Origin of the sequence: Pseudomonas citri (assembly GCF_025336485.1) — a bacterium.
GTDB lineage: Bacteria > Pseudomonadota > Gammaproteobacteria > Pseudomonadales > Pseudomonadaceae > Aquipseudomonas > Aquipseudomonas citri.
In genome coordinates this window covers 114,817-157,109 of record NZ_JAODAB010000014.1, presented here as the reverse complement: position 1 = coordinate 157,109, position 42,293 = coordinate 114,817, and the positions used below count along the sequence as shown (strand labels likewise).

Here is a 42,293-nt window from a genome sequence, read left to right as displayed (position 1 = left end):
AGAGCAAGAGCAAGAGCAAGAGCAAGAGCAAGAGCAAGAGCAAGAGCAAGAGCAAGAGCAAGAGCAAGAGCAAGAGCGAGGCGGCCTGGCGGGCGACCTGACTTTCAGGCTTTACCTGGATCCGCCTGTGGGAGCAAAGCTTGCTCGCGAAGAGGCCGGTACATTCAACCTTGTCGCTGGTTGTGATTCGGTGCGTACAAGCTCAACTGGCCTGATCCGCAAGAAAGCCCCGCTCCTGAAAAGAAGCGGGGCTTTTGTTGCGGCTACTTCGGTATGGAAAATGCTGCCCGTGGCGAGGGAGCATGCTCCTTCGCCACGTTTTAGGTGCGCTCAAGGTTGTGGATTGAGTTCGTCCAGCATTCGATTCGTCAACAAACCACCTAGCTCAATCAGTTGCTGAATGCCTAGGGCAAAATGACGCCGGGAACCATCCAGGTCGAATGCAAGGTTGTTGATCATGGTATTCGCTGAAGCCAGGGTTTCGCTGAGATTGGCCAACATGCTCTCGGTATCGACGCCGTTAACGACAGTAAATAACTGGCCCGACGGCTGTTCGTCCTCGGGGTTGGTCTGTTTGGGGTTCAGGTAGTAATCGAGCGCACGATCAGTGGCTTCCTGAAGCTTCTTGGGATCGGTTTCTGGTTCTGGTGGGTTGGGAGTAACTTTGAACATAGGCGGCATTCCGTTTACTGGTTGGAGCTGCCACGTTCGTTTCCAAGCGAGGGGGTGGCAGCCGTACGCAGGTTGGAAAACCAGGGTAAACGAGCCCGGCAGACCCGGAAGGTCTCCCGCGCACAGCCGCCATAACGAATCGTGCGAAAACGGACGCAAGCTTACGTTATGAGGAGCGCATTTGCGCTGTTTACTGGTCAGGTTTCCAAGCCCGGTCGCTGAATTGGCAGCGACAACCCGAGGTTAACGAGAGCCCTTCCCACCCGGCAACCGCCAGAACTCGTCGGAAAAATCTGCCTGAATCAGAAAGTGTGTCCGACCATTCCCACAAATATTGGTCGGCTGCCAGGCCGTCATCGCGATCAAACTCGCTCCCGCAGACGGGGACCGTGGCTGTTTATCAGTTTTCCGAACGGCGCAAAAACTGTGCGGGCTTGCTCGCGAAGGTGGTGGTTCAGCTTGCATCAGTGTTGGATGTGCTGGCGCCTTCGCGAGCAAGCTTTGCTCCCACAGGGGAATCCAAGTACAGCTGGGAGAAACAGGTAGGCTGTCAGCCCGTTTTGCTTTTGCTTTTGCTTTTGCTTTTGCTTTTGCTTTTGATCTTGGCCGCCCCATTAACCACAAGGGCCGAACGCAGGCATTGCGCAGTGGGCATCCCGGCATGGATGCCGGGATAGCCGCGCTGGGCCATGGATGGCCCTTCGCGGCGGGCCCACGGAGCAATGCCGGAGTGAGGGAACACCGAGCCTTGGCGAGGTGCCCAGTGGTGGGGCACAGCCTTTTTTGCTTACTTTTTTTGGCGTTTGAAAAAAAGTGAGCCGCCGTCAGGGCGGAACCCTAAGCCGCCGTTACCGAAGAAACGGATATACACACCATCCCGAGAACACCACCCAACAGGATCAAGCGCGATTTCAGGCCTAAACCCTGAACCGCCCCACCAACGTCTGCAAATGCACCCCCAACCGCGCCAGTTCCGCACTCGAAGCCGCAGTCTCTTCACTGGCCGCAGAAGTCTGCTCCGACACATCCCGCACATTCAGCACGCTACGGTTGATCTCCTCAGCCACCGCACTCTGCTGCTCAGCTGCCGCGGCGATCTGTTGGTTCATCGACTGGATCGCCGAGACCGTACGAGTGATGTTCTCCAGCGAGCCCCCGGCACGGCGGGTCAGTTCGACGCTGCTGTCGGTCAGGCCACGGCTGTTGTCCATGATGGTCGCCACCTGTTCGGTGCCCGATTGCAGGCCGACGATCAGTTCTTCGATTTCCTCGGTGGATTTCTGGGTGCGCTGGGCCAGGCTGCGGACTTCGTCGGCCACCACCGCGAAACCCCGCCCGGCCTCACCGGCGCGGGCTGCTTCGATGGCGGCGTTGAGGGCCAGCAGGTTGGTTTGCTGGGCCACGGATTTGATCACATCCAGCACGCTGCCGATCTTGTCGCTTTCACGTTTGAGATGGCTCATGGCTTCGGTGGAGTTGCCGACTTCCTTGGCCAGGCGCTCGATCTGGGCGATGGCTTCGCCGACGACCCGGTCGCCCTCGCGGGCCTGCTGGTCGGCGGCGACGGCGGCTTCGGAGGCCTCCTCGGCGTTGCGCGCCACTTCTTGCACCGTGGTGGTCATTTCGTTCATCGCAGTGGCGACCTGGTCGGTCTCCAATTTCTGGCTATTGACCCCGGCGCTGGTTTGTTCGGTGACGGCCGAGAGTTGTTCGGCGGCGCTGGCGATTTGCGTGACGCCTTCGCTGATGCCGCCGATCAGTTGCCGCAGGCTGATGACCATGCGTTGCAGGCTGTTTTGCAGTTGGCCCATTTCGTCACGACGGCTGACCACCAGGTTTTCGCTCAGGTCGCCCGAGGCGACACGTTCGACGGCCACCAGGGTCTGCTGCAAGGGGGCAACGATCTGCCGCGTAATGATCCACGCCGCCAGCAGGCCAAATGCCAATGCCAGGGCGGTAACGATGACCAATGTTTCTTTCGCTAGCACAGTCTCCTGGTCGCGTTTTTCGATCTGCGAGGTGGTCAAATGATTGTTCAGTTCATTCAAGCGAGTGTCTTGCTCGACCATTCTCTTGAGGGCAGAGGCGCTGGCCACTTGGGAGTCGCGGAACTGACTGACGGCGGCGCGGTAGGCCTTCATCGATTCGCCGGCCTGCAGCAGGTTGGCGCTGTGCTGTTCTGGCAGTTTGCCCGGCAAGCCTTCGAGGTTCTTCAAGACGTTATCGATGGCATCCAGCGCCGGTTGCTCGGCTTCGGCCTTGCCGCTGTAGGTGTAGCCGCGGACCTGATAGCGCGCTTGCTGGATCAGTTTGCTCAGATCCACCACGCTGTTGAACGGAGGAACACTGTCGCCTTGGCGCAGGGCATTTTCGACTTCCGTCACCTTGGCCACGGCGTTGTCGGCGTTGGCGCCCAGCTTGGATCGGGCCGATTCGCGGTTTTGCGTGGCCTGGGTCATGTCGGCAAAAGCGCGCTTGTACTCGTCCAGGATCGCCAGTTGCTGGTTGAGCAGCTCTTGGTCTGCCGGTCGTACAAACCTTTTTAGGGCGGCTTGCACGCTTTCTTGAAGTTTGCCCAGGAGTTCGCTCACCGCAGTCGGGCCCTGTTCGCCGCGACGCATCTCATAGTCGAGACGGGCGACCCGCAAATCCTTGGCCGATTCGTTGAGGTTGGCGATGGCGGCCTGTTTGTCGGCGCGGCTGATCACGCTGCTCAGGCTGTTCCAGCCTGCGAAGGTGCTCAGGAGGGTCATCAGCAGCACCAGGCCAAAGCCGAAGCCCAGTTTGCGGTTGACGCTTATGTTTCCCAGCTTTTCGGTTAACCAACTGAACATGCTGATACTCCTTCGAGCCTTTTATAGGCGCTATGAGGAGAGTATCGACCATGTGGTAGGGATCTGTAGCCAACCGGTGGCTATATTTGCCAGGCGAGGGCGCCAACGCCCTCGCCTGGGCGCGTCAGACCTTGAACCTTCCCACCAATGTCTGCAAATGAACGCCCAGTCGCGCCAGTTCGGCGCTGGAGCTGGCGGTTTCTTCGCTGGAAGCGGCCGTTTGTTCGGACACGTCGCGCACGTTCAGCACGCTGCGGTTGATTTCCTCGGCCACGGAGCTTTGTTGCTCGGCCGCGGCGGCGATCTGTTGGTTCATCGATTGGATCGCCGAAACGGTGCGGGTAATGTTTGTCAGCGAGCCACCGGCGCGGCGGGTCAACTCGACGCTGTTGTCGGTCAGGTTGCGACTGTTGTCCATGATGACGGCAACCTGCTCCGTACCCGATTGCAAGCCGACGATCAGTTCTTCGATTTCCTCGGTGGACTTTTGAGTGCGCTGGGCCAGGCTGCGCACCTCGTCGGCCACCACCGCGAAACCCCGCCCGGCTTCGCCCGCGCGGGCCGCTTCGATAGCCGCGTTGAGGGCCAGCAGATTGGTCTGCTCGGCGACGGACTTGATCACATCCAGTACGCTGCCGATCTTGTCGCTCTCACGCTTCAAGTCGCCCATCGCCGAAGTGGAGTTGCCCACTTCCAGTGCCAGGCGCTCGATCTGGGCGATGGCTTCACCGACTACTTTTTCGCCTTCGCGAGCCTGCTGGTCGGCGGCGACGGCCGCTTCGGAGGCCTCCTCGGCGTTGCGGGCCACTTCCTGCACGGTGGCGGTCATTTCGTGCATCGCGGTGGCGACCTGGTCGGTTTCCACTTTTTGGCTGTTGACGCCAGCACGGGTCTGTTCGGTAACCGACGAGAGCTGGTCGGCGGCACTGGCAATTTGCGTGACGCCTTGGCTGATGCCACCGATCAATTGGCGCAGGCCCACGGTCATGCTCTGCATGGCCCGCTGCAACTGGCCCAACTCGTCACGGCGCGAGGTGTTGAGGTTTTGCGTCAGGTCGCCTGCGGCCACGCCTTCGGCGATCTTGAGGGTCTGGCTCAATGGGCCGACGATCTGTCGGGTGATGGTCAGGGCGGAGATGATGCCGAACAAGAGCGCAAGGGCGGCAGCCAACACGAGGAAGGCCTTGGCCTCGGCAGCGTCGCGGTCACGCACGGCGGTCTGGGACACGGTCAGCTTTTGGCTGGCATCGAGCAACACCTCGCCTTGCTCTGCCATGCGCTTGAGTGCCGCGGCGGTGTCGAGCTGGGAATCGCGGAACTGGCTGACCGCTGTGCGGTAGGCGTTCATCGAGTCGTTGGCCTGTCGCAGGTTGTCGGCGTGTTCCTCGGGCAACTGCTCTGGCAGGCGAGCGAGCAGCTTGAGCACGTTGTCGATGGCATCAAGGGCGGGTTGCTGGGCTTCGCTCTTGCCGCTGTAGGTGTAGCCGCGGACCTGATAACGCGCTTGCTGGATGGCTTTGCTCAGGGTCACCACGTTGTTGAACTGGGCGACGCTGTCGCCTTGCAACAGCGATTTTTCCACTTCTCCAATGCGGGCCACGGCGTTGTCGGCACTGGCGCCGAGTTTGCTGCGGGCATCTTCACGGCTGGCGGTGGCGCGGGTCATCTCGGCGAAGGCGCTTTTGTACTCGGCGACGGCGGCCAGTTGTTTGTCGATCAGCGCAGTGTCGTCCGGTTGTTCGATCAGTTGGCGCGCGGTCTTGAGCCCGGCTTCGAGCTTGCCCGTCAGATCGTTGACCACCTGTGGCCCGTTCTCACCCCGCGAGTTGTAGTAGTCCATGCGCGCCAGGCGCAGGTCCTTGGTCAACCCGCTGAGGTCGGAAATGAACCCCAGCTTGTCGCCGCGACTGATGACGCTACCCAGGCCGCTCCAGCCGGTGAAGGCGATCAGCAAGGTCAGGCACAGTACGAGACCGAAGCCGAAGCCGAGTTTGCGATTGACGCTTACATTTCCCAGACCCTGGGCCAACCACTGGAACATGCCGATACTCCCTGCAGCGCTGATTTTTGATTTTATCGGCGCTGTATCGGCCTTCAGGGAGGGATCTATAGGAAATGAGCAGAAGATATTTAGCTTGCTTGCATTGTGACGAGGGGATTCAACCGCAGAGCTTCAGAACAATCGCGCAAGCAGGGCCGTGACGGCGGTCTCGACCCGCAAGATCCTCTCGCCCAGTTGTACCGGTTGCAAGCCGGCCTTGGCCAGCAGATCGATTTCGTAGGGGATCCAGCCGCCTTCCGGGCCGATGGCCAATGTCACCGGCTCGGTGAGGGCGCGAGGGCAGGGTGGGTAGGGACCGGGATGGCCGATCAGGCCCAGGGTGTCCTGGGCTATGGCCGGCAACCGGTCCTCGACGAAGGGCTTGAAGCGCTTTTCGATGATGATTTCCGGCAGCATGCTGTCGCGAGCCTGTTCCAGGCCCAGGATCAGTTGCTCGCGCATGGCTTCGGGCTCCAGGAAAGGCGTCTGCCAGAAGCTCTTTTCCACGCGGTAGCTATTGACCAGCACCACGCGCGGTACGCCCATGGTGGCGACGGTCTGGAACACCCGCCGGAGCATTTTCGGACGCGGCAGGGCCAGCACCAGCGTTATTGGCAATTTGGCCGGCGCAGGCTGATCGAGGATCACTTGCAGTTCCGCCTCGCGGGCTTCCAGGCGCACGACCTGGGCAGTGCCCAGCAGCCCGCCAACGCGTCCGACCCGCAGGCTGTCGCCGACAGCGCTGCGGTGGACTTCCTGCATATGGGTCAGGCGGCGATCACTCAGCACGACCCGGTCGGGCCCGATGAAGTCGGCCTCTTCGAGCAGCAGCAGGTTCACGCTTGGGTCGCTGGTGGTTGGTCGTTATGGTCGTCGCTCGCTTCGTCTTCCGGTTGCTCGCGACGCTTGCGCACCAGGCCGCCGAACAGGATGCCGATCTCGAACAGCATCCACATCGGCACGGCCAGCAGGGTCTGGGAGAAGATGTCCGGCGGGGTCAGGATCATGCCGACCACGAAGCAGCCGATGATGACGTAGGGACGGATCTTCTTCAGGTATGCGACGTCGACCACGCCGATCCACACCAATAGCACCACCGCCACCGGAATCTCGAACGCCACGCCGAAGGCGAAGAACAGCGTCATGACGAAATCCAGGTAACTGGTGATGTCGGTCATCATCTCGACACCGGCCGGGGTGGCGGCGGCGAAGAACTTGAAGATCAATGGGAACACCAGGAAATAGGCGAAGGCCATGCCGGTGTAGAACAGCAGGATGCTGGACACCAGCAGCGGCGCGGCGATGCGCTTTTCATGCTTGTACAGGCCCGGCGCGATGAAGCCCCAGACCTGGTGCAGGATCACCGGGATGGCCAGGAACAGCGAGACCATCATCGTCAGCTTCAGCGGCGTGAGGAACGGCGATGAGACGTCGGTGGCGATCATTGTCGCGCCGGACGGCAAGTACTGGCGCAGCGGCGTGGAGACGAAGGTGTAGATCTGCTGGGTGAAGGCAAACAGCCCGGCGAAGATGATGAACACCGCCGCGACGCAACGCAGCAGGCGGGTGCGCAACTCGGTGAGGTGCGATACCAGCGGCATCGGCTGGTCGTTTTCGGGGATATCGCTCATGGGGCTCGCGGCGGCTGTGGGGTGTCGTTGGGGGCGGGTGTCGGCGCCGCCGGGGCAGGCTCCTGTGCCTTGGCAGGTTCCGTCACCGCAGGTGTGGCGTCAGCCACTGAAGCGGGCGGCGCAACCGTTGGTGTGGCTTCAGGTTGGAACGGTGCCGGTTCCTGCTGGGTCGGCGTGAGGATCTTGCGCGCTTCCTGTTCCAGGGACAGGATGTGCTCGTTGTGCAGTTGCCGACGAATCTCGTCGGCACCGATCTCGCGTTCAACTTCCTGTTTGATCGCATTGAAGCTGCGCTTCAGCCGCCCGATCCACAGGCCGGCGGTGCGCGCAGCGCCTGGCAGGCGCTCGGGGCCCAGTACCAGCAGGGCCACGAGGCCGACGAGCAGCAGTTCAGTGAAGCTGATCCCAAACATTAGTCAGTGCTCACGAGTCTTTGCGGGTCGGCTCTTCGACTTTCTGGGCCTGCACATCGATGGTATGCGGCGCATTCACCGGCGTGCTGGCCTGGGGCTGTACCGGTTGGGTCGGGGCCGCTGTCGGCTCGGCCGGTTTTTCGTCGTCGTTCATGGCCTTGCGAAAGCCCTTGATGGACTCGCCGACGTCGGTGCCGAGGTTCTTCAGCTTCTTGGTGCCGAACACCAGCACCACGACCACCAGGATGACGAGCCAGTGTTTCCAGTCAAAAATACCCATGGGCTATTCCTCTCAAAAATTGATCAGGCGGACGGGCGCGAGGCTTTCTCGACGTGCCCGGACAGACCGAAGCGACGGTCCAGTTCATCCAGTACGGCCTGCGGGTGCTGCCCCAATTGGGCCAGCATGACCAGGCTGTGAAACCACAGGTCGGCGGTCTCGTAGATCACGTCGCTGCAGTCACCGCTGATGGCGGCGTCCTTGGCGGCGATGATGGTCTCGACCGATTCTTCGCCGACTTTTTCCAGAATCTTGTTCAAGCCCTTGTGATACAGGCTGGCGACATACGAGGTGTCGGCCGCTGCGCCTTTGCGCTCTTCCAGTACCTGGGCCAGGCGGGTCAGGGTGTCACTCATGGGTATGTCCCGAATAGATGGCGTGCGGGTCCTTGAGCACCGGGTCGACGGTTTTCCAGTCGCCGTTCTCGAAGACGCGATAGAAGCAGCTCTGGCGGCCGGTGTGGCAGGCGATTTCGCCGACCTGCTCGACCATCAGGATGATGACATCGCCGTCGCAGTCCAGGCGCATTTCGTGCAGATGCTGCACATGCCCGGATTCTTCGCCTTTGCGCCACAACTTGCCACGCGAACGTGACCAATAGATGGCGCGGTTCTCGGCGGCGGTCAGGGCCAGCGCCTCGCGGTTCATCCAGGCCATCATCAGTACGCGTCCGGTCTTGTGGTCCTGGGCGATGGCCGGCACCAGGCCGTCAGCGTCCCATTTGATCTCGTCTTGCCAGTTTTTCATCTTTGACTCCGACCATGGGCCGCGCACCTGGTGTCGGTGGGCCCAGCGTTGAAACAGTGTGCCAGCGCGAACCGGTGCTGGCTATCGGCGAACGACCAGATACAAACCGACCGCCATCATGATGCCGGCCGGCCAGTGCCCCACCTGGCTCAATGGTCCGCCACTGGCCAGTACCGCACCGCCGCCCAGATGGGCCGCGCCGAGCAGGCGCAGGAACCAGTCGTCCCGGCGACGTTTCCACGGTGGCGCAGGGTCAAGGGCATGGGGGTGGGACATGCGCTCGAGCAGGTCGCGGGTCATGCTGGCCAGGTGCGGGATCTGTTCGAACTGGCTTTGCACGTTGCCCAACAGGGCCTTGGGGCTGACACGTTCGCGCATCCAGCGTTCGAGGAACGGCTGGGCGGTGTTCCACAGGTCCAGTTCCGGGTACAGCTGGCGCCCGAGGCCTTCGATGTTCAGCAGGGTCTTCTGCAACAGCACCAGTTGTGGCTGGACTTCCATGTTGAAGCGCCGCGCGGTCTGGAACAGGCGCATCAGCACCTGGCCGAAGGAAATATCCTTTAACGGTTTTTCGAAGATCGGCTCGCACACGGTGCGGATCGCTGCTTCGAACTCGTTGAGCTTGGTCTCGGCCGGTACCCAGCCGGAGTCGATGTGCAACTGGGCGACGCGGCGGTAGTCGCGCTTGAAGAACGCGAAGAGGTTGCGGGCCAGGTAATCCTGGTCTTCAGGCGTCAGGCTGCCGACGATGCCGCAATCGATGGCAATGTATTGCGGGCTCCACGGTTGCACGGTGCTGACGAAGATGTTGCCCGGGTGCATGTCGGCGTGGAAGAAGCTGTCGCGAAACACCTGGGTGAAGAAGATTTCCACGCCGCGCTCGGCGAGCATCTTCATGTCGGTGCGCTGGTCGGCCAGGGTCGCCAGGTCGGTCACCTGGATGCCGTAGATGCGCTCCATCACCAGCACTTTCGGGCGGCACCAGTCCCAGTAGACTTGCGGCACGTACAGCATCGGCGAGCCTTCGAAGTTGCGGCGCAACTGGCTGGCGTTGGCGGCTTCGCGCAACAGGTCGAGTTCGTCGTAGATGGTTTTCTCGTAGTCCTGGACCACGTCCACCGGGTGCAGCAGGCGCGCATCGGCCGACAAGCGCTCGGCGGCGCGCGCGAGGATGAACAGCCACGCCAGGTCCTGGGCGATGACCGGCTTGAGACCCGGGCGGATGACCTTGACCACCACCTCTTCGCCGCTTTTGAGCTGGGCGGCGTGCACCTGGGCCACTGACGCCGAGGCCAGGGGCTCGACGTCGAAACGGCTGAAAACCTCACTGACTTTCTTGCCCAACTGCTCTTCGATCAGGGCCACCGACAGTTTGGAGTCGAACGGCGGCACACGGTCTTGCAGCAGCATCAGTTCGTCGGCGATGTCTTCGGGCAACAGGTCGCGGCGGGTCGAGAGGATCTGCCCGAACTTGATGAAAATCGGTCCCAGGTCCTGCAAGGCCAGGCGCAGGCGTGCGCCGCGACTCAGGTCCAGCGTCCGCCGGGGAAACCAGCGCCACGGCAGCACGAAGCGCAACGCCAGGAGAAACCAGGGCAACGGCAGGGCGAACAGCAGGTCATCGAGGCGGTAACGGATCACGACGCGCTGGATGCGCAACAAACGGCGGACGGCAAGCAGCTTCATGCGTTATCGCTTGGGTTCAAGGGGTCGGGAAAGGCGCTCGAAACGCGCCTCGAGTCGTTCCAGGTCAAGCTTGACCTGATCCAGTTCATTAAAGCGGGCCTGGGCTTCGCGTTGTCCTACGAGGGCACGCGATTCCTCGGCCAGGTATTCACTCAGGTTCTGTGCCAGGGTGGTAAAGCCCTGGCGATACCAGCGGCTGCGGCTACGCAAATGGCCGCTGAGCAACTGGGTGGCCACCGGACCGATCCAGCGGGACACTTCATATTCCCAGTCCAGTTCCAGGTCCTGGAGGATTGCCGCCAGTTCCAGCAGCACACCGCTGTCACCGTCGAGTTCCACCTCGGGGCTGTGCAGCACCGCCGTCTTGTCCTTGCCCAGGGCCAGGCTCAGCAAGCTCGCCGCCGGAGCGCGCAACGTGCAATCGGCCTCGGCCTCCCAGTGCGCGGCGAGCATCAGGCCTTCGTCACTGGGCAGGATGAACAGCTGCAATGCCGGGCCGCGGCAGTCCACTGCGATCACCTTGCCGCTCAAGTGCGCCAGGCGCGCCAGCGCCGTACTGTCCAGGCGCAGCACCCGGTTGATGCCGAGCTCGACACTGGCGAGCAGGCCGGTGAACAGCATCAGGGCTTGATACCGCGGTGCAGGGCGACGATGCCCGACGTCATGTTGTGGTAGGTCACGCGGTCGAAACCGGCCTCGACCATCATCGACTTCAGGGTTTCCTGGTCGGGGTGCATACGGATCGATTCAGCCAGGTAGCGATAGCTTTCCGCGTCATTGGTGATCAGCTTGCCCATCAATGGCATGAACGCGAACGAGTAGGCGTCATAGGCCTTGGACATCAGGGCGTTGGTCGGCTTGGAGAACTCCAGCACCAGCAGGCGGCCACCGGGCTTGAGCACGCGCAGCATCGAGCGCAGGGCGTCTTCCTTGTGGGTGACGTTGCGCAAGCCGAAGGCGATGGTCACGCAATCGAAATGGTTATCGGGGAATGGCAGTTTCTCGGCGTCGGCCTGGACGAACTCGACGTTGCCGGCCACACCCAGGTCCAGCAGGCGGTCGCGACCGACCTTGAGCATGGACTCGTTGATGTCGGCCAACACCACCTGGCCGGTTGGCCCGACGATGTGGGAGAACTTTTTCGTCAGGTCGCCCGTGCCGCCCGCGATGTCCAGCACGCGATTGCCGCTGCGCACGCCCGACAGTTCGATCGCGAAACGTTTCCACAAGCGATGCATGCCGCCCGAGAGCAGGTCATTCATCAAGTCATACTTGGCGGCCACCGAGTGGAAAACCTCAGCGACTCTTTCCGCTTTCTGGCTTTCCGGCACGTTCTTGAAGCCGAAGTGAGTGGTGGGTTCGGCATCGCTGCCTTTGCGCTGGTCAGTCATATCGCGGTCACCAAAAAAGAATGCGGGACATTCTAATCCCGGTGGAGGGCTTTGTCTTGGCAAGGCTGCAGGTAAGATGGGCTACCGCCGGGACGTTTTGACGCAGCCTGTGTTTGAAACGTCCGGGCAAGTCTCGATGAAACAGGAGTCAACCGATGGCCCGTATTACTGTTGAACGCGCCCATGGCCTGGGCAAGGAAGCGGCCCGCGCGAAGGCCGACAAGTTGGCGCAGAAGTTGTCCGACAGCTATGGCCTGGAGCCACAGTGGTCGGGTGACACCCTGAAACTCACGCGTTCCGGGGTCAAGGGTGAAGTGCATGTGGGCGAGGACTCGATTCGCGTCGATGTAGAACTGGGCATGCTGATGTCGGCCATGAGCGGCACGATCAAGAGCGAAATCGAAAAGGCGCTGGATAAAGCGTTGGCTTGATTGATTGAAAAGGGTGGCGAACACAGCGTCAAAGTTCACCACCCACTCCTGAGGGAGCGAGTTTGCTCTCACAGGAGAGCGCCATCACCTTTTCAGTTGTTAGGGTGCCCTTTCTAATTATTCTCACTACTTTGTGCCTGAGCCCGTCCGTGTGCGGGCAGTTCCTCAAACCTGTCTTCCAGTGAGGTGCACCATGGCCAAAGTTATTCTGAAGAAAAAAACCAACGTTGAATCTTCCACGCTCAGCGACGTGAAAACGTACGCGCGCAAGATCTGGCTGGCTGGCCTGGGCGCCTACACCAAGGTTGGCCAGGAAGGCAGCGAGTACTTCCAGGAGTTGGTCAAGGCTGGCGAAGTTATTGAAAGCAAAGGCAAAAAGAAAATTGCCGGGAAACTTGAAGCGGCCAACAGCGAATTGATTGAAGCCAAGAGTGACGTCAGTACTTTCAAGGCACGGGTTGAAGTGCAGCTCGATAAAGTCGAGAAGGTGTTCGATGCACGTGTGGCAAGTACCTTGAATCGTATCGGCATTCCGTCTAAACATGACGTTGAGGCACTCTCTGCTAAGCTCGATGAGCTGACAGCATTGCTTGAACGTGTCGCGCGTAAACATTAAGGAGAACGGGATGGCTGGCAAAAAAATCACCGAAAAAGAAGGCAGCTCGTGGGCCGGGAAGATTGAAAAATATTCCCGCAAAATCTGGCTGGCTGGTTTAGGCGTGTACTCGAAGATCGATACTGACGGCAGCAAGCTCTTCGAGTCCCTGGTTAAGGACGGCGAGAAGGCCGAAAAACTCACCAAGACGGCGGTTAGCAAACAAGTCGATGCGGCCAAGGGTTCTGCCGAGTCCGCCAAGTCGCGCATCAGCGGTGTGAAAGAGCGGGCACTGGGCAAATGGGATGAGCTGGAAGGGGCTTTCGACAAGCGCCTGAACAGTGCGATCTCACGCCTGGGCGTGCCGAGCCGTAATGAAGTCAAGGCACTGCACAGCAAGGTTGACACCCTGACCAAGCAGATCGAAAAACTCACCGGAGCCAAGGTCACGCCGGTGGCGACCAAGACCGCAGCGGCCAAACCGGCCGCCAAGACCGCGGCCAAGCCCTTGGTCAAGGCTGCGGCAAAAACCGTCGCCAAACCGGCGGCAAAGGCGGCGGCCAAGCCTGCGGCTAAAACCGCAGCGGCCAAGCCTGCCGCCAAGGCAGCCGCCAAACCGGTAGCGGCGAAAACGGCGGCCAAGCCAGCTGCCAAATCGGCAGCCAAACCTGCGGCCAAGACCGCAGCGGCCAAGCCAGCCGCCAAGGTCGCGGCGAAACCCGCAGCGGCGAAAAAACCGGCCGTGAAAAAGCCGGCCGCCCCTAAAGCCGCTACACCGAAGGCACCAACCGCAGCCGCCAAACCAGCCACCCCGGTGGCGAGTACGGCGAACTCTGTCTCGGCTCCGACCCCAGTCGTCACGCCGGCTCCAACGCCGGCCCCATCGACGCCTACCACCCAGTCCTGATCGTCAGGGCACAAAAAACGCCCGGCCTGTGAAGGTCGGGCGTTTTTTATGCTCGCTCCACTAATGGGATGGGTGTGGGTTCATTATTCTTGCTCTTCCAGATACCGCAGCGCCAATCGCTCGGTGGCGCTCTTGATCGACGGCGGTAGGTGCGGCGCCACCAGCATCATGATTTGGTAGACCACCAGCCGAATGTCACCCTCGCGATCCAGGATCCGTTGGTAGTCCAGCGAGAACAGCAAGGTCATGGTGATTTGTTCCACCAATTGGCCCAATGCCTGGGTGTCGCTGATCAGCAATTGCTGGGCCTTGAGCTGGGCCAGCAATGACGCCAGGGTTCGTTTCAGGGCGTTGAGCAACTGGCGGATACCCTTGGCCAGTTTCGGCAGGCGCCCGGCCAGGTTCGACAGGTCCTGGAACAGAAAACGGTACTGGGCCAGGCGCTCGACAATCAAGTGCAGGAACAGCCAGTAGTCCTCCGGAGCCAGCTGCGCGTCGGCGGGCGGGTCCAGCAACGGCGCCAGCTCGGCCTGGAATCGCTCGAAAAGACCGAGGACCAGGGGTTCCTTGCCATGGAAGTGGTAATAGAGATTGCCGGGGCTGATGCCCATTTCGTTGGCAACTTCCAAGGTAGAAACGTTCGGCTCGCCCTTCTCGTTGAATAATTGCAGGGCACATTCAAGGATACGGTCGCGGGTTTTCATCCGGTCTTCTTAATGATGGAGTCGTACTCAGCGCACACGAACATAGGTCCCGGGCGCCGCTTCCATGGGTGGATAATTCGCGTTGCCCAGGCTCATCCGGGTTTCGCGTTGGGTGCCGGAGCGCTCCTGGATCCAGCCCAGCCACTGAGGCCACCAACTGCCATCGACGTGCTTGGCGTCGTAGTACCAGGCCCGCGGGTCGCTGCTCAGTTTCGAGCTTTCGATGTAGTTAGCCTTCGGGTTACCCGGTGGGTTGAGGATACTCTGCACGTGGCCACTGTTGGACAGCACGAAGCGTCGTTCGCCTCCCAGCAGCAGCGTCGAGCGATACACCGCGTCCCACGGGGTGATGTGGTCGTTGATACCCGCCACGCTGAAGCTGTCCACCGTGACTTTCTGCAGGTCGATGGGCGTGCCGCACACCTCCAGGCCACCCGGGTGGGCCAGCGGGTTGTGCTTGAAGAACTCCAGCAGATCGCCGTGATACGCCGCCGGTAGCCGCGTGCAGTCGTTGTTCCAGTAGAGGATGTCGAAGGCCGGTGGCTCCTTGCCGAGCAGGTAGTTATTAACGAAGTAGGTCCAGATCAGGTCGTTGGGCCGCATCCAGGCGAATACCCGGGCCATGTCGCGACCGTCGAGAATGCCTTTCTGATAGGAGCGGCGTTTGGCGGCTTCGAGGGTTTGTTCGTCGATGAACAGTGTGGCCGGGCTGTCGATCTGGCTGTCCAGCAGGCTGACCATGTACGTGGCACTGGCGACCCGGCGCTGTTGGCGCTTGGCTTGCAGGTGGCCTTGCAGCGCAGCGATGGTGATGCCGCCAGCGCAAGCGCCCATCAGGCTGACCTCGCGGGCACCGGTGATCGACCGGCAGACGTTCATGGCCGCTTCGGTCGCCTCGACGTAGCTGGACAGGCCCCACTCGCGATGACGCACGTCGGGGTTGCGCCAACTGATGATGAAGACCTGCAGGCCGTTTTTCAGAGCGTACTGGACGAAGCTGTTGGAAGGGCTCAGGTCGAAGATGTAGAACTTGTTGATTTGTGGCGGCACGATCAGCAAGGGCTTGGCGTACTGTTTTTCGCTCATGGGTTTGTACTGGATCAGCTCCAGCAGATCGTTGCGAAACACCACCGCGCCGGGTGTGGTTGCCAGGGTCTTGCCCACTTCGAAGGCGTGGGGCGTCACTTGTCGTGGCAAGCCATCGTTGTGCAGCAGATCGTCCATCAGGTGGCTGATGCCGCGAATCAGGCTGGTACCGCCGGAGTTGAACAGCTCCTTGACCGCCAGCGGGTTGAGCAGGGTATTGGATGGCGAGACGGCGTCGTTGAGCAAGGCGAAGGCGAAGTGGGCGCGGGCCTGGTCATCCGGACTCATGCCGCATTCGTCGATCCAGCTCTTCACCTGGTTTTGCCAGCTCAGGTAAGCCTGCAGGCTGCGGCGATAGAAGGGGTTGAGTTCCCAGGTGGGGTCAGTGAAGCGCTTGTCGTTGGGGTTGGCGGGGTGCAGGGTTTCTCCCAGCAATATGCGCCCCAACTGGTTGCCCAGCTTCAACGCGTGCCGGGCTGTGTGCACCGGGTTGCGCAGGCCATGAGCGGCGACGTTGCGCAAAGTGGCCAACAGGTCGCGGCCCCGCAGGCCGGTGACCGCGCTCTGTGCGTTGATGAAGCTGGCGGGGACGGGCGTGGTGGCCTTCGCCGGTTTGTCGCGCATGAGTCAACTCCTTCATCATCAGGCTAAAAACAAACACACCGAACCAGACAACATAGTCGCTGTTTCGGAGCGTTGCGCGATCCGGCGTCCTGCCAGGCGCAATCGGCGGTGTCAGCCGCCCTTCAGCGGCGACGGATGCGGGTGCATCACGGCGCGCTGACGTTCCTCCCCCAGGAATTTCATGATGATCGGCGCCACGGCCTCGGCCCGGGTAATGAGGAACAGGTGGCCGTCATCGATGATGTGCAACTGGGCATTGGGGATGCGCCAGGCAAGCATGCGCATGTTGATCAACGGGATCAGCGGGTCGTCATCGCCGGCCAGGATCAGCGTCGGCTGGTGGATCTTGTGCAGCCAGTGGATGCTGGTCCAGCCCAGGCCCGCGAACAGTTGCCAGTAATAGCCGAGCTTGCCGGCCGAACGGACCTTGGCCGCGTGGCTGGCCGCCAGCCCCGGGTCGCGACGGAACGAGCCGCCGTAGATCAGCGGCGCGATGCGCATCACGTGGGAGGGCTGAACGTAGCGCCTGGGGCTTGCCATCATCCACAGGACTTTCGGTTTGCCCGGCACCATCACGGCCCCGGCGGCGGTGGCCGCCAGCACCAGTTTCTTGCAGCGTTCCGGGTAGTCGTAGGCGAATTGCTGGGCCAGGGCGCCGCCCCAGGACACGCCGATCACGTTGACCTGCCCGTAATCGAGGTAATCGAGCATCCGTGCGGTGAGCTTGGCCAGGCCGGGAAACCGATACGGCCGGGTGGGTGTCGACGAGCCGCCCACGCCAGGGACATCGAACGCGATGACTTCCAGGTCCGGGTCCAGGGCCTCGATGAACGGGAACACCAGTTCGAGGTTGGCGCCGATGCCGTTGAAAATCAGCAGAGGCGTCAAGTGAGGCTTGCCGGGACGTACCGCAGTGCGCAAGGTCTGGCCATCCAGATCGACGGTACGGAAGATGTACGGTTGCGGCATGCTTCAAGCTCTAAAGGAGAATGGAAGTTTCAAGCTACAAGCTACAAGCCGCCAGTCAGGCATCTTGAAGCTTGCCGCTTGAGGCTTGCGGCTATCTTTCATGCACATACGTGCCGGGTGATGCCTCGCCGGCCGGATAGCTTTTGTTGCCCAGCACCGTGGGGGCTTTTTTCAGTTTGCCCGAGCGCTCGGTCTGCCAGGCCTGCCAATGCAACCACCAGGAGTCGGTGTGCTTGGTGGAGTTCTCCTGCCAATCCTCGGCCTTGGTCGGCAGGTCGTCGCTGGTCATGTAGCGTGACTTGGGGTTGCCCGGCGGGTTGAGGATGCTCTGGATATGACCGCTGCTCGACAGCACGAACTCCACCTTGCCGCCGAACAATTGCGCGGATTTGTAGCAGGACTTCCACGGGGTGATGTGGTCATTGGTGCCGGCCAGGGCAAAGATATCGGCGGTGACTTGCTTGAGGTCGATTGGCGTGCCGCACACTTCCAGTGCGTTGGGTCGCGTCAGTGGATTGTTCTTGAACATCTCGATGAGGTCACCGTGGAACGTCGCCGGCAACCGAGTGGTGTCATTGTTCCAGAACAGGATGTCGAATATCGGCGGTTCGTTGCCCAGCAGGTAGTTGTTGACCCAGTAGTTCCAGATCAGGTCGTTAGGACGCATCCAGGCGAAGACCTTGGCCATGTCGCGGCCTTCGAGTACGCCGGCCTGGTAGGAGTGGCGCTTGGCGGCCTCCAGGGTCTGCTCATCGACGAACAGGGCGACGTCGGTGTCCAGGGTGGTGTCGAGCACGCTGACCAGCAAGGTCAGGGCGTTGACCTTCTTCTCGCCCTGGGCGGCGTAATGTCCCAGCAGTGCGGTGCAGGTGATGCCGCCCGAGCAGGCGCCGAGCATGTTCACATCCTTGCTGCCAGTGATGGCCATGACCACGTCCACCGCTTCCTTGAGCGCCTCGATGTAAGTCGACAGGCCCCATTCGCGCTGTTCCTTGGTGGGGTTGCGCCAACTGATGATGAAGGTCTGCACGTTGCTGCGCAGGCAGAAGCGCGCCAGGCTCTTGTCCGGGCTCAGGTCGAATACGTAGAACTTGTTGATCTGCGGCGGCACCACCAGCAGGGGGCGTTCGTGGACCTGCTCGGTGATCGGGCGATACTGGATCAGTTCCAGCACGTCGTTGCGAAACACCACGGCCCCTTCGGTCACGCCCAGGCTCTTGCCGACCTCGAACGCGCCCATGTCGACCTGGCTGGGCATCCCGCCGTTGTTCACCAGGTCCTTGGCCAGGTGGGACAGGCCGTCCAGCAGGCTCTTGCCGCCGGTTTCGAAGAAGCGCTTGACCGCCGCCGGGTTGGCCATCGAGTTGGTCGGCGCCAGGGCCTCGGTCATCAGGTTGATCACGAAGTGGCCGCGACTGATGTCCTGGGGTGACAGGTTGCTGTCACCGATCCAGTCGTGCAACTCCTTGCGCCATGCCAGGTAGGTTTGCATGTAGCGTTTGTAGAGCGGGTTCTGGCTCCAGGCCGGGTCGTTGAAGCGACGGTCGTCGCCGGCAGGTTGCAGCTCGGATTTGCCGAACAGGACTTTCCTGAGTTCGGCGCCGAACTGGGCGACATGCTTGACGCTGTGCAGCGGTTGCTTGATGGTCTGGGTCAGCACCATTCGGGCTGAGGCCAGCAGGTCTTTGCGGCGCAAGCCGACGACGGGATTCAACCCCAGGGTATTTTCCGAGGCTTGGTACTTCAGGTCATCGTGGTTCTTGTTGCTCATCTACGACGCTCCATTGTCAGACGAGTACCGGGATCGTGCCATGGAGCCACACAACCCAATCCCAGGTACGCTGCTCGGGTGACCGTTAATTCCGCATCGTGATCAATGAGGAAACGTGTGCAAGGAACTCCCTGGTTCCGTTGCAGGTAACTTGCCAGTTCCATTGGTTACCCGAGTTTAATTTTTTTCGCAAGCAGGCCAGTCATTGGCGTTGCCGCGCGAGCATTCAAGCAGATGAGTCTAGAAAAATCGCCCTAAAGCGCCAGCCCTTGAATTAGAGCATCAGCTTGACGATGGATTGATCCGGGTCGCGGGTTTTCCCGGCCGCCTTGAGCTCGGCCAGATAATCGTTCCACAGGTCTTCCTGGCGCACCGCCAACTGGTACAGGTAGTCCCAGGTGAACAGCCCGCTGTCGTGGCCATCGTCGAAGGTCAGTTTCAGTGCGTACTGGCCGGCCGGTTCGATCTTGCTCAGGCCGACGTTGAGTTTGCCGTACTGAAGAATGGGTTTGCCGTGGCCCTGGACCTCGGCGGAAGGCGAATGCACCCGCAGGAACTCGGCGGGCAGGTGGTACTCCTCGTCTGGCGCGTATTTGAGCGTCAGGGTCTTGGAGGCTTTGTGCAGATTGATGGCGGTGGGGAGTTTGGTCATAGGGGCAGCTTAAAGCTACGAGCTACAAGCTACAAGTGACCTGCTTGCAGCTCGAAGCTCGTAGCTCGTAGCTTTAAAGAATATACCGCGACAGGTCTTCGTTCTGCGCCAGCTCACCCAGGTGACCGTTGACGTATTCGGCGTCGATGCGAATCGGCGTTTCGTCGTGTTTGCTCGCCAGGTCTCCGGCGCTGAACGACACTTCCTCGAGCAGGCGTTCGAGCAGGGTGTGCAGGCGGCGCGCACCGATGTTCTCGGTCTTCTCGTTGACCTGCCAGGCGATCTGCGCCAGGCGCTTGATGCCGTCGGGCTCGAACTCGATGTTCAGGCCTTCGGTCTTGAGCAGCGCGCAATACTGTTCGGTCAGGGAGGCGTGGGGTTCGCTCAGGATGCGTTCGAAGTCTTCCGGCGACAACGCCTTGAGCTCCACGCGGATCGGCAGGCGGCCTTGCAGTTCCGGCACCAGGTCGCTCGGTTTGCTCAGATGGAACGCACCGGAGGCGATGAACAGGATGTGGTCGGTCTTGACCATGCCCAGCTTGGTGTTGACGGTGCAGCCTTCGATCAGCGGCAGCAGGTCGCGTTGCACGCCTTCGCGGGACACATCGGCGCCGCCGACATTGCCGCGCTTGGCGACCTTGTCGATTTCGTCGATGAACACGATGCCGTGCTGCTCGACCGCTTCCAGGGCCTTGGCCTTGAGCTCTTCTTCGTTGACCAGGCGGCTGGCTTCTTCATCGCGCACCAGTTTCAGCGCTTCCTTGACCTTGAGCTTGCGGCTCTTCTTCTTGCCCTTGCCCATGTTGGCGAACAGGCTCTGCAACTGGTTGGTCATTTCTTCCATGCCCGGCGGCGCGGAAATGTCGACGCCGGCCATTTCAGCCACTTCAATCTCGATTTCCTTGTCGTCCAACTGACCTTCGCGCAGGCGCTTGCGGAACAGTTGGCGGGTGTTGGAGTCCTGGGTCGCGGCGGCATCGGCGTTGAAACCCATGCGGGCCGGCGGCAGCAGAGCGTCGAGGATGCGTTCTTCGGCGGCGTCTTCGGCGCGGTGGCGAACCTTGGTGATTTCCTGTTCGCGCAGTAGCTTGATGGCGGCGTCGGCCAGGTCGCGGATGATCGACTCGACATCGCGGCCGACGTAGCCGACCTCGGTGAACTTGGTGGCTTCGACCTTGATGAACGGCGCGTTGGCGAGCTTGGCCAGACGGCGGGCAATCTCGGTTTTACCGACACCGGTGGGGCCGATCATCAGGATGTTCTTGGGGGTCACTTCGACGCGCAGTTCTTCAGGCAACTGCATCCGGCGCCAGCGGTTACGCAAGGCAATGGCGACGGCGCGCTTGGCATCGTCCTGGCCAATGATATGGCGGTTGAGTTCGTGGACGATTTCGCGGGGAGTCATGGACATAATAATTGGCGGTCCTCAAGCAAGAATGAGCCGTTGCACGAATGGCAGGCTTATTCGGCGAGGTCCTGCTCCTCAATGGTCTGGGTGTGGTTGGTGAAGACGCAGATGTCGCCGGCGATGCCCAGGGCAGTCTCGACGATTTCGCGGGCCGACAGATCAGTCTTTTTCAGCAGGGCGCTCGCGGCGGCCTGGGCGTAGGCGCCACCGGAGCCCATGGCAATCAAGCCATCTTCGGGCTCAACCACGTCGCCATTGCCGGTGATGATCAGGGAGGCGTCCTTGTTAGCGACCGCGAGCATGGCTTCGAGGCGGCTCAGGGAACGGTCGGTGCGCCATTCCTTGGCCAGCTCCACGGCGGCGCGGACCAGATGCCCCTGGTGTTTCTCCAGTTGGCCTTCGAAACGTTCGAACAAGGTGAAGGCGTCGGCGGTGGCCCCGGCGAAACCGGCGATGACCTCGCCGTGATACAGGCGACGGACTTTCTTCGCGTTGCCTTTCATCACGGTGTTGCCCAGTGAAACCTGGCCGTCGCCGCCCATGACGACTTTGCCATGACGGCGGACTGAAACGATGGTGGTCAAGGGAAGAGTCTCCACGCAGCGGGGCGAAAATGCCCGGATGGAACTCATATGGGGGTGGCGCGGGGATTTTCAACTGCGAGGAGGGGGTGCTGACAAGCGGTTCTCCTTACCTGTGGGAGCAAGGCTTGCCCGCGATGAAGTCAACGCGGTTCGCCCTGGGGGCGGAGGCGGCTGCATCGCGGGCAAGCCTTGCTCTCACAAAGATGGGTTGCCTGTCTGTTCAGCGGCTCTGACGTTGTTGTAACAACAAGTTGCTAAAACCGCTTCCGGCCAGTTGTTTCTGGGCCTTGGTCAGCTCTTCCCGGTTGCTGTACGGACCGACCAATACCCGGTACCAGGTCTCGTCCTTCACCGTTCCAGACTCCACCGACACGGACTGGCCCAGCAGGATGATCTGCGCGCGCACCTTGTCGGCGTCGGCTTCCTTGCGGAAGGAGCCGGCTTGCAGGAAGAACTTGGTCACTGGCGCGGCCTTTTGTACCGGCGGGGCCGGGGGCGGGGTGATACCGGCCAGTGCCGCCTGGGCGCGGGCGGTGTCGATTTTCGCCGCTTCGGCCGGGGTCACGGGGGCAGTGGGCACTTGCGGGGTCGGCAGGGTCTTCTCCGGCACGGCTTCGGGCGGCACGATGACTTCCGATTCCGGCAACAGGGTGTAGAAGTCGTATTTCGGCTTCACCGGTTGCGTCGGGCTCGGCGGGGTCTTGTTGGCCTCGGCGATGCGCGTGGCTTTCTGCTGCTCTTGCTTGACGCGCTTGACGTCGTCGCCCTGGCCCGGCTCCAGTTTCATCAGGAACACAATGAAAGCGCCGACGGACAAGCCGATGGCCATCCACAACCAGCCCGGAATCGGCTTCTTGGCCGGGGGTTGGTAACGACTGGCGCCGCGTTTGGGTGCAGGTTTTTTCTTGGCGGCCAACTTACATGCGCTCCAGGGTTTCCAGGCCCAGCAGCTCCAGGCCTTGCTTGAGCGTACGCGCGGTCAGTGCCGCGAGGCGCAGGCGGCTTTGCATCTGCTGCGGGGTATCGGCGCTGAGGATCGGGCAGTTCTCGTAGAAGCTGGAGAACAGGCCGGCCACGTCATACAGGTAGGCGCACAGGGTGTGCGGCGTGCCCTTGTCGGCGACGTTGTTCAGCACTTCGCCGAACTGCGCCAGTTTGGCCGCCAGATCCTGTTCCTGAGAAGCTTCGAGCACGATCTGGCCCTCCACTTCGTCCAGGCCCTTGCCGAGCTTGCGGAACACCCCCGCCACGCGGGTGTAGGCGTACAGCAGGTAGGGCGCGGTGTTGCCTTCGAAGTTGAGCATCAGGTCGAAATTGAAGCTGTAGTCGCTGGTGCGGTGCTTGGACAGGTCGGCGTATTTCACCGCGTCGATGCCCACCACCTTGGCGATCTGGCGCAGCTCGTCCTCGGCCAGGTCAGGGTTCTTGCCCTTGACCAGCGCGTAGGCTCGTTCCTGGGCCTCGGTCAGCAGGTCGATCAGTTTCACCGTGCCGCCGTCGCGGGTCTTGAACGGACGGCCGTCGGCACCGTTCATGGTGCCAAAGCCCATGTGCTCCATCTCCATCGGGCGGGTCACGAAGCCCGCCTGGCGTGCCACTTCGAACACCTGCTGGAAGTGCAGGGCCTGGCGCTGGTCGACGAAGTACAGCACGCGATCGGCCTTGAGCACGCCGTTGCGGTAGCGCACGGCCGCCAGGTCGGTGGTGGCGTAGAGGTAGCCGCCGTCGGCCTTGACGATGATCACCGGCAGCGGCTCGCCGTCGGCGGTCTTGAACTGATCGAGGAACACGCACTGGGCGCCGTTGCTTTCGACCAGCATGCCCTTGGCCTTGAGGTCGTTGACCACGTTGATCAGGTCGTCGTTATAGGCGCTTTCGCCCATCACGTCGGCCATGGTCAATTTGACGTTCAGCAGCTCGTAGATCTTCTGGCAGTGGGACAGGGAGATGTCCTTGAACCGGGTCCACAGCGCCAGGCACTCGGCGTCGCCGGCCTGCAGCTTGACCACCAGGCCACGGGCGCGGTCGGCGAACTCGGGCGACTCGTCGAAGCGTTGCTTGGCGGCACGGTAGAAATTCTCCAGGTCCGACAGTTCATCGCTGGTGATCGGGTTTTCCTGCAGGTAAGCCATCAGCATGCCGAACTGGGTGCCCCAGTCGCCAACGTGGTTCTGGCGGATCACCGTGTCGCCGAGGAACTCCAGCACCCGGGCCACGCCGTCGCCGATGATGGTCGAGCGCAGGTGGCCGACGTGCATTTCCTTGGCGAGGTTGGGGGCCGAGAGGTCGACCACGGTGCGTTGCAGCGGGCCGGCCTTGCGCACGCCGATGCGTGCGTCGGCCAGGGCCGCGTCCAGGCGCGAAGCCAGGGCCTGGGTGTTCTGGAAGAAATTGATGAAGCCGGGGCCCGCGATGTCGGCCTTGCTGACGTTTTCATCCGCCGGCAGCGCGGCGATGATTTTCTCGGCCAGGTCCCGCGGCTTCATGCCGGCCGGTTTGGCGAGCATCATCGCGATGTTGCTGGCGAAGTCGCCGTGGGTCTTGTCGCGAGTGTTTTCGACCTGAATCGCCGGCGACAGGCCTTCTGGCAACACACCGTCAGCGACGAGTTGGGTGATGGCTTGCTGGATGAGCTGGCGAATGGTGTCTTTCATGGTCTTCTCTTTCAACCGCAGGCGCGGCGGCGCTTCGATGCGCTGGTGGAAAAACTGGGCATTATCCGTGGCGAAGGCGGGCTTGCCAACTGTAGCGGGTCGGTTGGGGTTTTGTCGTACCCAGATTCCTGTGGGATCGCTTTCACAGGGTAAGGGATCAGTACAAATCCACCGGGTCGACATCCAGCGACCAGCGTACCGCTCGTCCGCTGGGCATCTGTTCCAGTACCAGCAGCCAGGCGCTCAGCAGCCGATGCAATGGCGCCCGGGCATTGGCCTGTAATAAAAGCTGCGCGCGATAGCGCCCGGCCCGGCGCTCCATCGGTGCCGGCACCGGGCCCAGCAGCTCGATGCCGCTGAGATTCTGTTGGGCCAGCAGGCGCTCGGCTTCGCTGCAGGCCTCGTCGAGGAAACCTTCGGCCTGCCCCGGCTTGTGGGCTTCGGCCCGCAACAGCGCCAGGTGCGCGAACGGCGGCAGGCCGGCGCTGCGGCGTTCGCTCAAGGCCTGTTCGGCGAAGGCGAAGTAACCTTGTTCGGTCAATTGGATCAACAGGGGATGTTCGGCCAGGTGCGTCTGGATGATCACCTTGCCCGGTTCTTCGGCCCGCCCGGCTCTGCCTGCGACCTGGACAATCAGTTGCGCCATGCGCTCGCTGGCGCGGAAATCACCCGAGAACAGCCCGCCGTCGGCGTCCAGGATCGCCACCAGCGTGACGCGGGGGAAGTGGTGTCCCTTGGCGAGCATCTGCGTGCCTACCAGGATGCACGGCTGGCCCTTCTGGATCGTGGCGAACAGCTGGTTCATCGCGTCCTTGCGCGAGGTGCTGTCGCGATCGACCCGCAATACCGGGTAGTCGGGGAACAGGATGGCCAATCGTTCTTCGGCGCGTTCGGTGCCGGCGCCGACCGGGCGCAAATCCACCTTGCCGCACTGGGGGCAATGCCTGGGTACGCGTTCGACGTGGCCGCAGTGATGGCAGCGCAGTTCGCCGTGGCGTTGATGCACGGTCATCCGCGCGTCGCAACGTTCGCAGCCGGACATCCAGCCGCAGTCGTGGCACAGCAGGGTCGGGGCGAACCCTCGGCGGTTGAGGAACACCAGCACCTGTTGCCCGGCCGCCAGCGTCTGGCCGATGGCCTGTTGCATGGGCCCGGAAATGCCGCTGTCCAGGGGGCGGCTCTTCACGTCCAGGCGCAGGAAGCGCGGCTGCTTGGCGCCGCCGGCCCGTTCGTTGAGGCGGAGCAGGCCGTAGCGGCCGGTGTGGGCGTTGTGCAGGCTTTCCAGGGACGGCGTGGCCGAGCCGAGGACGATCGGAATGTTTTCCTGGCGAGCGCGCACCAGCGCCAGGTCGCGGGCGTGGTAGCGCAGGCCTTCCTGCTGCTTGTAAGAGCCGTCGTGCTCTTCGTCGATGATGATCAGGCCTGGATTCTTCATCGGTGTGAACAGCGCCGAGCGGGTGCCGATGATGATGTCGGCCTCGCCGTCCCGGGCGGCGAGCCAGGCATCCAGGCGCTCGCGATCGTTGACTGCCGAGTGCAGCAGGGCGATCCGGGCATTGAAGCGCTGTTCGAAGCGCGCCAGGGTCTGTGGGCCGAGATTGATTTCCGGGATCAGCACCAAGGCTTGCTTGCCGGCTTCCAGGGCCTGGTGGATCAGTTGCAGGTAGACCTCGGTCTTACCACTGCCAGTGACGCCGGCCAGGAGAAAGGCGTGATAACTGTCGAAGCCCGCACGAATTGCCTCGCAAGCGGCGCGCTGTTCGGCATTGAGCGGCAATTCGGGCTGGGCCAGCCAATGTTCATGGTGGGCGCCGCTGGAGTGCCGGCGGACTTCGACCTGGACCAGGTCCTTGGCCAGCAGCAGATCGAGGCTGTCCTTGCTGAGCATCAGCTTGCTCAGCAACTGATGGGCCACGCCGTGGGGGTGCTGGGCGAGAGTGGCCAATGCTTCACGCTGGCGCGGGGCGCGGGCGATACGCGGATCGTCCAGCGAGGCGCCCGCTGCCACCGACCAGAACCGCTCCTGGCGCGCCTCGGCTGGCTCGCCCTGGCGCAGCAACACCGGCAGGGCCCAGCTCAGGGTGTCGCCAAGGCTGTGCTGATAATACTGGGACGTCCACAGGCACAGCTTGAACAGCGAGGCAGGCAGCGGTGCGGTGGCATCGAGCAGGGCCAGGGCCGGCTTGAGCTTGTCGGCTGGCACCTCGCTGCGGTCGGTGACTTCCACCAGGATCCCGATCATCTCCCGCCGACCGAATGGCACTCGCAGGCGCATGCCGGGCTGCAACCGGGCGCGTGGGACCCCGGCCGGGGCGCGGTAGTCGAACAGGCGGCGCAGGGGCGAGGGCAGGGCGAGGCGCAGGATGGCGTCGGGCACGCGGGACAATCTCAATAACCAAGCATTGGGTGAGGCTGGCGCTGAAGATGGGAGCGCACAGGACGGCGCGAGCCTAGCAGACGGCTGGTGCAAGTCATAGCTTGCGCGATTGACGTTGTCTGGTAGAATCCGCGCCCTAATTACGTGCGGTATTCAACAATAGTGTTGGGTGGCGGCACGCTAGCCTGAGGAAAACACCATGAAAACCGATATCCATCCAGACTACCCAGTCGTTGCAGTGACTTGCAGCTGCGGCAACAAGTTCGAAACCCGTTCGACCTACGGCAAAGCCCTGGCGATCGACGTTTGCAACGAGTGCCACCCGTTCTACACCGGTAAGCAGAAGACTCTGGACACCGGCGGCCGCGTTCAGAAGTTCGCCGATCGTTTCGGTGCTTTCGGCGCGAAGAAGGCCTGAGGCTGATCATTTTGGATGGTCGTTACGACTGCTCCAGACTGATGAAAAAGGCGTCCCTTGCGGGCGCCTTTTTTATGTCTGCGATTTGGCTGCCCGGCGTCCAGGCGTTCTGCCCGTCACCGGGCGCCCTGGCGCCGGTCGCGGTGCAGCGCGTGGTGGATGGCGATACCTTGCGCCTGGCCGATGGTCGCAATGTGCGCCTGATTGGCCTGAACACGCCTGAATTGGGCCGACAGGGCCGTACCGACGAACCGTTTGCCGTGGTTGCGCAAAAGCGCCTGCAAGCGCTGGTGAATGCCAGCAACGGACGAGTTGGCCTGGTGCCCGGCAAGGACAGCAAAGATCACTACGGGCGCACGTTAGCCCATGTATACGGCGCCGACGGCACTAACCTCGAGGCGCAGATGCTCGCCGAGGGGCTCGGTTTTCAAGTGGCGGTTGCGCCGAATGTCGATTTGGTCGATTGCCTGCAAGCCGCGGAGCGGCATGCCCGTCAGGCCGGGCTGGGCGTGTGGCGTCAATCACCTGTACTGAAAGCGGAGCAGATCAGCGCGTCTGGCTTCGCCGTGCTCAGCGGCCGTGTGAGCAAGGTTGAGCGCAATCGCGGCGGTATTTGGATCGAATTGCAAGGCGTGGTTGTGCTGCATGTTGCGGCCAATGTCCTGGCGCAGTTCGACGTTGCCGCCCTGGAAGGTCTGCGGGGCAAGCAGATCCAGGCCCGTGGATGGGTTGTGGACCGTTCGCGACGAGGTGGCTTGAAGCCCGGTCAGGCGCGCTGGATGTTGCCATTGACCGATGCCGCGATGTTGAGTCCGGTCGGGGAATAAAAAATTGTAGACATTATGTGCCGCGATTGTATGCATATAACCCTTGTGTTTCGCGGCTCTTGGCCCAAAGTCGTAGGGTAGGGCGCTTGACAGCGGTGACTGGTCAGTCTTGTGGGGACTTTGCGAGGCGCGTATCCTCGGCGGTCCGTCTGTCCAACACAGTAAAAGCGGAATGCCCACATGTCTGATCTGAAAACTGCCGCTCTCGAATATCACGCTAATCCTCGTCCAGGAAAGCTGAGTGTCGAGCTCACCAAGGCCACTGCTACTGCCCGCGACCTGTCGCTGGCCTACAGCCCCGGCGTAGCCGAGCCAGTACGCGAAATCGCTCGCGACCCTGAACTGGCCTACAAGTACACCGGCAAGGGCAACCTGGTTGCAGTCATTTCCGATGGCACCGCGATTCTCGGCCTGGGTAACCTCGGTCCATTGGCCTCCAAGCCAGTCATGGAAGGCAAGGGTGTCCTGTTCAAGCGCTTCGCCGGCATCGACGTGTTCGACATCGAAGTCGACTCCGAAAGCCCACAGGCCTTCATCGACACCGTCAAGCGCATCTCCATCACCTTCGGTGGCATCAACCTGGAAGACATCAAGGCACCTGAGTGCTTCGAGATCGAACGCGCCCTGATCGAACAGTGCGACATTCCAGTGTTCCACGATGACCAGCACGGCACCGCGATCGTGACCGCCGCCGGCATGATCAACGCCCTGGAAATCGCTGGCAAAACCCTGCCGGAAGCCAAGATCGTCTGCCTGGGTGCCGGCGCTGCGGCCATCTCCTGCATGAAGTTGCTGGTGAGCATGGGTGCCAAGATCGAAAACATCTTCATGGTTGACCGTACCGGTGTGATCCACTCCGGCCGTGACGACCTGAACCAGTACAAGGCTGTCTTCGCCCACGCGACCGACAAGCGTACCCTGGCGGACGCGCTGGACGGTGCCGACGTATTCGTCGGCCTGTCGGGTCCAAACCTGCTGAGCGCGGAAAACCTGCTGCGCATGGCGCCAAACCCGATCGTGTTCGCCTGCTCGAACCCTGATCCGGAAATCTCCCCGGAACTGGCTCACGCCACCCGCAGCGACGTGATCATGGCCACCGGTCGTTCGGACTACCCGAACCAGGTCAACAACGTCCTCGGCTTCCCATTCATCTTCCGTGGTGCCCTGGACGTTCGCGCCAAGCGCATCAACGAAGAAATGAAAGTGGCTGCCGCCAACGCCCTGCGTGAACTGGCCAAGCTGCCGGTGCCTCAGGAAGTGTGCGACGCCTACGGTGGCATCAAGCTGGAATTCGGTCGTGAGTACATCATTCCGAAGCCTATGGATGCCCGCCTGATCACCCTGATCTCCGATGCCGTGGCCAAGGCCGCCATCGAGACCGGCGTGGCCACCCTGCCGTATCCGAAGCACTACCCGCTCAAGAGCGTGGATGATGTGTTCAACGGCTAAGTCGTTGTAGCGTTTCAAAAAAGCCCCGACTCCTGCGAGCCGGGGCTTTTTTGTGTCACAAATCCCTCTGTGGGAGCGAGCTCGCGAAGACGTCAGTCCAGGCAACCCAAAAACTATGGCGAGCAAGCTTGTTCTCGTAAGCCTATAGGAAGATCGCATCTGCACACCAAGCACGATGTCACGTGTTCGATGACTGATGGATATGGCTGCTACCAATATTCTGGAAGGATTACACGGAGTTCTGGAAATGGAGTTTTTTTGTATCTCCCTAAAAGTCTGATCTGGGTTCTGTGCGTGAATTGACGAGTCGGTTGAAGTCTATAGCCATAAAAGCCCCATGTGCTTTTTGAAAATACAAAACGCCCGATGCGGTGCATTGGGCGTTTTGGAGCTAAGACAGGTATAAACCTATGTCACCCCATATGGACAGTCAACCATCCGGAGACTCTGTCCCAATATGAAATTTCATCTGTTGCAGGGCCAGCGGAGCCGCTTCCGGTATACGTGTCATCAATATCCCTGGGGCTTTTTATATTGTCGATCCAAACAGTTTTAAGCGTGTCATAGTTGGCGCTTTTCAGTGTAAGTGTTTTTGCTTCGAAATTTACTCCTTTTAACCACCCTTGGTCCATGCCCGAAAGTCCCGCGTTAGAATGGGTATAGCTGATACGTAGGTATGTGTCTGGGGGGATATTTTTGATCCGTGCAACGACTTCGTCATTCATGATCCGATCCTGCGAATGTCTTGATGAGGTTCGATTGTGATTGACGAAATAAGCGAAGAGTACTGTCGAGACTGACAGTTCTTTATATTTTTTTAATAAGTTTTTTATAGCGTTTTAAGTTTGGCTCATTAATCGACTCTCCCTCCCCGCAAGGGGGAGGGGGATTGGGGGTCAAGCGTTGGACTGAGAGACCTGGGGTGAATTGAAGCAAGCTTCCCGCAGTGATAGTGCGGCTCAAAAAAGCCCCGCACTTCTTGCGAAGGCGGGGCTTTCAAGATTGTCGCTGATCAGAACAAATCAATTGGCGCCGCTTCGTCCGCCGGCAGCGGGCTGCCTGGCGCAACGCCGTTGCCCAGTTCGTTGACCGATGGCGGGGTATCTTCGCTCTTGAACAGCTCGAAATACGCGCCTGGCGTGCCTGGGGTGGCGGCGCGACCGCTGACCGGGTCGACCCGCAGGCTGAGGATGCCTTCCGGCTCTGGCTGGGTGTGCGGCGGCTTGTCCTTGAGGACTGCGCCCATGTAGCTCATCCAGATCGGCAGCGCCACGGTGCCGCCGAATTCGCGCCGTCCCAGGCTTTCGGGCTGGTCGAAGCCGGTCCAGACGGTGGTGACGTAATCGGCGTTGTAGCCCGAGAACCAGGCATCCTTGGATTCGTTGGTGGTGCCGGTCTTGCCCGCCAGGTCACTCCGGCCCAGGGCCAGTGCGCGGCGGCCGGTGCCGAGCTTGATCACGTCCTCGAGCATGCTGTTGAGGATGTAGGTGGTGCGGCCGTCAATGATGCGTTCGGCGATTGCAGGGGCTTGTGGCACTGCCGGAGCGGTCGTGGCTTCGCCCGGTGTCGCATTCACGGTGAACGCCTCGCTGGATGGTGCGGCGAGGCCGTCGCTGGCTTGCTCGCCGGCGGGTACCCGTGGTGGGTTGGCGACGAACAGCGTCTCACCGTTGCGGCTTTCGATCTTGTCGATGATGTACGGGGTGATCTTGTAGCCGCCGTTGGCGAAGGTGCTCCAGCCCGTGGCGATTTCCATCGGCGTCAGGGTCGCGGTGCCCAGGGCCAGGGACAGGTTGCGCGGCAAGTCCTGCTTGTTGAAGCCGAACTTGCTGATGTAGTCGATGGTGCGGTCCACGCCCAGCGCCTGCAACAGGCGGATCGACACGAGGTTGCGCGACTTGTACAGCGCTTCGCGCAGGCGGATCGGGCCCAGGAAGGTATTGGTGTCGTTCTTCGGTCGCCAGACCTTGTCCAGGTACTCGTCGACGAACACGATCGGCGCATCGTTCACCAGGCTGGCGGCGGTATAGCCGTTGTCCAGGGCGGCACTGTAGACGAACGGCTTGAAGCTCGAACCCGGCTGGCGCTTGGCCTGCAAGGCGCGGTTGTAATTGCTCTGCTCGAAGGCGAAGCCACCCACCAGCGAGCGGATGGCGCCGTTCTGTGGGTCGAGGGAGACCAGCGCGCCCTGGGCAGCCGGGATCTGGCTGAACTTGAGGGTGTTGTCTGCCTGGCGTTGCACCCGGATCAGATCACCGACCTGGGCCACCTCCGACGGCTGCCGGGGTGCGGCGCCCATGCTGTTGGTGTTGAGGAACGGGCGGGCCCATTTCATGCTGTCCCACGTCACATGCTCTTGCGACTCGCCGTTGCGGGTCAGGACCTTGAGGCCATCCTTGTCCACCGACGTGACGATCGCCGGTTCCAGGCCGCTGATGGTGCGCTGCTTGGTCAGCTCCAGGGCCCAGGCTTCCTTGGTCTTGCCTGGCAGGCGCGATTCGGGCCCGCGGTAGCCGTGGCGCTGGTCATAGGTCATCAAGCCTTCGTGCAGCGCGGTATTGGCCATTTCCTGCAGGTTGCTCGGCACCGTGGTGGTGACGCGGAAACCTTCGGTGTAGGCGTCGCTGCCATAGCGCCCGACCATCTCGGCGCGGGCCATCTCGGCAATGTAAGGGGCGTTCACTTCCGGGGTCGGCACGTGGTAGCTGGCGTTCAGGGGTTCGTTGATCGCCGCGGTGTAGTCGGCCTCGCTGATCTTGCCCAGCTTGTACATGCGTCCCAGGATCCAGTCGCGTCGCTCCTTGCTGCGCGCCGGGTTGGCCAGGGGGTTGAAGCGCGACGGTGCCTTGGGCAGGCCGGCGATCATCGCCATCTGCGCCAGGCTCACATCACGGATCGACTTGCCGTAGTACACCTGCGCCGCCGCCTCGATGCCGTAGGCGCGGTTGCCCAGGTAGATCTTGTTCACGTACAGCTCGAGGATCTCATCCTTGGTCAACTGCCGTTCGATTTGCAGGGCCAGGAGGATCTCGGTGGTCTTGCGCGAGAAACTGCGCTCGCTGGTCAGGAAGAAGTTCTTGGCCACCTGCATGGTGATGGTGCTGCCGCCGGACTGGATATGCCCGCTCTTGACCAGTTGGCTGGCGGCACGCATCAGGCTGCCGGGGTCGACACCGTAATGGTTGGCGAAGTTATCGTCTTCAGCACTTAGTAACGCATTGATGAAATTGGGGGGAATGTCGGCGAAACGGATCGGTGTGCGGCGCATTTCGCCGAATTCGGCGATCAGTTTGTTATCGCTGCTGTACACCCGCAGAGGAATCTGCAACTGAATACTTCTCAGCGCCTCCACGGACGGCAATCCCGGACTAAGGTAAAGGAACGCACCGCTCAGGCCCAAGAGCAGTCCACAGAAAACGGCGACGATGGACCATCCGAAAAATTTCAGCAGACGAATCAAGGTTTTTGGATATCCAGGCAAAGAATGAAAAAGGGCCAGGTGCTGGAAAAGGGCCCATGGTTGCAACGGCACGAAAAAAACGCTCGGCATTATAAGCATTTTTTTTCGTCAGGCATGCCATCCGGACGTCCGTCGGACCGGAGTGATTGAACGCAATGCGTATTAGAGAGTCCGTAACTCACGGATAGTCATAGGGAATTGGTAGTGCTACGACTCTTCAATAAAAAAGCCCATGCGCTTCTGGGGATCGACATCAGTTCGACGTCGGTGAAGCTGCTTGAGTTGAGCCGTCAGGGCGACCGCTATCGTGTCGAGTCCTATGCGGTCGAACCGTTGCCGCCCAACGCGGTGGTCGAGAAGAACATCGCCGAGCTCGAAGGGGTGGGGCAGGCTTTGTCACGCGTGCTGGCCAAGGCCAGGACGCCTGTGCGCAGCGTGGCCGTGGCGGTAGCGGGCTCGGCGGTGATCACCAAGACCATCGAGATGGACGCCGGGCTGTCCGACGACGACATGGAGAATCAGCTCAAGATCGAGGCCGACCAGTACATTCCTTATCCGTTGGATGAGGTGGCCATCGATTTCGAAGTCCAGGGAGTGTCGCCGCGCAGCGCCGAGCGGGTCGAGGTGTTGCTGGCGGCCTGTCGCAAGGAAAACGTCGAGGTGCGCGAGGCGGCGCTGGCCCTGGCCGGGCTGACGGCCCGGGTGGTCGATGTGGAGGCCTATGCGCTAGAGCGCGCCTTTGGCCTGCTCGCCCGGCAACTGGCGGCCTCCCAGGAGCGCCTGACCGTGGCGGTCATCGATATCGGCGCCACCATGACCACCCTCAGCGTGCTGCACAACGGGCGCATCATCTACACCCGCGAGCAATTGTTCGGGGGGCGCCAGCTCACCGAGGAAATCCAGCGCCGTTATGGCCTGACGCCGGAGCAGGCGGGGTTGGCGAAGAAGCAGGGCGGGCTGCCGGACGACTACGTCGGCGAGGTGCTGCAACCGTTTCGCGAAGCCCTGGTCCAGCAGGTGTCGCGCTCCTTGCAGTTTTTCTTTGCGTCGGGGCAATACAGTGCGGTCGACCATATCCTGTTGGCGGGCGGCACCGCCTCGGTCACCGGTCTGGACCGGCTGATCGAGCAACGCCTGAATACGCCGACGCAGGTGGCGAACCCGTTCACCAACATGGCCCTGAGCAGCAAAGTCAATGCCGGGGCGCTGGCCAGTGATGCGCCAGCGTTGATGATCGCCTGTGGGTTGGCCCTCAGGAGTTTCGACTGATGGCACGGATCAATCTTCTTCCCTGGCGCGAAGAACTGCGCGAAGAGCGGCGCAAGCGCTTTTTGCTGGCATTGACGGGGGCGGTGGTCGGGGCGATAGGCGTGACGCTGATTGCAGTCCAGTCCATCCACAGCGCCATCGACCATCAACTGGCGCGCAACGCTCATATCACCGAGCAGATCGCCCTGCTGGACGAGCGCATCAAGCAGATCAGCGAGTTGAAAGCCCGTCGCCAGCAGTTGGTGGAGCGCATGCGCATCATCCAGGACCTGCAGGGCAACCGGCCCATCAGCGGGCGTATTTTCGATCAACTGGCGAGGACGCTGCCGGAGGGCGTGTATTTCACCGAAGTGAGGATGGAAGACCGGATGCTCTCCATCAAGGGTGTGGCGCAATCGAACAACCGGGTTTCCGACCTGATGCGCAATCTCGACGCCTCGGACCTGTTCGATGCGCCGAACCTGACGGAAGTCAAGGCCGCCACGGCCGGGCAGCCTGACCAGGCCAACGTCTTCCAGCTGACCGTGCGCCAGACCCGCCCGGTCGATGTGGAGGAGGCGCAATGAAGCCAGGAGAGTGGTTCGACGCGCTGCGCAAGATCAATCTCAGCGACCTGGATACCAGCAACCTGGGCTCCTGGCCGGCGCCGGTCAAATGGCTGGCCGGTGTCCTGTTGGTGATACTGGTGCTGGGGCTGGGCTACAACTTTGCCTTGAGTGACCTGGAGGACCAGTTGCAGCAGGTGCGCGAGGAGGAAAACACCCTCAAGGCGCAATTCGCGGGCAAGGCCCATATGGCGGCGAACCTGGAGCGCTACACCGAGCAGATGAAGCAGATGGAAACCTCCTTCGGTGTGCTGTTGCGGCAGTTGCCCAGCGACACCGAGGTGCCCGGCCTGCTGGAGGACATCACCCGCACTGGCCTGGGGAGTGGCCTGGAGTTCGAAGAGATCAAGCTGCTGCCGGAAGTCACCCAGCCCTTCTACGTCGAGCTGCCGATCCAGATCACCGTGACCGGCGGTTACCACGACCTGGCGACGTTCGTCAGCGGCGTGGCCGGGTTGCCGCGGATTGTTACGCTGCACGATTTCGAGATTGCGCCGATGGAGCCGGACGGGGGGGCGAAGTTGCGCATGAGCATCCAGGCCAAGACCTACCGCTATAACGAGCAGGAGGCACAGCCATGATGCCGCTCTGCCGTATCTGCTTGCTGGTGGGGCTGGTTGCGTTGGCAGGCTGCAACGACGACAACGGTTTCAGCGACCTGGACGCCTATATGAACGAGGTGCGCCTGCGCCCGCCTGGCAAGATCGAGCCGACGCCGACGTTCAAGCCCCAGGAAACCTTCACCTACAGCGCCGCCAACCTGCGCAGTCCGTTTTCCCGACAAGTCCGGGTGGACCAGGCTGGTCGCCAGCAGGGGTCGCGCACTGTCCGGCCTGACCCCAACCGGGTCAAACAGTACCTGGAAGGCTTCAACATCGAGCAGTTTGAAATGGTCGGAACGCTTTCCAACGCCAGCGGCTCCTTCGCGCTGCTGCGCGGCGCGGGCGGGGTGCATCGGCTCAAGGTGGGGGACTACCTGGGACGCAACGATGGGCGGATCGTCGCGATCAGCGCCACCCAGGTCGATGTGGTCGAAATCGTGCCCGATGGCGAAGGCGCCTGGCTGGAGCGGCCACGGACCATTACTTTGAAAGAGCATTCATAGTGGAATTCGAACAATGAACAGGATTTTTTCAGCCCTCGGTATTTCGCTATGGATAGCGCTGGTGTCGCCGATGGTTCTTGCGGCCAGTTTGAAGACGCTGGATGTCGCGGCGCTGCCGGGGGACCGTGTCGAATTGAAGCTCACGTTCGACGGACCACCGCCGACGCCCAAGGGTTACACCACCGAGCAGCCGGCGCGGATCGCCCTGGACCTGCCCGGGGTCACCAATCAACTGGCCAGCAAGCGCCATGACCTGGGGGGCGGCAATGCCCGCAGCGCCACCGTGGTCGAGGCGGGGGACCGTACCCGGTTGATCATCGGCCTCACGCAACTGGCGCCGTATAACACTCGAATCGAAGGTAACAGCCTGTTTGTCGTGGTTGGCAAGGGCGCGGCGCCAAGGGCTGCGACCACGACCCCGGCCCAGGCGCCACGCCAGGCGGTCGCCAGCGCTGCGCCCGCGAGGGCTGGCGCGCCCGTGGACAAGGCGATCCGGGGCGTGGACTTCCAGCGCGGGACGCAGGGCGAAGGCAACGTGGTGATCGACCTGTCGGACCCGTCCATTGCCCCGGACATCCAGGAGCGCGAGGGCAAGATCGTCCTCAATTTCCCCCGGACCCAATTGCCCGAGCCGCTGCGGGTGCGGTTGGACGTCAAGGACTTCGCTACCCCGGTGCAATTCGTCAATGCCAGCGCCGGCTCCGACCGGGCGACCATCAGCATCGAGCCCAGCGGTACCTACGACTACTCCACCTACCAGACCGACAACAAATTGACCGTCAGTGTCCGGCCAATGACTGTCGAGGACCTGCAAAAGCGCAACACCGATCGCTCCGCCTACAGCGGTGAGAAACTCTCCCTGAACTTCCAGGACATCGAAGTGCGCTCGGTCCTGCAATTGATCGCCGACTTCACCAACCTGAACCTGGTGGCCAGTGACACCGTGCAGGGCGGCATCACCCTGCGCCTGCAGAACGTGCCCTGGGACCAGGCGCTGGACTTGGTGCTCAAGACCAAGGGGCTGGACAAGCGCAAGGTCGGCAACGTGCTGTTGGTGGCCCCGGCCGATGAAATTGCGGCGCGCGAGCGCCAGGAGCTGGAGTCCCAGAAGCAGATCGCCGACCTGGCGCCCTTGCGTCGCGAGTTGTTGCAGGTCAATTACGCAAAGGCAGCGGACATCGCCAAGTTGTTCCAGTCGGTCACCAGCGCGGAGGCGAAGGCGGACGAGCGCGGTACGATCACCGTCGATGAACGAACCAACAACATCATCGCCTACCAGACCCAGGACCGGCTCGACGAACTGCGGCGGATCGTCGCTCAGCTGGATATTCCGGTGCGCCAGGTGATGATCGAGGCGCGGATCGTCGAGGCCAACGTCGACTATGACAAGAGCCTGGGGGTGCGCTGGGGCGGTTCGGTGCAGAACAAGGGGAACTGGAACTCTTCCGGGGTCACCACGGGCAGCTCCACCACCATCGGCACGCCGGGCAGTACCAGCACCAACCAGCCATTCGTCGATATGGGGGCTGCAGGCAACACCTCGGGCATCGGCATTGCGTTCATCACCGACAACGTGCTGCTGGACCTGGAGTTGACCGCCATGGAGAAAACCGGCAACGGGGAGATCGTCTCGCAACCCAAGGTGGTGACCTCCGACAAAGAGACCGCCAAGATCCTCAAGGGCACGGAAATCCCTTATCAGGAAGCCAGTTCCAGCGGTGCCACCTCGGTGTCGTTCAAGGAGGCCTCGCTGTCGCTGGAGGTAACGCCGCAAATCACCCCGGACAACCGCATCATCATGGAGGTCAAGGTCACCAAGGATGAGCCCGACTACCTGAACAAGGTGCAGGAAGTGCCGCCGATCAAGAAGAATGAAGTCAACGCCAAGGTGCTGGTCAATGACGGCGAGACCATTGTGATTGGCGGGGTTTTCTCAAATACTCAGAGCAAGGTCGTAGATAAGGTGCCATTTCTTGGCGATGTGCCGTATCTTGGCCGCCTTTTCCGGCGTGATGTGGTCTCGGAGAAAAAATCCGAGCTGTTGGTATTCCTCACTCCGCGTATCATGAATAACCAGGCGATTGCTGTGAGTCGTTGATTCTGTGCGAAATTTGATTCTTGTTGGGCCGATGGGCGCTGGAAAAAGCACCATCGGCCGTTTGCTGGCCAAAGAGCTGCGCCTGCCATTCAAAGATTCCGACAAGGAAATTGAATTGCGCACGGGTGCCAATATCCCATGGATTTTCGACAAGGAAGGCGAGCCGGGCTTTCGGGACCGGGAGCAGGCGATGATCGCCGAGCTCTGCGCGTTCGACGGCGTGGTGCTGGCCACGGGGGGCGGCGCGGTGATGCGCGAAGCCAACCGTCAGGCGCTGCATGCCGGCGGACGAGTGGTCTATCTGCATGCGTCCGTCGAGCAACAGGTCGGCCGCACCGCACGCGATCGCAACCGACCGCTGCTGCGTACCGCCGATCCGGCCAAGACCCTGCGGGACCTGCTGGCGCTGCGTGATCCGCTGTACCGGGAGATTGCCGACCTGGTGGTGGAAACCGACGAGCGGCCGCCGCGGATGGTTGTGCTGGATATTCTCGAACGGTTGCAGCAATTGCCTCCCCGTTAATACGCCTGGCGAAATGCGCTATCCTCGACGTCCCGTCATGGCCCGCCTGGGTCGTGGCGAATGGCCATTGAGTGGCGTCAGGGGCTGGCACCGTGGACTTTCGTTAATTGCAGGCAGGACGCCTGATTCCATCTTCACTGTGGGGACACATGCAGACACTTAAGGTCGACCTGGGCGAGCGCAGCTACCCGATTCACATTGGCGAAGGCTTGTTGGACCAGCCCGAACTGCTGGCGCCGCATATTGCCGGGCGGCAAGTGGCGATCATCTCCAATGAAACCGTCGCGCCTCTGTATCTGGAACGCCTGACCCGCAGCCTGTCGGCCTTCTCGGTCATTTCCGTGGTGCTGCCCGACGGCGAAGCCTTCAAGACCTGGGAAACCTTGCAGCTCATCTTCGATGGCCTGCTGACGGCGCGGCACGACCGCCGCACGACGGTGATCGCCCTGGGCGGCGGCGTGATTGGCGACATGGCCGGCTTTGCGGCCGCCTGTTACCAGCGCGGCGTCGATTTCATCCAGATCCCTACCACGCTGCTGTCGCAGGTCGACTCGTCGGTGGGCGGCAAGACCGGGATCAACCACCCGCTGGGCAAGAACATGGTCGGCGCCTTCTACCAGCCCAACGTGGTGCTGATCGACACCGCGACCCTCAAGACGTTGCCGGCGCGGGAGCTGTCGGCGGGGCTGGCGGAAGTCATCAAGTACGGGTTGATCTGCGACGAGCCGTTCCTGGGGTGGCTCGAAGAGAACGTCGACCGCCTGCGCGCGCTGGATCCGGTGGCGCTGACCTACGCCATCGAGCGCTCCTGCGCCGCCAAGGCCGCCGTGGTCGGTGCCGACGAGCGTGAATCGGGTGTGCGCGCCACGCTCAACCTGGGCCATACCTTCGGCCACGCCATCGAAACCCACATGGGCTACGGTGTCTGGCTGCACGGCGAAGCCGTGGCAGCTGGCACGGTCATGGCCTTGGAGATGTCCGCGCGCCTGGGTTGGATCAGCGAGCAGGAGCGCGATCGCGGAATTCGTCTGTTCCAGCGCGCCGGGCTGCCGGTGATTCCGCCAGTGGAAATGAGCGAGGCGGATTTTCTCGAACACATGGCAATCGACAAGAAAGTGATCGACGGTCGCCTGCGCCTGGTGCTGCTGCGCCACATGGGCGAAGCGGTGGTGACCGACGATTATCCGAAAGAGGTTCTACAGGCCACGCTGGGCGCGGACTACCACGCCCTGGCTCAGCTTAAAGGTTAATAAGATTCCGATGACTAGTTTGCATGCCGACGAGGCTTTCCTCGGCCATTTCCAGTTGAGTCATGACCCTTTCGCTCCACGGGTCCCCGGCTTCAAGTTCTTCCCCGCCCAGCGCAAGCCCGTGCTGGGCCAGTTGCACCACCTGGCCCGCTATAGCCAGTTGCTGCTGGTGGTCACCGGTCCCCAGGGCAGCGGCAAGACCCTGTTGCGCCAGGCCCTGGTGGCCAGCACCAACAAACAGTCAGTGCAGAGCGTGGTGGTATCGGCCCGTGGTGCCGGTGATTCAGCCGGCATACTGCGTCAGGTCGCCCAGGCGCTGAACGTTGCCCAGGCTGAAGTCGGGGCGATTCTCGATCAGATCGTGCAACTGGCGCTGACGGGCCAGGAAGTCTACCTGCTGGTGGACGATGCCGAGCAGCTCGATGAGTCGGCGCTCGAGGCCTTGCTCGCTTTGGGAGCCGGAGCGCCGGAAGGTCGCCCCCATGTGTTCCTGTTCGGCGAGTCGTCGCTGATCGCCGACCTGGACCAGTTGGAGCTCGAGGAAGAGCGTTTCCACGTCATCGAGCTGGCGCCCTACACCGAGGAAGAAACCCGGGAGTACCTGGCCCAGCGCCTGGAAGGCGCTGGCCGGGGTATCGAACTTTTCACCGCAGATCAGATCTCTGAGATTCACGAAGGCGCAGGTGGCTGGCCTGGCAACATCAACCAGGTCGCCCGCGATGCCCTGATCGAAGTCATGATTGCCAGCCGCTCAGCGGTGAAGCGTCCAAGTATGGGGTTCAACATGCCGAAGAAACACGTATTGGCGATATCCGCCGTGGTCGTGGTCGCGGTTGCCGCCGCCTGGCTGATGCCGGGTCGCAACAAGACGCCTGCCACAGGTACACCTGCCAACGAACAGGCCCAGCTGCCCCTCGGTCAGGGCACGCCGCAACCCAACGGCGGTGCGCCGGCGGTGGAATTTGCCGGCAACACCCAGCCGATGCCGCTGCCGTTGGTCGGCCAGTCTCAGCCGGTCATGCGCGGACCACTGGCTGAAGCCGCCGGTGGAATCACCGAAGGCGACGACGGAACCGCCCCGCCGATCGATGACAGCAGCGACACTCCGCCGACCGTGACCACCACGGCACCGCCTGCCGGCGTGCCGGCCGGCCCGGCTCCGACGCCCGTGCCTGTTCCGACCGCCAAGCCGGCTCCGACGACGACCGCCAAGCCGACTCCGGCGCCCACCCAGCTCGCGACCGCCAAGCCAGCCCCGGCGCCTGCCCCCGTGGCCAAGCCCGCACCGGCCCCGGCGGCGAAACCGGCTGCGCCGGCCAAGACCGCAGGTGGCAACTGGTACGCCGGCCAGGCGCCGGGCAACTACGTGGTACAGATCCTGGGCACCAGTTCCGAGACCGCCGCGCAGAACTTCGTCAAGGAACAGGGCGGCGAGTACCGTTACTTCAAGAAAGTGCTCAACGGCAAGCCACTCTATGTCATCACCTACGGCAGCTTTGCCAGCCGTGATGCAGCTGTTTCCGCCATCAAGGCCTTGCCAGCGAAGGTTCAGGCTGGTAAACCTTGGCCTCGTACTGTTGCCAGCGTCCAACAGGAACTGGCAGCAACCCGCTGAAGATTCGGCGGCCTTACCCAGGCCGCCTCTCCCGGCAACCTCAACATTTCCGCAAGGACGGGCGACCTTTCAGGCCGCGCGCCTTGTGGTGTCTGCGTCACAGTAGCGTTTGAGTCGTGGCGGTCGAACCCAAAAAAGTTTTGACTAGCACAGCATATAGCTTTAAACCTTTCATAAACGCGACATGAATTTGCGACGGTTCGTCGTCAAATTTGTGGGGCTTTGTGTCGGTGTGTACAATGACCTCCCTTTTGCCCCCGCAAAGCTGGCGGCCGTTCAGTGCGGTATGCAATGGGTTGAATTGAAAAGAAATTTGCCTCGATAAGAGGCAGCCTGGTGAGAAAGTGTCTATGAAAGCAGGTCTGTACCAACCCGATGAATTCAAGGATAACTGCGGTTTCGGCCTGATTGCCCATATGCAGGGCGAGCCCAGTCACACCCTTTTGCAAACGGCCATCGAGGCCCTGACCTGCATGACCCACCGCGGTGGGATCAACGCCGACGGCAAGACCGGTGACGGTTGTGGCTTGCTGATTCAAAAGCCTGACGAGTTCCTGCGAGCCATTGCCCAGGAAACGTTTGGTGTGACCCTGCCCAAGCAGTACGCCGTGGGCATGGTGTTCTTCAACCAGGACCCGGTGAAGGCCCAAGCCGCTCGCGAGAACATGAACCGCGAGATCCTTGCCGCCGGCCTGCAACTGGTGGGCTGGCGCAAAGTGCCGATCGACACCAGTGTCCTCGGTAGCCTGGCCCTGGCGCGCCTGCCGCTGATCGAGCAGGTGTTCATCGGTGGCGAAGGCCTGAGCGACCAGGAAATGGCGATCAAGCTGTTCAGCTCCCGTCGTCGCTCGTCCGTGGCCAACGCCGCCGACACCGACCACTACATCTGCAGCTTTTCCAACAAGACCATCATTTATAAAGGCCTGATGATGCCGGCGGACCTCACCGCCTTCTATCCGGACCTGAACGATGAACGCCTGAAAACCGCCGTCTGCGTGTTCCACCAGCGTTTCTCGACCAACACCCTGCCCAAGTGGCCGTTGGCCCAGCCGTTCCGCTTCCTGGCCCACAACGGCGAGATCAACACCATCACGGGCAACCGCAACTGGGCCCTGGCCCGTCGCACCAAGTTCGCCAACGACCTGATGCCGGACCTCGAAGAGCTCGGGCCGCTGGTCAACCGCGTGGGCTCGGACTCCTCGAGCATGGACAACATG

The 42,293-nt window shown here is 61.8% G+C and carries 39 protein-coding genes and 2 pseudogenes (1 of these 41 running past the window's edge); 15 read left to right on the top strand and 26 right to left on the bottom strand.

Going from position 1 to position 42,293, the window contains the following annotated elements; all coding sequences use genetic code 11:
* Positions 1-330: 330 nt before the first annotated feature.
* The 14 genes and pseudogenes from N4Q37_RS16985 to ubiE form a co-directional block, all read right to left on the bottom strand.
* Positions 331-672 carry a DUF6124 family protein gene (locus N4Q37_RS16985; protein ID WP_260959679.1) on the bottom strand — a complete coding sequence of 114 codons (342 nt, stop codon included), beginning with the start codon at positions 670-672 and terminating at the stop codon, positions 331-333.
* A 550-nt stretch (positions 673-1,222) separates the two neighbouring features.
* Complete coding sequence (locus N4Q37_RS16980; protein WP_260959675.1) at positions 1,223-1,363, bottom strand: hypothetical protein; 141 nt, start codon at positions 1,361-1,363, stop codon at positions 1,223-1,225.
* Between the two features lie 226 nt (positions 1,364-1,589).
* Entirely contained in the window at positions 1,590-2,303 is a 714-nt protein-coding gene (locus tag N4Q37_RS27905) for a methyl-accepting chemotaxis protein (RefSeq protein ID WP_390897937.1), read from the bottom strand.
* A gap of 141 nt (positions 2,304-2,444) precedes the next feature.
* Positions 2,445-3,425: pseudogene (locus tag N4Q37_RS27900) on the bottom strand (methyl-accepting chemotaxis protein); the annotation flags it as partial.
* Between the two features lie 205 nt (positions 3,426-3,630).
* Positions 3,631-5,547 carry a methyl-accepting chemotaxis protein gene (locus tag N4Q37_RS16970; RefSeq protein WP_260959658.1) on the bottom strand — a complete coding sequence of 639 codons (1,917 nt, stop codon included), beginning with the start codon at positions 5,545-5,547 and terminating at the stop codon, positions 3,631-3,633.
* Between the two features lie 132 nt (positions 5,548-5,679).
* Positions 5,680-6,387 (bottom strand): 16S rRNA (uracil(1498)-N(3))-methyltransferase, encoded by a 708-nt coding sequence (locus N4Q37_RS16965; RefSeq protein ID WP_260959656.1) that lies wholly within the window; start codon positions 6,385-6,387, stop codon positions 5,680-5,682.
* Positions 6,384-7,178 carry a twin-arginine translocase subunit TatC gene (gene tatC, locus N4Q37_RS16960; protein WP_260959655.1) on the bottom strand — a complete coding sequence of 265 codons (795 nt, stop codon included), beginning with the start codon at positions 7,176-7,178 and terminating at the stop codon, positions 6,384-6,386. The genes N4Q37_RS16965 and tatC overlap by 4 nt, the downstream gene beginning before the upstream one ends.
* Positions 7,175-7,591 carry a Sec-independent protein translocase protein TatB gene (gene tatB, locus N4Q37_RS16955; protein WP_260959654.1) on the bottom strand — a complete coding sequence of 139 codons (417 nt, stop codon included), beginning with the start codon at positions 7,589-7,591 and terminating at the stop codon, positions 7,175-7,177. The genes tatC and tatB overlap by 4 nt, the downstream gene beginning before the upstream one ends.
* Before the next feature lie 10 nt (positions 7,592-7,601).
* Positions 7,602-7,871, bottom strand: a complete 270-nt coding sequence (locus tag N4Q37_RS16950; RefSeq protein ID WP_260959652.1) for a twin-arginine translocase TatA/TatE family subunit — start codon at positions 7,869-7,871, stop codon at positions 7,602-7,604.
* Between the two features lie 23 nt (positions 7,872-7,894).
* Positions 7,895-8,227, bottom strand: a complete 333-nt coding sequence (locus tag N4Q37_RS16945) for a phosphoribosyl-ATP diphosphatase (RefSeq protein WP_260959650.1) — start codon at positions 8,225-8,227, stop codon at positions 7,895-7,897.
* Positions 8,220-8,618 carry a phosphoribosyl-AMP cyclohydrolase gene (gene hisI / locus N4Q37_RS16940; RefSeq protein WP_003196931.1) on the bottom strand — a complete coding sequence of 133 codons (399 nt, stop codon included), beginning with the start codon at positions 8,616-8,618 and terminating at the stop codon, positions 8,220-8,222. The genes N4Q37_RS16945 and hisI overlap by 8 nt, the downstream gene beginning before the upstream one ends.
* Before the next feature lie 81 nt (positions 8,619-8,699).
* Positions 8,700-10,304, bottom strand: a complete 1,605-nt coding sequence (gene ubiB, locus N4Q37_RS16935; protein WP_260959647.1) for a ubiquinone biosynthesis regulatory protein kinase UbiB — start codon at positions 10,302-10,304, stop codon at positions 8,700-8,702.
* Positions 10,301-10,925, bottom strand: a pseudogene (locus N4Q37_RS16930) (ubiquinone biosynthesis accessory factor UbiJ). Before N4Q37_RS16930 ends, ubiB begins: the two are co-directional and overlap by 4 nt.
* A complete protein-coding gene (gene ubiE, locus N4Q37_RS16925) occupies positions 10,925-11,695 on the bottom strand; it encodes a bifunctional demethylmenaquinone methyltransferase/2-methoxy-6-polyprenyl-1,4-benzoquinol methylase UbiE (RefSeq protein WP_260959636.1) in 771 nt (256 codons plus the stop codon). Before ubiE ends, N4Q37_RS16930 begins: the two are co-directional and overlap by 1 nt.
* Positions 11,696-11,850: 155 nt before the next feature.
* Here ubiE and N4Q37_RS16920 point away from each other — a divergent pair, with 155 nt between their 5' ends.
* The 3 genes from N4Q37_RS16920 to N4Q37_RS16910 all read left to right on the top strand — a co-directional run bounded on the left by N4Q37_RS16920 (position 11,851) and on the right by N4Q37_RS16910 (position 13,628).
* Positions 11,851-12,126: a polyhydroxyalkanoic acid system family protein gene (locus N4Q37_RS16920; RefSeq protein ID WP_260959635.1), complete on the top strand. Its 276-nt coding sequence runs from the start codon at positions 11,851-11,853 to the stop codon at positions 12,124-12,126.
* A 193-nt stretch (positions 12,127-12,319) separates the two neighbouring features.
* Positions 12,320-12,742: a phasin family protein gene (locus N4Q37_RS16915; protein ID WP_260959633.1), complete on the top strand. Its 423-nt coding sequence runs from the start codon at positions 12,320-12,322 to the stop codon at positions 12,740-12,742.
* 10 nt (positions 12,743-12,752) lie between these two features.
* A complete protein-coding gene (locus N4Q37_RS16910) occupies positions 12,753-13,628 on the top strand; it encodes a phasin family protein (RefSeq protein WP_260959701.1) in 876 nt (291 codons plus the stop codon).
* Between the two features lie 83 nt (positions 13,629-13,711).
* Here the strand turns inward: N4Q37_RS16910 and N4Q37_RS16905 are convergent, their stop codons facing one another.
* From N4Q37_RS16905 to N4Q37_RS16860, 10 genes are all read right to left on the bottom strand, one after another.
* On the bottom strand, positions 13,712-14,332 hold the full coding sequence (locus N4Q37_RS16905; protein WP_260959631.1) for a TetR/AcrR family transcriptional regulator: 621 nt from the start codon (positions 14,330-14,332) through the stop codon (positions 13,712-13,714).
* Between the two features lie 27 nt (positions 14,333-14,359).
* Positions 14,360-16,042, bottom strand: a complete 1,683-nt coding sequence (gene phaC / locus N4Q37_RS16900) for a class II poly(R)-hydroxyalkanoic acid synthase (RefSeq protein WP_260959629.1) — start codon at positions 16,040-16,042, stop codon at positions 14,360-14,362.
* A 111-nt stretch (positions 16,043-16,153) separates the two neighbouring features.
* Positions 16,154-17,011: a poly(3-hydroxyalkanoate) depolymerase gene (gene phaZ, locus N4Q37_RS16895; protein ID WP_260959627.1), complete on the bottom strand. Its 858-nt coding sequence runs from the start codon at positions 17,009-17,011 to the stop codon at positions 16,154-16,156.
* A gap of 91 nt (positions 17,012-17,102) precedes the next feature.
* Positions 17,103-18,782 (bottom strand): class II poly(R)-hydroxyalkanoic acid synthase, encoded by a 1,680-nt coding sequence (gene phaC / locus N4Q37_RS16890; protein ID WP_260959625.1) that lies wholly within the window; start codon positions 18,780-18,782, stop codon positions 17,103-17,105.
* A gap of 274 nt (positions 18,783-19,056) precedes the next feature.
* Positions 19,057-19,434: a DUF971 domain-containing protein gene (locus tag N4Q37_RS16885; protein WP_260959623.1), complete on the bottom strand. Its 378-nt coding sequence runs from the start codon at positions 19,432-19,434 to the stop codon at positions 19,057-19,059.
* Between the two features lie 73 nt (positions 19,435-19,507).
* Positions 19,508-20,845 carry an ATP-dependent protease ATPase subunit HslU gene (hslU, locus tag N4Q37_RS16880; protein WP_260959621.1) on the bottom strand — a complete coding sequence of 446 codons (1,338 nt, stop codon included), beginning with the start codon at positions 20,843-20,845 and terminating at the stop codon, positions 19,508-19,510.
* A gap of 50 nt (positions 20,846-20,895) precedes the next feature.
* Entirely contained in the window at positions 20,896-21,426 is a 531-nt protein-coding gene (gene hslV, locus N4Q37_RS16875) for an ATP-dependent protease subunit HslV (protein ID WP_003196958.1), read from the bottom strand.
* 220 nt (positions 21,427-21,646) lie between these two features.
* Positions 21,647-22,342 carry an SPOR domain-containing protein gene (locus tag N4Q37_RS16870; RefSeq protein WP_260959606.1) on the bottom strand — a complete coding sequence of 232 codons (696 nt, stop codon included), beginning with the start codon at positions 22,340-22,342 and terminating at the stop codon, positions 21,647-21,649.
* Position 22,343: 1 nt separating this feature from the next.
* Positions 22,344-24,080: an arginine--tRNA ligase gene (gene argS, locus N4Q37_RS16865; RefSeq protein WP_260959603.1), complete on the bottom strand. Its 1,737-nt coding sequence runs from the start codon at positions 24,078-24,080 to the stop codon at positions 22,344-22,346.
* 157 nt (positions 24,081-24,237) lie between these two features.
* Positions 24,238-26,457, bottom strand: a complete 2,220-nt coding sequence (locus N4Q37_RS16860) for a primosomal protein N' (RefSeq protein ID WP_260959601.1) — start codon at positions 26,455-26,457, stop codon at positions 24,238-24,240.
* A 199-nt stretch (positions 26,458-26,656) separates the two neighbouring features.
* Between N4Q37_RS16860 and rpmE the strand changes: the two genes are divergently transcribed.
* The 3 genes from rpmE (at position 26,657) to N4Q37_RS16845 (ending at position 29,151) form a co-directional block, all read left to right on the top strand.
* Positions 26,657-26,875, top strand: coding sequence for a 50S ribosomal protein L31 (rpmE, locus tag N4Q37_RS16855; protein WP_030140995.1), 219 nt, complete (start codon positions 26,657-26,659; stop codon positions 26,873-26,875).
* 41 nt (positions 26,876-26,916) lie between these two features.
* Positions 26,917-27,702 carry a thermonuclease family protein gene (locus N4Q37_RS16850; RefSeq protein WP_260959596.1) on the top strand — a complete coding sequence of 262 codons (786 nt, stop codon included), beginning with the start codon at positions 26,917-26,919 and terminating at the stop codon, positions 27,700-27,702.
* 180 nt (positions 27,703-27,882) lie between these two features.
* Complete coding sequence (locus N4Q37_RS16845; protein WP_260959593.1) at positions 27,883-29,151, top strand: malic enzyme-like NAD(P)-binding protein; 1,269 nt, start codon at positions 27,883-27,885, stop codon at positions 29,149-29,151.
* Between the two features lie 413 nt (positions 29,152-29,564).
* Here the strand turns inward: N4Q37_RS16845 and N4Q37_RS16840 are convergent, their stop codons facing one another.
* Positions 29,565-29,876, bottom strand: a complete 312-nt coding sequence (locus tag N4Q37_RS16840) for a hypothetical protein (protein WP_260959591.1) — start codon at positions 29,874-29,876, stop codon at positions 29,565-29,567.
* A gap of 287 nt (positions 29,877-30,163) precedes the next feature.
* A complete protein-coding gene (locus N4Q37_RS16835) occupies positions 30,164-32,608 on the bottom strand; it encodes a penicillin-binding protein 1A (RefSeq protein ID WP_390897936.1) in 2,445 nt (814 codons plus the stop codon).
* A gap of 207 nt (positions 32,609-32,815) precedes the next feature.
* Between N4Q37_RS16835 and N4Q37_RS16830 the strand changes: the two genes are divergently transcribed.
* The 9 genes from N4Q37_RS16830 to gltB all read left to right on the top strand — a co-directional run.
* Positions 32,816-33,880 carry a pilus assembly protein PilM gene (locus tag N4Q37_RS16830; protein ID WP_260959573.1) on the top strand — a complete coding sequence of 355 codons (1,065 nt, stop codon included), beginning with the start codon at positions 32,816-32,818 and terminating at the stop codon, positions 33,878-33,880.
* Complete coding sequence (locus tag N4Q37_RS16825) at positions 33,880-34,446, top strand: PilN domain-containing protein (RefSeq protein WP_260959571.1); 567 nt, start codon at positions 33,880-33,882, stop codon at positions 34,444-34,446. Before N4Q37_RS16830 ends, N4Q37_RS16825 begins: the two co-directional genes overlap by 1 nt.
* Complete coding sequence (gene pilO, locus N4Q37_RS16820; RefSeq protein WP_260959570.1) at positions 34,443-35,066, top strand: type 4a pilus biogenesis protein PilO; 624 nt, start codon at positions 34,443-34,445, stop codon at positions 35,064-35,066. Before N4Q37_RS16825 ends, pilO begins: the two co-directional genes overlap by 4 nt.
* Entirely contained in the window at positions 35,063-35,590 is a 528-nt protein-coding gene (locus N4Q37_RS16815) for a pilus assembly protein PilP (RefSeq protein WP_260959567.1), read from the top strand. The genes pilO and N4Q37_RS16815 overlap by 4 nt, the downstream gene beginning before the upstream one ends.
* 13 nt (positions 35,591-35,603) lie before the next feature.
* Positions 35,604-37,688: a type IV pilus secretin PilQ gene (gene pilQ, locus N4Q37_RS16810; protein WP_260959565.1), complete on the top strand. Its 2,085-nt coding sequence runs from the start codon at positions 35,604-35,606 to the stop codon at positions 37,686-37,688.
* A gap of 4 nt (positions 37,689-37,692) precedes the next feature.
* Positions 37,693-38,211, top strand: coding sequence for a shikimate kinase AroK (aroK, locus tag N4Q37_RS16805; RefSeq protein ID WP_260959563.1), 519 nt, complete (start codon positions 37,693-37,695; stop codon positions 38,209-38,211).
* Between the two features lie 149 nt (positions 38,212-38,360).
* Positions 38,361-39,461 (top strand): 3-dehydroquinate synthase, encoded by a 1,101-nt coding sequence (gene aroB / locus N4Q37_RS16800; protein WP_260959561.1) that lies wholly within the window; start codon positions 38,361-38,363, stop codon positions 39,459-39,461.
* 10 nt (positions 39,462-39,471) lie between these two features.
* Positions 39,472-41,076, top strand: coding sequence for an AAA family ATPase (locus N4Q37_RS16795; protein ID WP_260959559.1), 1,605 nt, complete (start codon positions 39,472-39,474; stop codon positions 41,074-41,076).
* Positions 41,077-41,426: 350 nt separating this feature from the next.
* Positions 41,427-42,293, top strand: the 5' portion of a protein-coding gene (gene gltB, locus N4Q37_RS16790) for a glutamate synthase large subunit (protein ID WP_260959557.1). 3,582 nt of this gene lie beyond the right edge of the window; the window shows 867 of its 4,449 coding nt (coding positions 1-867); its start codon is at positions 41,427-41,429; its stop codon lies beyond the right edge, outside the window.

What these genes read in the sequence shown, in the direction of transcription:
- N4Q37_RS16815 (WP_260959567.1), top strand. Translation starts at nt 35,063, where the DNA reads ATGATGCCGCTCTGCCGTATCTGCTTGCTGGTGGGGCTGGTTGCGTTG.
- rpmE (WP_030140995.1), top strand. Translation starts at nt 26,657, where the DNA reads ATGAAAACCGATATCCATCCAGACTACCCAGTCGTTGCAGTGACTTGC.
- N4Q37_RS16970 (WP_260959658.1), bottom strand. Translation starts at nt 5,547, where the DNA reads ATGTTCCAGTGGTTGGCCCAGGGTCTGGGAAATGTAAGCGTCAATCGC.
- N4Q37_RS16920 (WP_260959635.1), top strand. Translation starts at nt 11,851, where the DNA reads ATGGCCCGTATTACTGTTGAACGCGCCCATGGCCTGGGCAAGGAAGCG.
- ubiB (WP_260959647.1), bottom strand. Translation starts at nt 10,304, where the DNA reads ATGAAGCTGCTTGCCGTCCGCCGTTTGTTGCGCATCCAGCGCGTCGTG.
- tatB (WP_260959654.1), bottom strand. Translation starts at nt 7,591, where the DNA reads ATGTTTGGGATCAGCTTCACTGAACTGCTGCTCGTCGGCCTCGTGGCC.
- N4Q37_RS16850 (WP_260959596.1), top strand. Translation starts at nt 26,917, where the DNA reads ATGAAAAAGGCGTCCCTTGCGGGCGCCTTTTTTATGTCTGCGATTTGG.
- hslU (WP_260959621.1), bottom strand. Translation starts at nt 20,845, where the DNA reads ATGTCCATGACTCCCCGCGAAATCGTCCACGAACTCAACCGCCATATC.
- aroB (WP_260959561.1), top strand. Translation starts at nt 38,361, where the DNA reads ATGCAGACACTTAAGGTCGACCTGGGCGAGCGCAGCTACCCGATTCAC.
- N4Q37_RS16980 (WP_260959675.1), bottom strand. Translation starts at nt 1,363, where the DNA reads ATGGCCCAGCGCGGCTATCCCGGCATCCATGCCGGGATGCCCACTGCG.
- ubiE (WP_260959636.1), bottom strand. Translation starts at nt 11,695, where the DNA reads ATGACTGACCAGCGCAAAGGCAGCGATGCCGAACCCACCACTCACTTC.
- N4Q37_RS16950 (WP_260959652.1), bottom strand. Translation starts at nt 7,871, where the DNA reads ATGGGTATTTTTGACTGGAAACACTGGCTCGTCATCCTGGTGGTCGTG.
- N4Q37_RS27905 (WP_390897937.1), bottom strand. Translation starts at nt 2,303, where the DNA reads ATGAACGAAATGACCACCACGGTGCAAGAAGTGGCGCGCAACGCCGAG.
- N4Q37_RS16910 (WP_260959701.1), top strand. Translation starts at nt 12,753, where the DNA reads ATGGCTGGCAAAAAAATCACCGAAAAAGAAGGCAGCTCGTGGGCCGGG.
- N4Q37_RS16885 (WP_260959623.1), bottom strand. Translation starts at nt 19,434, where the DNA reads ATGACCAAACTCCCCACCGCCATCAATCTGCACAAAGCCTCCAAGACC.
- phaC (WP_260959629.1), bottom strand. Translation starts at nt 16,042, where the DNA reads ATGCGCGACAAACCGGCGAAGGCCACCACGCCCGTCCCCGCCAGCTTC.
- N4Q37_RS16985 (WP_260959679.1), bottom strand. Translation starts at nt 672, where the DNA reads ATGTTCAAAGTTACTCCCAACCCACCAGAACCAGAAACCGATCCCAAG.
- N4Q37_RS16905 (WP_260959631.1), bottom strand. Translation starts at nt 14,332, where the DNA reads ATGAAAACCCGCGACCGTATCCTTGAATGTGCCCTGCAATTATTCAAC.
- N4Q37_RS16795 (WP_260959559.1), top strand. Translation starts at nt 39,472, where the DNA reads ATGACTAGTTTGCATGCCGACGAGGCTTTCCTCGGCCATTTCCAGTTG.
- pilQ (WP_260959565.1), top strand. Translation starts at nt 35,604, where the DNA reads ATGAACAGGATTTTTTCAGCCCTCGGTATTTCGCTATGGATAGCGCTG.
- pilO (WP_260959570.1), top strand. Translation starts at nt 34,443, where the DNA reads ATGAAGCCAGGAGAGTGGTTCGACGCGCTGCGCAAGATCAATCTCAGC.
- N4Q37_RS16915 (WP_260959633.1), top strand. Translation starts at nt 12,320, where the DNA reads ATGGCCAAAGTTATTCTGAAGAAAAAAACCAACGTTGAATCTTCCACG.
- tatC (WP_260959655.1), bottom strand. Translation starts at nt 7,178, where the DNA reads ATGAGCGATATCCCCGAAAACGACCAGCCGATGCCGCTGGTATCGCAC.
- N4Q37_RS16840 (WP_260959591.1), bottom strand. Translation starts at nt 29,876, where the DNA reads ATGAATGACGAAGTCGTTGCACGGATCAAAAATATCCCCCCAGACACA.
- N4Q37_RS16945 (WP_260959650.1), bottom strand. Translation starts at nt 8,227, where the DNA reads ATGAGTGACACCCTGACCCGCCTGGCCCAGGTACTGGAAGAGCGCAAA.
- phaC (WP_260959625.1), bottom strand. Translation starts at nt 18,782, where the DNA reads ATGAGCAACAAGAACCACGATGACCTGAAGTACCAAGCCTCGGAAAAT.
- phaZ (WP_260959627.1), bottom strand. Translation starts at nt 17,011, where the DNA reads ATGCCGCAACCGTACATCTTCCGTACCGTCGATCTGGATGGCCAGACC.
- argS (WP_260959603.1), bottom strand. Translation starts at nt 24,080, where the DNA reads ATGAAAGACACCATTCGCCAGCTCATCCAGCAAGCCATCACCCAACTC.
- hisI (WP_003196931.1), bottom strand. Translation starts at nt 8,618, where the DNA reads ATGAAAAACTGGCAAGACGAGATCAAATGGGACGCTGACGGCCTGGTG.
- N4Q37_RS16845 (WP_260959593.1), top strand. Translation starts at nt 27,883, where the DNA reads ATGTCTGATCTGAAAACTGCCGCTCTCGAATATCACGCTAATCCTCGT.
- N4Q37_RS16825 (WP_260959571.1), top strand. Translation starts at nt 33,880, where the DNA reads ATGGCACGGATCAATCTTCTTCCCTGGCGCGAAGAACTGCGCGAAGAG.